The organism is Geodermatophilus sp. CPCC 205761 (assembly GCF_051383655.1).
Lineage (GTDB): Bacteria > Actinomycetota > Actinomycetes > Mycobacteriales > Geodermatophilaceae > Geodermatophilus.
The window spans coordinates 56,362-104,810 of the sequence record NZ_JALPKQ010000018.1 but is presented as its reverse complement, the minus strand read 5'-3'; the positions used below and the strand labels follow the sequence as shown (position 1 = coordinate 104,810).

Genomic DNA, 48,449 nt, shown 5'->3' with positions numbered 1-48,449 from the left:
GGCCTCCGACTTCCCGGCGAGGCGGAGCGCCGCGGGCGGCGCCGGCCCCGGGCAGCCGGCGGCGCGTCGTCCACAGCGACGAGGGCGGTGCCGGCGGCGTCGGGAGCCGGCTCGGCCGCGATCGCCTCCGCGGCGAGCCCGGCCGCGCCGAGGGCCGCGGAGAGTGCGGGGTCGGGGCCGACCACCACCGGGCGGTCCAGCTCGCCGGAGAGCAGTTCGGCGACCAGCGGCAGCCGTCCTCCTCCGCCGGCGAGCACCACGGCGTCCAGCCGGTGGAGGTCCACCCCGGCGGCGGCGACCGTGGCGGCCAGCGCCGCCACCGACGCCCGCGCCGGTCCGGCCAGCAGTTCGTCGAGCTCCTCGCGGGTGACGCGGACCGGTCCGGAGCCGCCGTCGACGTCCACCGCCGTCTCCGCCGCGAGCGCCTCCTTGGCGGCGACGCAGGCGGCCCGCAGCGCGCGGGCCGCGTCGCGGGCCCCCGGCTCACCGGCCGGGAGGTCCGTGTAGGGGCGGACGAGGCCCAGCACGAGGTCGTCGACGTCCCGGCCGCCCCACGGCAGGGGGGCAGGGGGGACGGCGAGGTGCGCCAGGGGCTCGTCGGGGGTGGGGCCGACGACGGCGGTGTCCAGGCTGCTCGCCCCGAGGTCGTAGACGGCGACCGTCGGCTGGGCCGGCAGGTCGCCGGTGCTGACGTGGTGCTGCACCGCGGCCACCGCACCGGACACCAGCGAGAACCGGGGCACGCCGGCGGACTCCAGGGCGCGGGCCAGCACAGCCCGCCGGTGCCCGCCCCAGCTGGGCGGGACGGTCACCACGGTCCAGGAGTCGGGGCGCCCGGCGCGGCCGGCGGCGACCCCGCGGGCCCGCTGGACGGCCGCGGCGGCGAGGTCTTCGGCCGCGACCGGGACGTCGCCGTCGTACACCGGCACCGGGGCGCCGACCCGCGCCATCACCCGGCACCCCGGGTCCCCGAGGGGGAGCGCCTCCGCGCCGCCCCCGTCCCCTGCCTCACACACCGCGACGGCGACCGTGCCGTCACCGATGTCGATCCCCAACCCGTACTCGCCGTTGCGCACAGGGCCCCCCGGTCCGTTTCCACTCCCCCGGGGCCCTTCGTCGGACCGGCCGGGAACCCGGACCGTAGGGCGGTCGCGGCCCTCCTGTCCCCGGTGGCGCACGCATCCGACGCATGCGGACGGTAAGTGGGGGGCGACACCCCGCAGCCCCTAACGGGGAGTCGACGGACACCCCCCAATCGGGTGACGACGGTTGGGGGATCGGACCCGATGCCGGGGGCACGCCGGGGCCGCTGCACTCCTGTCGGCAGCCGCCCCACGGCGGACGGCTCGAAGACCACGACCCACAGTGACGAACCACGATCAGGGAGTGCCAGCCATGTCGACCCTCGCCAGCACGCTGCTCGACTTCATCCTCGAGCTCTTCAAGGACCCGGAGAAGGCGGCCGCCTACGAGGCGGACCCGCAGGGCACGCTGGACGCCGCCGGCCTGTCCGACGCCACCGCCGACGACGTCGCGGCGCTCATGCCGATCGTCACCGACCACTCGACGGTCGGCGGCTGGGGTGGCCGCGACGGCCGCGACTCCTGCGACGACGACGACCGCGACGGCGTGGCCGGCGCCCGGCGCCCCGACCGGGACGACGACGACCGCGACCACGGGTACCGCCCGGCCCGGCGGGACGACGACCGGCACGACCGCGACGACGACCACCACGACGGCGGGCACCACCACGGTGGCGTCGGCGGGGCGCCGGCGCCGGTGGCCGGGTCCGAGACCGTGGTGATCACCCACCTGCAGCACATCCAGTACACGAACACCGAGACCCACGTCTCGCTCGACGCCTCCCACAGCATCTGGGTCAGTGGCGACGCGCAGGCGATCTTCGGTGACGTCGACGGCGACGTGAACCAGATCGACAACAACGGCGGCGTCGTCGTCGGCGACGACCTCGAGGTGGACGGCGACCTCTCCCTCGACAACAGCGACCGCTCCGTCAACGACTCGTTCAACGTCGAGGACTCGTTCAACCCCGTGCAGTCGGGCAACGACATCGACGGGGACGGCGTGATCGGCAACGGCAACGAGGTCGGCAACACCGAGGTGGAGGTCAGCGTCGAGGACAGCCCGATCAACCTCGGCGGCAACCAGGCCGTCGACAGCTTCAACGGCAACGACATCGGCAGCAACAACGAGGACAACGACGTCATCGCCGATCGCGGCGGCCAGGTGGGCGACAACACCACCGTCGACGACGTGACCGTCGTGAACGACTCGTTCAACGGCAACGACCTGTCGGAGGACAACGACGGCGTCGACGACTCCTTCAACGGCAACGAGTTCGAGAACATCGGCAACGACAACTCGGACAACTCGCTGCAGGTCGAGGACTCGTTCACCAACGAGGAGGACAACTCCGTCCGGGTCGAGGACTCGTTCACCACCGACAACTCGGTGGAGATCGAGGAGTCGTTCAACCCGGAGGACTCCTTCACCACCGAGGTCGAGACCGAGTACGAGGACTCGCTCGTGCTGGACGCGGACCCCGTCGCCTGATCCCCGGTCACCCGGCCCGGACGCCCCACGGGGTCGCCCGGGCCGGGTCGTGTCCTGCCCGCCCCCGCCCGTCCGGGTGGTAGACCGGGGACTCCCCCAGGAGGTGTCGTGGTCGCGTCAGCGCAGGTGCTCGAGCGGGCGATGGCCCTCGCCCAGGCGTGCGAGCGGCCGGACCTGCACCGGCGGCTGGTCCAGGCACGGGCCCGCGGCCAGGAGCCGGGGGTGCGCGTCCTGGTCGTGGGCGAGCCGAAGCAGGGAAAGAGCTCGCTGGTCAACGCGCTGGTGGGGGCCCCGGTCTGCCCGGTGGCCGACGACGTGGCCACCGTCGTTCCCACGGTCGTGCGGGCCGGGGAGGCGCCCCGGGCGACGCTGGTGCTCGCCACCGGGCCGGACGCCGGCGCCGCGGACCCGCCCACCGAGCGGGTACCGGTGCCGATCGAGCAGGTCGCCGCCCGGGTGACCGGCCGCGACGCCGAGCGGCTGCTGCAGGCCGAGGTGGAGCTGCCGCGCCGGCTGCTCGACGGGCTGGAGCTGGTCGACACCGCGGGCGTCGGCGGCGTCGGCACGGCCCGCGCGCTGCGGACGGTCGACCTGCTGCCCAGCGCGCACGCCGTCGTCCTGGTGTCCGACGCCAGCCAGGAGTTCACCGCTCCGGAGATGGCCTTCCTCGACCAGGCCCGCGCGCTCTGCCCGACCGTCGTCTGCGTCCTCACCAAGACCGACGCCTGCCCGTCCTGGCGCGCCGTGGCCGAGCTCGACCGCGGCCACCTGGCCGCCCGCGGCATCGACGCGCCGCTGTTCCCCGTCTCCGCCGCGCTGGCCCAGCTGGCCGTTCAGCACCGCGACCGGGAGCTGCACGAGGAGTCCGGCATCGGCGCGCTGGTCGACCACCTGCGCCGCCAGGTGGTGGACCGCGCCGAGGTGCTGGCCCGGCGCGCGCTGGTGCACGACGTCGCCGCGGTGACCGAGCACCTCGCCCTGGCGGTGCGCTCGGAGCTCTCCGGCCTGGAGGACCCGGCCGGCCGCGAGGAGCTGCTGCGCGGGCTGGAGGAGGCCAAGGCGGCCGCCGACGACCTGCGCCGGCGGTCGTCGCGCTGGCAGCAGGTGCTGGGCGACGGGGTCACCGACCTCATGAGCGACATCGACTTCGACCTCCGCGACCGCTCGCGGGTGGTGACCCGCGAGGCCGAGGAGGCCATCGACGCGCAGGACCCCGGGCCGACGTGGCCGGAGATCGCCGAGTGGCTGGACCGGCGGATCGCCGCCGCCGTCGCCGACAGCTACGTGTGGGCCGAGCAGCGCTCGGAGTGGCTGGCCGAGCGGGTGATCGAGCAGTTCGCGCGCGACGGCGGGGCCGCGGTGCCGGCGCTGTCGGTCGGGGCGGCCGGTGACGCGCTGGAGACGCTCATCGACCTGCCCGACATCGACGACGGGGCCATGACGCTGCGGGAGCGCACGCTCATCGGGCTGCGCGGCTCCTACACCGGCGTCCTCATGACCGGGCTCGTCACCAGCCTGGCCGGGATGGCGATCATCAACCCGGTGTCCCTGGCCGCGGGCGTGCTCCTGGGGCGCAAGGCCTACACCGACGACAAGAAGCAGCGGATCTCCCGCCGCCAGTCCGAGGCGAAGGCCGTCGTCCGCCGGCACCTGGAGGAGGTGGTCTTCCAGGTGGGCAAGCAGCTCAAGGACCGGCTGCGCACCGTCTCCCGCACCCTGCGCGACCTGATCACCGACACCGCCGAGGAGATGTCCCGCTCGCTGGCCGACGCGGTCGCCGCCGCGCAGCGCTCGACCAAGGAGGCGACCGCAGAGCGGGACGCGCGGATCCGCGACCTGAGGCTGCGACTGGCGCAGCTGGACCGGCTGGCCGCCGACGTCCGCCAGCTGGGCCGGGCGGCGGTGCCGGCGGCATGAGGACCGCGCAGCCGACGGTGCTGGAGGGTGTCCGCGCGCTGCTGGACGCGGCGGTCGAGCGCTACGACGCCGTCCCGGAGGTCGCCGACCGGCTGCGGGCCTCGCGCCGGCGGCTGGACGAGCCGCTGCGCCTGGCGCTGGTCGGCCGGGTCAAGTCGGGCAAGTCCACCCTGCTCAACGCCCTGGTGGGGGCGCGGATCGCGCCCACCGACGCCGGCGAGTGCACCCGCGTGGTCACGCTCTACCGGCACGGCGCCACCCCGCGGGTGGTGCTGCACGACGCCGACGGCGGGCAGCGCGGCCTGCCGGTCCGCCGGGCCGACGGCGGCCTGCGGCTGGAGCTCGGCGGCACCCCGCCGGAGGAGGTCTCGCACCTGCTGGTCGAGTGGCCGGCCGCCGACCTGCTGCCCGCCACCGTCGTCGACACCCCCGGCATCTCCTCGCTGTCGGCCGGCACCAGCGCCCGCACCCGCACGTTCCTCGACGCCGGACCCGGCCCGTCGGGCGCCGACGCGGTCGTCTTCCTCACCCGCCAGCCGCAGCCGGAGGACCTCGCCGTCCTGGCCGGGTTCCAGGCCGGCACCGAGGCGGGCCCGGGCCACACCACGACGATCACCGTGCTGTCCCGCGCCGACGAGGTGGGCGCCGGCCGGCTGGACGCGCTGCTGGCCGCCGGCGCGGTGGCCCGGCGGATGTCGGAGGACCCGGAGCTGGCGGCGGTGAGCTCGGCGGTGGTGCCGGTCGCCGGGCTGCTGGCCCTGGCCGGGCGGACCCTGCGGCACGGGGACTTCGTCGCGCTGCACGGCCTGGCCACCGCCGACCAGGCGCAGGTGTCGGCGCTGCTGCTCACCGCGGACCGGTTCTGCCGGCTGGAGGCGCCGGTGCCGCTGTCGGCCGACGTCCGGAGGTCTCTGCTCGACCGGCTGGGGCTGTTCGGCATCCGGCTGGCGGTCACGCTCATCCGGGCCGGCGTCGCCGACGCTCCCGGGCTCGCCGACGAGCTGGTGCGCCGCAGCGGGCTAGCGGAGCTGCAGCGGCTGCTGCGGGTGCACTTCACCGACCGCGCTCCGCAGCTCAAGGCCGGGACGGCGCTGCGGCTGCTGGAGGGCGTGCTCGCCGAGCACCCGGTCGAGGGCGACGACGAGCTGCGGGCCGAGGCGGAGCGGTTGCGGCTGGCCGCGGCCGACCTCGGTGAGCTGGACCTCCTCGCCCGCTCCCGCTCGGCCGCGGGCCCGCTGCCGGCGGCCCTGCGCGACGACGCGGAGCGGCTCCTGGGCGCCGACGGCACGACCCCCGCCGCGCGGCTCGGCCTGCCGGAGGACGCCTCCGAGCCGGCCCTGCGGACGGCGGCCCGCCGGGCGCTGGACCGCTGGCGGGGGGCGGCCGCCGACCCGCTCGCCGACCGCGCCGCGGTGGACGCGGCCGACGTCGTCGTCCGCTCGTGCGAGGCGCTGCTCGCCGGGCTGGACGGCTGGTCAGCCGCGGTCGGGCCGGAACCAGGCGCGGGCGGACCGGCTGAGCAGCGGGACCAGCCCGAGCACGAACAGCCCGGCGGCGGCCAGTAGCGCGATCCGGTCGAGGTCGGCTCCGCCGGTGACGACGCTCTGCGTGATGTCGAGGGCGAGCAGCAGCGGCAGCGTGGTGACCAGCAGCGCCCAGCGGGCCCACGACCGGCCGCGCCCGACCAGCGCCACGCAGGCCAGGGCGACCAGCACGAGCACCGCCACGCTGCCGGTGACCAGCGCGGTGGTGGCCGCCACGCTGTCGCGCACCACGTCGACCGGGGCGGCCGGGTCCGCGGCGGTGGCGGTCGCGGTCAGCCGCTCGCGCAGCGCGACGCCGTCGGCCAGGGTGGCGGCCAGGCCGGTGGCCACGGCGGCCGCGCCGGCGCCCCACAGCCCGGTGACCAGCCGCAGCGCGGCGGGCTTGGTGCGCACCGGCCGCCCGATCGGCGCGGCCAGGTCGCTGGTCAGCGCCGGACGCGGCGGCGGCACCTGCGCCACGGTGTTGCCGGTCATCACGACCCGCCGGGGGAGCGGCCGGTGCGCCGTCCCGCCGGTCCTGTCGGCCTGCCGTTCCCCGCGTGGCTGCGCCAGCTCCGTCACGTGTCCCCCTCCGACGATCTCCGCAGGAGCCTGTCAGCCCGGTCGCCGCTCCCCGGCCGGGACCGGCTCACGGACGCCGACCGGCGTACCGGTGTGCTCGTGTCCGTACGGGGCGGAGTTCAGGTACTGCGGTCAGTGAGCAAAGGCCCGGGGCTGCTGTCAGCGCCCGGTGAAGCGCGGTGCCCGCTTCTCGAGGAACGCCTCGACGGCCTCGCGGTGGTCGGCGGTCTTCCCGAGCTCGGTCTGCAGCCGGGCCTCCAGGGCGAGGGTGTCCTCGAGGGCGTCGGTGGCGGCGGTGGCCAGGACGGTCTTGAGCGCCCGGTACGCGGCGGTGGGGCCGGCGGCCAGCCGGGCGGCCAGGGCCTGGGCCTCGGGCAGCACCTGGTCCGGCTCGACGACGCGGTGCACCAGGCCCCACGTCGCGGCGGTCTCGGCGGGGAAGGCGTCGGGCAGGAGCAGGATCTCCGCGGCCCGGGAGCCGCCGACGCAGTGCACCAGCCGGGAGGCCAGCGCGGAGTCGCTGGACAGGCCGATGCCGGTGAAGGCGGTCGTGAACTTGGCACCCGCGGCGGCGATCCGCAGGTCACCGGCGAGCGCGATGCCCATGCCGGCGCCCGCGCAGGCCCCGTTGATCGCGACGACCACCGGCACGCGCAGCGCGGCGAGCGCCAGGACCAGCGGGTTGTACTCGTCCTCGACCACCGACAGCGACGTGGCGGCGTCCCCGCGCAGCGCCTCGACGTGCTGGGCGAGGTCCTGGCCGACGCAGAAGGCGCGCCCGGTGCCGGTGAGCACGATCGCGCGCACCGACTCGTCGGCGCCGACCGCGCGGACGGCGTCGAGCAGCTCGCGCCGCGACTGGTGGGTGAGCCCGGCGCGCAGCAGCGTGAGGGTGGCGACGCCGCCGGCGTCCTCGCGGGAAACGGTCTCGGGCATCGTCGCCCCACCTCGTCCTTCGTCGTCGTCGTCGTGACCCGTGGCGGGCGGGTCGGGTCCCTGATCATCGCGGAGCTGCCGGCGGAGACTCCCGGGTGCTCACCGTCACAGCCACGGAGCGCCGCTGGCAAGCCGCTGGGGAACAGCCGTCCGCCCACTACTGTTTCCCCTGGTCGACGCACGCAGCCGGAGGGGTTCCGCCAGGCGGGGCCGGGGCGCGGCGTCGACCCCGCCCGCCGATCGGCTGGAAGAGGTATGAGCGACACCACTCGGCAGCCCCCCACCGCGGGCCTGTCCCGCCGTCGGCTCCTCGGCGTGGCCGGGGCCGGTACCGCCGGCGTGCTCGCCTCGGGCGCCGCCGGCGCGGTCGTCGGCCGGGCGTCGGTGGAGGACACCACCGGTGGTGCTCCGGCGGCGACCGGGCCCTCCCCCGCGGACGCCGTCCCGTTCACCGGCGCGCACCAGGCCGGCATCACCACACCGGCGCAGGACCGGCTGCACTTCGTCGCCTTCGACGTCGTCGCCGAGGATCGCGACGCGGTCGCCGCGCTGCTGCGGCTCTGGACGGAGGCCGCGCGCCGGCTGACCGCGGGGCAGGACGCCGGCCCGGTCGGATCCGTGCCCCCCGGGCCGGACGTCGTCCCCGACGACACCGGCGAGGCGCTGGGTCTGCCGCCGGCGGGGCTGACGCTGACCATCGGCTTCGGCCCCAGCCTGTTCACCACCCCGGACGGGCGCGACCGCTTCGGCCTGACCGCCCGCCGCCCGGCGCCGCTGGTGGACCTGCCGCGCTTCCTCCGCGACGAGATCGACCCGGCGATCAGCGGCGGGGACATCTGCATCCAGGCCTGCGCCAACGACCCGCAGGTCGCCGTGCACGCGGTGCGCAACCTGACCCGGCTGGGCCAGGGCGTCGTACGCGTGCGGTGGGCGCAGCTGGGGTTCGGCCGGACGTCGTCCACCTCCACCAGCCAGGAGACCCCGCGCAACCTCTTCGGCTTCAAGGACGGCACCGCCAACCTCAAGGCCGAGGCGTCCGCCGGGCTGGACCGCTTCGTGTGGGTGGGGCACGACGACGCCGACTGGCTGGCCGGAGGCACCTACCTGGTCACCCGCCGCATCCGCATGCAGCTGGAGGAGTGGGACGAGGAGTCGCTGCGCGCCCAGGAGCGGACCATCGGGCGCCGCAAGGGCTCCGGCGCGCCGCTCGGCCAGCAGCAGGAGTTCGACCCGACCGACTTCGCGGCGGAGGACGAGGGGGAGCCGGCCATCCCGCGCGACAGCCACGTCTTCCTCGCCCACCCGAACCAGGCCGGGACGGCGCTCCTGCGGCGCGGGTACAGCTTCGTCGACGGCTCCGACGCGCGCGGCGAGCTGGACGCGGGGCTGTTCTTCGTCGCCTTCCAGCGCAACCCGGAGACCGGCTTCGTCCGGGTGCAGCGCAACCTCGCCGAGGACGCGATGAGCGAGTACCTCAAGCACACCTCCTCCGGGGTCTACGCGTGCCCTCCGGGCGTGCAGGGGGACGACGACTGGTGGGGCCGGGCACTGTTCGAACAGTGACCGGTTTGTGACGAACGGCCCCCTCACGGCACGCCCCGAGCCTGGGACGATGGGAGTGGACGGCCCGACCGCGGCGCCGGACACCCCCACCACGACGTCCGTCCCCGGACCGCGACACGCCCGGGACGCGGTCGGCGTTCGCGGAGGTGTGTAGCCGCACGCACATCGGGGACACACCGGACCAGGGGCACCGGCACCCCTGGGCCGAGCAGCAGCGGCCGGGTCGGGCGGACGAGGAGTGAGCCACCGTGGTGGAGCCGGGTGGGCGGACGCTGGGGGAGCGCTACGAGCTCGCCCAGCTGATCGCCGCCGGTGGCATGGGTCAGGTCTGGCGGGGCACCGACGCGCTGCTCGGCCGGCAGGTCGCGGTCAAGGTCCTGCGCAGTGAGTACACCGGCGACCCGACCTTCCGCGCCCGCTTCCGCGCCGAGGCCCAGCACTCGGCGGCGCTGAGCCACCCGCACATCGCCGCGGTCTTCGACTACGGCGAGACCGAGGCGACCGACGGCAGCGGCGAGAAGCTGGCCTACCTGGTCATGGAGCTGGTCGAGGGCGAGCCGCTGTCGGCGGTGCTGCGCCGGGAGGGCCGGCTGGACGCCGAGAGCACCCTCTCGCTGCTGGAGCAGGCCGCCTCCGCGCTCGCCGAGGCGCACCGGGTGGGCCTGGTGCACCGCGACGTCAAGCCCGGCAACATCCTGGTCCGCGACGACGGCAGCGTGAAGATCACCGACTTCGGGATCGCCTGGTCGGCCGGCAGCGTGCCGCTCACCCGCACCGGCCAGGTCATCGGCACCCCGCAGTACCTCTCCCCCGAACAGGCCGAGGGCCGGCACGCCACCCCGGCCAGCGACGTCTACGCGCTCGGCCTGGTCGGCTACGAGTGCCTGACCGGGCACCCCGCGTTCGACGGCGACAACCCCGTCACGATCGCGCTCAAGCAGGTACGCGAGGAACCCGACCCGCTGCCCGACGACCTGCCCCGCGAGATCCGCACGCTGATCCGCCGGGCGCTCTGCAAGAACCCCGAGGTCCGGATGCCGGACGGCGCGGCGTTCGTCGAGGCGATCGACGACGTGCGGGCCGGGCGTCCGCTGGAGGAGCCCCCGGCCACCTGCGCCGTGGTGCTGCCGGCTCCGCCCCCGCCGGCCCTCGGCGCCGGCACGGACGAGCAGGAGACCGTCCGGACCGCCGTTCCCGCCGCCCGCACCACCAGCCCACCGCCGCGCCGCCACCGGCGTTCGGCGGCGGTGCTCGTGCCGCTGATCGCGCTGCTGGTCGGTGCGGGGGTCGCCGCCGGGGTGTTCGCGGCGATCAACGGGGATCGGCAGCCGCTGCCGCAGGTGGCCGCGCAGACCGAGGACGCCGCCGAGATCGTGCTCGACCCGGCCGACTACGTGGGCCGCCCGGTGAACGACGTGGCGCTGTCCCTCTCCGCGCTGGGCCTGATCGTGCAGCGCAAGGAGGAGGTCACCGCGGACGCCGTCCCCGACATGGTGACCTCCGTCGACCCGGTCGGGCGGCCGCTGCGGGTCGGCGACGACGTCGTCGTCGCCTTCGCCGTCGCCCCACCCCCGACGCGGACGCCGAACCGCGGGTCGACGCCGGTCACCGGCGTGGCGGGGGAGGAGACGCCCGCCCCGGAGCAGGAGGAGGCGCCCGCTCCCGTGGAGGAGTCCGCGGCCCCGGCCAGCCCGACCCCCTCCGCCCCGACCACGACGCCGGCGGAGCTCCCGGCGAGCACGGCGCCGACCTCGACGAGCGGGTCGTCCTCGCCGCCCACGAGCACCGCGCCGACCACGACCCCGACCACGGCTCCGACGTCGTCCTCGCCGTCCGGCCCGCCGTCCTCCGACTCGGGCCCGCCCTCTCCGGACGAGGAGTCGGACCGGGGCTGACCCCCCCCGACCGGGTGGTGTCGCCGCTCCGGGATGTCGCTCCCCGCGCACGGTGGCACGCTGGGAGCTCGCTGTGGGGACGGGGGTGCCGTGGGGGAGTCGGAGCGCTGCACGCTCGGCGACCGCTACGAGCTGGACTCCCTGGTCGCCGCGGGTGGCATGGGCCAGGTGTGGCGGGCGCGAGACCGCCTGCTGGACCGCGTGGTCGCGGTGAAGGTGCTGCGCAGCGAGTACACGGGTGACCCGACCTTCCTGGCCCGCTTCCGCGCCGAGGCGCACCACACCGGCCGGCTGGTGCACCCGAACATCGCCGCACTCCACGACTACGGCGAGGTGCGGACGGGCAGCGGCGAGACGCTGGCCTACCTGGTCATGGAGCTGGTCGAGGGGGAGTCCCTGTCGACGGTGCTGCAGGGAGCCCGGCTGGGCGCGGAGCGGACCCTGGACGTCGTCGGCCAGGCCGCCGCGGCGCTGGCTGCCGCGCACGCCGCCGGGGTCGTGCACCGCGACGTCAAGCCGGGCAACGTCCTGGTCGGCGTGGACGGCACCGTCAAGATCACCGACTTCGGGATCGCCTGGTCGGCCTCGAGCGTGCCGCTGACCCGGACCGGGCAGGTCGTCGGCACCGCGCACTACCTGTCCCCCGAGCAGGCCGCCGGTGGCCGGGCCGGGCCGGCGAGCGACGTCTACGCCCTCGGGCTGGTCGCCTACGAGTGCCTGGCCGGGGCGCGGGCCTTCGACGGCGAGAACCCGGTGCAGGTCGCCCTCATGCAACTCCGCGACGAGCCGCCGCCGCTGCCGGACGACGTCCCCGGGCCGCTGCGGACCCTGGTGGCGCGGGCTCTCGCCAAGGACCCCGCCGACCGGTTCCCCGACGGCGCGGCGTTCCGGGATGCGGTCGACGACGTCCGCGCCGGGCGCCCGCTCGCGCCGCCGCCGGTGCGCACGACGCCGCTGCCGCACGTGGGCTCCCCGTCCCGGGCCCGCCGCCGGCTGCTGGTGCCGGCCGCCGCGCTGCTGGCCGGTGTCGGGATCGGCGTGGCCGCCCTGCAGGTCGTGGGCGCACCGGGCGGAACGGCGCCGGTGGCCGTCGCGGACACCCTCACCCCCACGGCCGGGCCGGCGGACGACGCGGTGCTCGTCGCCGCCGCCGACCACGTGGGCCGGCCGGTCGAGGAGGTGGAGGCGGCACTGGCCGCCCTGGGGCTGCGCGTGCAGCGCGAGCCGGTGGAGCGGGCCGACGTGCCGGCCGGGATCGTGGTGGCCATCGGGCCGGTCGGTGCCCTGACCCGCGGCGACCTGGTGACGCTCGCGGTGGCGACGGCTCCCCCACCGGTGTTCCCGGAGACCGTCGTCCCCTCGTCGCCGGCGCAGGTGGCGGGGCCGGTTCCGGCGCCGCCGGTCTCCGCCGGCTCCGGCGACTCCGGTGACTCCGGCAGCTCCGCGGTCCCGTCGCCGGCGGCCGGTGAGCCGGCGGTCCCGGCGCCCGCCGGCGGGGACTCGGGAGATGGGTCGACGGCGGAGGAGGCCGACGAGCCTCCAGGAGACGGGAACGGGAACGGGAACGGGCGGGCGAACGGCAACGGGAACGGGAAGGCGGACGGGAACGGCCGGGGGAACGGCAACGGCCGGGGGAACGGCGGCGGCTGAGCCGCGCTCGCCGGCGGGCCGGGCATGCCGGGGCCGGGCATGCCGGAGCCGGGCCCCGGCGTTCTCGGGGCCCGGCGTTCCGGGGAGATCAGGCTGAGAAGATCAGGCCCGGCGTTCCGGGGAGATCAGGCTGAGGAATCAGGCCCGGCGCGAGGGGGCGACCCAGAGCGCGGCGCCCAGGGCCGCCAGGCCCGCGGTGAGGACGAACCCGCGGTCGCTGGCGACCTGCGGCAGCACGACGAGCACCCAGAAGACGGCGGCGCCGGTCAGGCCACCGGCGGCGACCTTCCAGGCGGCGTCCGGACGCAGCCCGAGCCGCCGGCCGGCGAACGGCAGCAGCACGAGCAGCGCGGCGAGCGTGACGAACGCCGACCACAGCGACACCGTCGACCAATAGCGCGTGGCGCCGAAGCCCAGGAGCAAGCCGACCTCGAGCAGCGCGAGACCGAGCACGGCCAGGCCGGTGCCGAGCCGCACGGCGCGCTGCTGAGGCGTCAGGGGGGTCCGCGGCTCCCGGGTGGTCCGGGGGCGACGCAGCCTGGGCGCGGCGGGCGGGGGTGGGGCGCCGGCACCGGGCAGGCCGGGGACGAAGTCCACCGGCCCGGTGGCCTGGACCTCCTCGGGCGCCCCGGCGGCGGGCACGTGGGCCGTGCCCACCCCGGGCATCCCGTCGAAGGTGATCTCGTTGGTCTCGGGCACCGCCTCGTGCGGGGCGATCGGCTGGGGGGTGGTGGTCGACTGGGTCACGGTTCCTCCTCGCTCGCGCGCGGCGGCCCGACGGTGGGACCTGCACTCGCCGTGGACGCTAGCCCTCGGCGTGCCGTGTCCCCGGGAGGCGACACGGCGGGTCCGCAGGCTCACTAGGGTCGGCCGGGTGGGCGCGCGCGCAGGAATCGTCGTCACCGGCACCGAGGTCCTCACCGGGCGGGTGACCGACCGGAACGGGCCGTGGCTGGCCGAGGAACTGCGTCGCCTCGGCGTCGACGTCGGCACCGTCCTGGTCGTGGGGGACCGGCCCGACGACCTGCGCGCCGCGCTGGGTTTCCTCGCCGCGCGCGGCGAGGACATCGTGATCACCACCGGTGGGCTCGGTCCCACCGCCGACGACCTCACCGCCGAGATCGTCGGGGAGGTGCAGGGACGGCCGTCGTCCCTCGACCCGGAGCTCGAACGGCACATCGCCGGGGTCGTCGAGCGGCTGATGACCCGCCGCGGCTGGCGCGCCGACCCCGAGGCGACGGCGGCCGGCACCCGCAAGCAGGCGATGGTGCCCGCCGGCGCCACGGTGCTCCCGCCGGTGGGGACGGCACCGGGCCTCGTCGTCCCACCGGCCGACGGCCGCACCGGGCCGCCGGTCGTGGTGCTGCCGGGGCCGCCCCCGGAGCTGCAGGGGATGTGGCCGGCCGCGCTGGCGGCGGAGCCGGTGCAGCGCGCGCTGGCCGGCCGTGGCGAGCTGCGGCAGGGGACGGTGCGGTTGTGGCGGGCGCTGGAGTCGGAGCTGGCCGCGACGCTGCGGCAGCACGACTTCCCCGGCCTGGAGATCACCACCTGCCTGCGGGACGGCGAACTGGAGATCGTCACCCGTTACGAGCCCCCGGCGCAGCCGGTGTACGACCGGCTGGCGACCGTCCTCGCCGAGGTGCACGGCGCGCAGCTGTTCTCGACCGGTCCGACGGTCGACGACCTCGTGGCCGAGGCGCTGGGGTCGCAGGGGCTCACGGTGGCGACCGCGGAGTCGTGCACCAGTGGGCTGCTCGCGGCCCGGCTGACCGAGCGGCCCGGCTCGTCGGCGTGGGTTCTGGGCGGGGTGGTCTCCTACGCCAACTCGGCGAAGGAGCAACTGGTCGGCGTCCCCGCGGAGATGCTGGCCGAGCACGGGGCGGTGAGCACGCAGGTGGCCCTGGCGCTGGCGGAGGGGGCGCGGGCGCGGTTCGGGGCCGACGTCGGCGTCGGGATCACCGGCATCGCCGGCCCGGGTGGCGGGACGCCGGACAAGCCGGTGGGCACGGTGCACCTGTGCGCCGTCGGCCCGGACGGCACACAGCCGCGGTCGGTGGTGCTGCCGGGGGACCGCGCGGCGGTGCGGCACCGCTCGGTCACGCTGGCGATGCACATGCTCCGGCAGCTGCTGCTCGGCGGAACGCCCGCCTGAGGGAGGCGTTCGCCGCTGCCGCTCACGGGCGGGGGTTGGTCCGCGTCCAGCCGCGGTCGTCCCGGCGGGCGCCCTGGGCCGCCCGGCAGCGGGGGCACACCGCCTGCACACCCTCCGCGTGGCGGCCCGACTCGGGCTGGACGTCGGCCCAGGTGACGTGCGGGAAGCGGGTCAGCCGCGACCTGCTCAGCGCCAGCCCGCACACCGTCTCGTCGCGCCCGCGCTCCCACGCGTGGACCTCCCCGGCGGGGTAGCGGATGCCGTCGTCGGGGTCGACCCACTGGTCCGCGGCCGCGACCGCTGCGCTGCGCACTCCCATGACGGGGCCCATACCCTGCGCCGCGACCCGCTCCGCGTCGCCCGGAGGGCCGAAGTGGCCACTTCGGCCCCTCAGCGGGCTCGGCTGGACGCCGCGGTGGCGTGTGGACGACGGGCCCGCAGCCGCTGCGGCCAGGAAAGCCGACCCACCGCCGCACCCGCGACACGCTCGACCCCACGACTCGGGCCGGCGTCCCGCTCGGGAGGGGCCACAGTGGCCACTGTGGCCCCTCAGCGGGGTCGGCTGCACGCCCCGGTGGCGTGTGGACGACGGGCCCGCGGCCGCTCTGATCGGTGTCTCACGGCTCGCTGCCCGTGGTGACGCGCTACTCGCTCATGGCCCTCTGTGGGGGCGCGGCTGGATCTGTGGACAGGCCGCTCACCTGGGGATTCACGCGCCACTGGGTCGAGTGCCACGCGTAGACTTCGAACACATGATCGAAGCGTGCTGGGAGGTGGTCGTGGACGAGCTGGCGGTCGCACTGGACGGGCTGGCCGGCACGGACTTGTCACCGTTGTTCGGTCCGGCGCTGCTGGACCGGCTGCGCCGGTTGCTGCTGGCGCAGAACCGGCTGGCCGCCGAGGTGGCCCGCACGGTGCGCGAGTGCGAGCGGACCGGGGCCGCCGAACACGACGGGCTCACGACGATGCAGTCCTGGCTGCGCGGCCACGCCGGGCTCTCGCCGTCCTCGGTGGGGCACCTGGTGCGGAATGCGCGGGCGCTGGAGCACCTGCCGGCGGTGGCCGCCGGGTTCGCCCGCCCGGGTGGTGCCGCCGCACCTGCGCCGGGCGGTCGAGCACCGCGACCGGTCCTGCGTGTTCACCGGCTGCGGCGCCCCCACCCACTGGTGCGACGTCCACCATCTCCTGGAGTGGATCAACGGCGGCCCGACCAGCCTGGACAACTCCGCGCTGCTCTGCGAGCGGCACCACACCCAGGTCCACCACGGCTTCCGGATCGAGCGACAACCCGACGGCCGATGGCGCACCTGGCGCCCCGACGGCACCGAGATCCTCCTCCACCCACCGATCGACGCGGCCGCGTGATCCGAGCCGATGACGTGGCGTCGCGCCCCCGCGCGCTTCGGCGCCGCAGGGGGCGGTCGCACCCCTCCGTCGCCCGTTCCACGTGGAACCGCACCGTCGTACGGTGCCGCGCATGGGCGTCACGCACGAGGTCACCAACCAGGCTCCACCGCTGGTCGGGCACGACCCGATCGCCGGCGACGCGGCGCTCAGCGAGGCCTGCGTGCGGCACGCGGACGCCGCCACCCTCGAGTCGCTCAAGGCCCTCGGCGCGCTGGCCGGCAGCGAGCAGGCGCAGGAGTGGGGCCGGCTGGCCAATGAGAACCCGCCGCGGCTGCGCACCCACGACCGCTACGGCCACCGGGTCGACGAGGTCGAGTTCCACCCCGCCTGGCACGAGCTCATGCGCACCGCCGTCGAGCAGGGCCTGGCCGGCGCCCCCTGGTGTCAGGACCCCGCTCACCCGGAACCGCACGCCCACGTCCGCCGGGCGGTCGGCTACCTCGGCTGGACCCAGGTCGAGATGGGCCACGGCTGCCCGGTGACGATGACCTACGCCGCCGTCCCCGCGCTGCGCGCCGCCCCGGAGCTGGCCGCGCGGTTCGAGCCGGGGCTCACCGCGACCAGCTACGAGTTCGGGCTCGCCGAACCGACGGGCAAGCGCGGCCTGATCGCCGGCATGGGCATGACCGAGAAGCAGGGCGGCTCCGACGTCCGTGCCAACACCACCCGCGCCGTCCCCCAGGGCGACGGGACGTACGCCCTGACCGGCCACAAGTGGTTCACCTCCGCCCCCATGAGCGACCTGTTCCTGGTGCTCGCCCAGCTCGACGAGGGCGTCTCCTGCTTCCTCGTGCCCCGCGTGCTGCCCGACGGCACCCGCAACGTGTTCCGCCTGCAGCGGCTCAAGGACAAGCTCGGCGACCGCTCCAACGCCTCGAGCGAGGTCGAGTTCGAGGGGACGACGGCCTGGCTGGTCGGGGAGCCCGGCCGCGGCGTCCCGACGATCATCGAGATGGTCAACACCACCCGGCTCGACTGCGTGCTGGGCTCGGCCGCGACCCTGCGCGCCGCGCTCACCCAGGCCGTCCACCACGCCCGGCACCGGCGGGCTTTCGGGGCACTGCTGGCCGAGCAGCCGCTCATGCAGAACGTCCTCGCAGACCTCGCGGTCGAGAGCGAGGCGGCGACCGCGCTGGCCATCCGGCTGGCGGCCGCCGTCGACGCCGGTGAGACCGCGTTCCTCCGCCTCGCCGGCGCGGCCGCCAAGTTCTGGATCTGCAAGCGCACCCCCACCGCGGTCGCGGAGGCGCTGGAGGTGCTCGGCGGCAACGGCTACGTCGAGGATTCCGGCATGCCCCGGCTCTACCGCCAGGCGCCGCTCAACTCCATCTGGGAGGGGTCGGGCAACGTCATCGCCCTCGACGTGCTGCGCGCGCTGGGCCGCTCCTCGGACTCGCCGGCCGCCGTCCGGGAGGAACTGGAGCAGGCGCGCGGCGCCGACCGCCGCCTGGACGCCGCCGTCGACCGGCTGGCGGCGGAACTCGCCGACCCCGAGGCGCTCCCGCTGCGGGCCCGCCGCATCGCCGGACTGCTCGCCCTGTGCCTTCAGGGGTCGCTGCTGGTCCGCCACGCGCCCGCGGCCGTCGCCGGCGCCTTCTGCGCCTCGCGCCTGGGCGGGGACTGGGGCGCGGTCCTCGGCACACTGCCGTCCGACACGCCGACGGCTCGGATCCTTGATCGAACCGCCGTCTCACCTGTCTGAATCCCAACCGTGTGGTTACCCTCGGTGGTGCGTCGCGCGCCAGGCGCCGTCGAGGGAGACGGTGAGCCGGCGTGGGTCCCGGACGAGGGCCGACGTGTTCGCCGGGGGAAGAGAAAGCGGGCAGGGTGCACCGTCATGTCGAGAGTGGGCGCTTGGCCCCGACCGACCCGCTGTCCTCGGTGCCCGACGCGGTCTACCGCATCGACCCCGGGGGCCGCTTCGCCTACGTGAACCGCGCCGCCGAGGAGCTGCTCGGCCGCCGCGCCGTGGACCTGGTCGGCCGGGACGCCCTCGACTGCTTCCCCGCGCTGCGCGGCACCATCATGGAGGAGCACTACCGCGCGGCGGCCGCCGAGGGCCGGCCGCGCACCGTCGAGTTCTTCTACTCGCCGCACGGCCGCTGGTACGAGGCGCGCGTGTTCCCGAGCAGCTCCGGGCTCACCGTCTTCCTGCGCGACGTCGACGAGTGGCACCGCATCGAGGCCGCGCGGGCGCAGGAGCTCACCCAGCTGACCGCCGTGATCGAGGCCCTGCCGCCGCCCACCGTGCTGGTCGACGGCGGTGGCCGGATCGTCACGGTCAACCGTCGCTGGGTCGAGGCCGGTCGCATCGTGGGCGCGGCCGGCTACCGCGTCGGGCAGGTGGGCGACGACTACCTCGAGGTCGTCACCCAGGGCATGAGCGCCGACGACCGCAAGGTGATCACCGCCGGGGTGGCCGAGCTGATGGCCGGCGGGCCCGGGGTGGCCGACCAGGTGTTCGCCCACGACTACCACCACCCCCTGCGCCGCGACAACGCGTGGTTCCGCATCCAGGCCGCCCGGGTGGAGGCCTCCGGTCAGGTGGTCATCACCCACACCGACATCACCGAGCGCGTCCAGGACCAGGAGGCGTTGGCCTGGCAGGCCACCCACGACGACCTGACCGGCCTGCCCAACCGATCCCAGCTGCTGTACCTGATCAGCGAGGCCCTCGCCGACAGGAACGCCCGCGCCTCGCTGCTCTTCCTCGACCTGGACGGCTTCAAGACGGTCAACGACTCGCTCGGCCACGAGCTCGGCGACGAGCTGCTGCGCCAGGTCGGCGCGCGGCTGGAGGAGCAGGTGCGCCCCGGGGACGCCGTCGGCCGCCTGGGCGGCGACCAGTTCCTCGTCCTCGCCCGCGGCTGCGACACCTCCGAGGCCGCCGCCCTGGCCTTCCGGCTGCAGAGCTCGTTCAGCCGGCCGTTCGTCGCCGAGGGCATCTCCGTCCCGCTGTCGGCCAGCATCGGCGTCGCCGCGGCCCAGCCGGGCGTCCGGCAGGCGCACCAGCTGCTCAGCGACGCCGACGCCGCCGCCTACGCCGCCAAGGGCTCCGGCCGCGACCGCATCCACCTGTTCTCCCCTGGGCTTCGCGAGGCCGCGCGGTGGCGGTTGGAGGTGGCCAACCGGCTGCGGGACGGCGCGGTGGACGAGTTCGTCGTGCACTACCAGCCCCTGGTCCGCGTCGACACCGGCGCGGTGGAGGGCGTGGAGGCGCTGCTCCGGTGGCAGCACCCGGAGCGCGGCCTGCTCGCCCCCGACGCCTTCCTCTCCGTCGCCGAGGAGACCGGGCAGCTCATCCCGATCACCCGCTGGCTGCTCGGCGAGACCACGCGGCAGGCGGCCGAGTGGGCCGCCGAGGGGCTGCCGCTGCGCATGTCGGTGAACATCAGCGCCCGCCACTTCTCCGCCGAGACCCTGGTGCACGACGTCCGGCTGGCGCTGCACGACTCCGGCCTCGCCCCGGAGAACCTGGTGCTCGAGCTGACCGAGACCTCCGTCGCGGAGGACCCCACCCGCGCCGAGGACCAGCTGTCGGTGCTGCGCAGCTTCGGCGTCCGGGTGGCGATCGACGACTTCGGCACCGGCTGGTCCTCCCTCGCCCAGCTGCTCGCCCTGCCGATCGGCACCCTCAAGATCGACCGGTCGCTGCTCACCGCGGCCGCGCGGCTCGCCGCCGGCGGCACCGGAGCGGTGCTGGCCGCGATCGTGTCGCTGGCCCGGACCCTCGGCATCCGGTCGGTCGCCGAGGGCGTCGAGACCGCCGAGCACCTGCAGATGGTGCGCGACGCCGGCTGCGACTTCGCCCAGGGCTACCTGCTGGCCCACCCGATGCCGGCCGAGGAGATCACCCGGTGGGCCTCGCGGGTGCGCGCCGCCGGCGGCGACTCGTGCGCGCTCGCCCTCCAGGGCCGCTGAGCGGCCTCCGGACGCCGTCGCGCCGGGCACCCGGGCTCCGGCGGCGGGTGACCCGGCGGGCCACCGCACCGGCCGGTCCGCCGCGCCCGGTGCAGGCACCGGCCACCGCTCCGCAGCCGACCGGGCAGACTGCCCCCGTGACCGACCTGGACCTCGCCGCCGAGCCGGCGCTCGACACCGACGTCACGGACGGCCGCGCCCGCCCGGCGCTCGACCTGCTGATCTGGGACGCGCCCAACATCGACATGACCCTCTCCACGGTCATCGGCGCCCGCCCCACCGCGGCGTCGCGGCCGCGGTTCGACGCGATCGCCGCCTGGTTCGTCGAGGGCGCCGGCGATCCCGGGGTGCCCGACGCCCCGGAGGTGGAGGCCTGCGTCTTCGCCAACATCCCGCCGGTCGTCGGCTCGCTGCAGCGCTGGGTGGAGGCGCTGCGCAGCTTCGGGTTCGCCGTCTTCGCCCGCCCCAAGGCCCAGCCGGACGACGACATCGACCAGGCCATGCTCGACCACATCGCCGTCCGGCAGCACAGCCACCGGCTGCGCCGGCTGGTCGTCTTCTCCGGCGACGGGCGGAACTTCGCCGAGCCGCTGGAGGCGCTGGCCCGCGCCGGCACCCAGGTCGTCGTCGTCGCGTTCAGCGAGGTCGCCGGGTACGCGATCAGCTCCGACGTCCTGGAGTTCATCGACATCGAGGACGTCCCCGGCGCGTTCGTCGAGCCGCTGGACCGCGTCCGCCTCGACGCCCTGCCGCCGGACGGCGCCTGGCTGCGGCCCACCCGGAGTCTGCGGGACTTCGTGTCCGGCTTCCTGCGGCGGAACGGCTGACCGGGGTGTACGACGAGGGCTCCGGGCCGCTCGCCACCGAGGACCTGCTGGTCCCGGGCGAGACCTGCTGGCGGATCGAGCGCGCCGACCGGCACGCCGTCTTCGTGGACGCCGCGGACTACTTCGCCGCGCTCAAGGGCGCGGTGCTCCGCGCCGAGCGGCGGGTGCTGTTCATCGGCTGGGACTTCGACCCGCGGATCCGGCTGGACCCCCGGCGCCAGGGACGCCGCGGCTCGGGTTCCCGCCGCGCCGACAAGCTGGGCCGGGTGCTGGAGGACGCGGTCAAGGCCAACCCGCAGCTGGAGATCGGCGTCCTGCAGTGGGACCTGGGCATGGTCTTCGCCCTGGCGCGGGGGCTGGCGCCCATCGTCCTGCTGAACCGGCGCACGCCGGACCGGCTGACGATGACGGTCGACACGCACCACCCCGTCGGCGGCGCGCACCACCAGAAGATCGTGGTCATCGACGACTGCCTGGCCTTCGCCGGTGGCATCGACGTCACCGCCGACCGCTGGGACACCGCGGAGCACCTGGACCGCCAGCCGCTGCGCCGCCGGCCCGGGACGCACCGGCCCACCGGGCCCTGGCACGACGTCACGAGCCTCGTCTCCGGGCCGGCCGCCCGGGCGCTGGGCGACCTGGCACGCGAGCGGTGGGAGAGCGGCACCGGCCGGAGCCTGGAGCCGGTGACCGGTGTGGAGGCGTGCTGGCCGCCTGAGGTCGAGCCGCTGCTGACCGACGTCGATGTCGCCATCTCCCGCACCCGCCCCGAGCACGGCGGCGCGGAGCTGGTGCACGAGATCGAGCTGCTCTGGCTGGCCGTGATCGCCGGCGCCCGGCGCACCGTCTACATCGAGAGCCAGTACTTCGCCAACCGCCGCATCGCCGAGGCGATCGCCGAGCGGCTCCGCGAGGACGACGGCCCGGAGTTCGTCGTCGTCAACCCGGAGAGCGCCTACGGGTGGCTGGACGAGAAGGCGATGGGTCCGGCCCGCGCCAAGCTCCTGGCCCTGATCGAGGACGCCGACGTGCACGGCCGGTTCCGGCTCTACGTGCCGGTCACCGAGGGCCGCCACCCGATCTACGTGCACGCCAAGGTGCTCGTCGTCGACGACCGGCTGCTGCGGGTCGGGTCGGCCAACCTGAACAACCGGTCGATGGGGCTGGACACCGAGTGCGACGTCTCCATCGAGGTCCGCCCCGACGACCCGCGGCGTGACGAGCTGGCCGCGGCGGTCACCGGGCTGCGTGACCGCCTGCTCGGCGAGCACCTCGGCGTCCCGCCCGAGGCGGTGGCGGAGGTGATCGCCGACTGCGGTGGGTCCCTGCTGACGGCGGTGGAGCGGCTGCGCCGCCCGGTCGGCCGCTCGCTGGTCCCCTTCACCCCGCCCGACCTGGGCCCGGTGGACCGGACGCTCGCCGACACCGAGCTGCTCGACGCCGAGCGGACGCCGAACCGCTGGCGCCGGATCCGCCGCAGCTTCCGCCCCCGCCTGCGGCGCTGAGCCCGGGAGGACGCCAGAGGCTTCCGCCCGGCCTCCCCCTGCGGGGGTGGGTGGCGGCCGCGGAACGGTTGCGGGCCTGAACCCCGGTTACCGTTCCTCCGAGCGCGACGTCTGTGAACCGGGGCCGTCGTGGAGCGGAACGGAGAGCACGCATGAGCGTCGTGGCGGGAGTCGTCCGCCCGGAGGTGGACGCCGACGCCGAGGTGACGGCTGCCGGCAGCCGGTTCTCCGTGAGCACCCGGGTCGAGGCCTCCGGCGACGAGCTGCTCGTGCTCCGCCCCTCGAGCAGCGAGTTCGTCGACCAGGAGGTCGTCCGGGTCGGCGACCACGTGGAGGTCTTCTGGCGCGACGCGGTCAGCGGCTGGGCGTTGCCGGCGCAGGTGACCACGGTCCAGCGCGGCGCCGTCCCCCGCTGGCACCTGACCGTCGCCGGCCCCGCGGAGGCCACCCAGCGCCGTGAGGCGGTCCGCGCCCGCGTCGTCCGGCCGGTGCTCCTCGGTGTCAACGGCGTCGAGGTCGAGGGGCAGACCCTGGACCTCAGCGAGGCCGGCACCCGTGTCCTCGTCGAGGCCTACGGCAACCCGCCGCTGCCGGGCAGCACGGTGCGGATCGTGGTCGGGCTGGAGGACGGCGACCTGCCCGTCGCGGCCGAGGTCGTCCGCCAGCGGACCACGGGACCCCGCTGGCAGCTCTCCCTCCGGTTCCTCGACCTGCCCGAGAAGGAGCAGGACCGGCTGCGCCGCCGTGTCTTCCAGGCGCTGCGCGAGGAGCGCTCCGGCCGCTCCGACGACTGAGGACGGCGGTCGCGGGGCAGTCCCCCTGGTGTGACCCTCCCCGCCCGCCTGCCCGAGGCCCTGGCAGCCCTGCGGGACGAGGTCGCGTCCGCGCCCCTCGGCCTGGCCACCCCGGGCAGCGACCCCGCCCGCCGCGCCGCCCGCGGGGTCGTCGAGCAGGTCGACGACTACCTGCTGCCCCGGCTGCGGGACCTGGACGCGCCACTGCTCACCGTCGTCGGGGGCTCGACCGGCGCGGGCAAGTCCACCCTGGTCAACAGCCTGATCGGCGCCGAGGTCACCTCCGCCGGCGTGCTGCGGCCGACCACCCGGTCGCCGGTGCTCGTCTGCGCGCGGGCCGACCAGGCCGCCTTCGCCGGCGAGCGGGTGCTGCCCGGCTTCGCCCGGGTCACCGGCGCCTCCGGCGGCCCCGGCACGCTGCAGCTGGTCCCGCGGGACGACGTCCCGCCCGGGCTGGCGCTGCTCGACGCCCCCGACGTCGACTCGGTGGTCGAGTCCAACCGCGAGCTCGCCGCCCAGCTGCTGGCCGCGGCCGACCTGTGGGTCTTCGTCACGACGGCATCGCGCTACGCCGACGCTGTCCCCTGGGACCTCCTGCGGACGGCGCAGGAGCGGGGCACCGCGCTCGCGGTCGTCCTCGACCGGGTCCCGCCGGGGGCCGCGGCCGAGATCGCCCCCGACCTCGCCGGGATGCTCGAGCGCGCCGGCCTGTCCGGGGCCCGCCTGTTCGTCATCGAGGAGCGGCCGCTGACCGACGGCCGGCTGCCCGAGGACCAGGTCGCCCCGCTGCGGCAGTGGCTGCACGCGCTGGCCGCCGACCAGGAGCAGCGGGCCGCCGTCGTCCGGCAGACCCTCACCGGCGCCCTGGCCAGCCTGGAGGACCGGGTGGCCGGCATCGCCGCGGCCGTCGAGGAGCAGGCGGAGGCGGCGGCCGCCCTGCACGGCGCCGCGGCCGCCGCCTTCACCGCCGCCTACGAGGGCATCGACGACGGCGTGCGCAGCGGGAGCCTGCTGCGCGGTGAGGTGCTGGCCCGCTGGCAGGAGTTCGTCGGCACGGGGGAGTGGATGCGCTCGCTGCAGGGCTCGATCGGCCGGCTGCGCGACCGGGTGACCGCGGCGCTCACCGGGCGGCCGAACCCCGCCGACGACCTCACCGGCGCGCTGGAGTCCAGCGTCGAGACGCTGCTGCGGGCCGAGGCCGACCGCGCCGCCGAGCGCACCGTCACCGCCTGGCGGGCGCTGCCCGGCGGGCCCGCCCTGCTCGCCGTCGCCGACGAGGACCTCGACCGGGTCTCCGACGACTTCCCCGAGGCGGCCGCCGCGCAGGTGCGCGACTGGCAGGGCTTCGTGCTGGACCTGGTCCGGGAGGAGGGCGCCGGCAAGCGCACCCGCGCCCGGGTGCTGTCCTGGGGCGTCAACGGCGCCGGGGCCGTGGTCATGGTCGCCGTCTTCGCCCAGACCGGCGGGCTGACCGGCGGGGAGGTCGCGGTCGCCGGCGGCACCACGGCGCTGGGGCAGCGGCTGCTGGAGGCGGTGTTCGGCGACGCCGCCGTCCGGTCGCTGGCCGCGCGCGCCCGGGAGGACCTCCAGGCCCGTGCCGACGCCCTGCTCCGCTACGAACAGGGCCGGTTCGACGGGCTGGTGGACGACGTCGGCCCACAGCCGGACGACGCAGCCCGCCTGCGGGCGGCCGCCGCCTCCCTCACCACGGCACGGGCCGACGCATGAGGGGGAGGACGCCGCCGCTGGCCGACCGGCTGGCGGCCCTGCGCGAGGCCGTGGAGGTGGCCCAGGAGCACCTCGACCTGGACGGGGCCGGGGAGGCCGACCCGGTCGGCCGGGCCCGCGCCCTCCTCGCCAAGGCCGGCGCCCGCGAGGCGCTCGGCGACGCCACCGTCGTCGCGCTGGCGGGGGCCACCGGCAGCGGCAAGTCCACGCTGTTCAACGCGCTGTCGGGCAGCGAGGTGAGCACGCCGGGCGTGCGGCGTCCCACCACCGGCGTCGCGCACGCCACGGTCTGGGGAGCCGACGGCGCGGACCGGCTGCTCGACTGGCTGGAGGTGCCGCGCCGGCACCGGCACCCGCCGGAGCCCGCGCTGGACGGGCTGGTGCTGCTCGACCTCCCCGACCACGACAGCGTCAAGCTCGAGCACCGGCTCGAGGTCGACCGGCTGGTCCAGCTCGTCGACGTGCTCGTGTGGGTGCTCGACCCGGAGAAGTACGCCGACGCCGCCGTCCACGACCGGTACCTCGTGCCGCTGGCCGGGCACGCCGGCGTGCTGCTGGTGGTCCTCAACCAGGTCGACCGGCTGGCCCCCGAGGCGGTCCGCGCCTGCCTGGCCGACCTGCGCGGCCTGCTCGACCGGGAGGGGCTGGCGCAGACGCCGCTGCTGGCCGTCTCCGCGCGCACCGGCGCCGGCCTGGGCGAGCTGCGCGCGGACCTCGCCACGCGGGTGTCGGCCCGCCGCGCGGCGACCGACCGGCTGACCGCCGACGTCAAGGGCGCGGCCGCCGCCCTCGCCGTCCACTGTGCCGCCGCGCAGGGCGCCTCGGAGGGGGCCGGTGTCGAGCGGCACGACCGCGAGGAGCTCACCGAGGCCCTGGCCGACGCCGCCGGCGTGCCGACGGTCGCCGCAGCCGTGGATCGCTCGGTGCGCCGCAGCGGGACGGCGGCCACCGGCTGGCCGCTGGTGCGCTGGACCCGCAAGCTGCGCGCCGACCCGCTCGACCGGCTGCACCTCGGGGACGACCGGGCGCGCACCTCGCTGCCCGCCGCCGGCACGGTGCAGCAGGCTGCGGTCGCGCGGGCGCTGCGGTCGGCACGGGACGCCGCCGGCGAGGGGCTGCCGCAGGCGTGGCGGGACGACCTGCGTCGCACCGTCGAGGTGTCCGAGGAGCGGCTGGCCGACGAGCTGGACCGGGCCGTCGCCGGGACCGACCTCGGCCCGCAGCGCACGCCGCTGTGGCAGCGCGGCGTGGGTGGCCTGCAGTGGCTGCTGACGCTGGTCGCGCTGGCCGGGGCGCTGTGGCTGCTCGCGCTCGTCGTCCTCGGCCTGTTCCAGCTCGACGACGTCGTCCCGCTGCCCCGGGTGGAGGGGCTGCCGCTGCCCACGCTGCTGCTGATCGGAGGGTTGCTGGCCGGGGCGCTGCTGGCGCTGGTGGCGCGGCCGTTCGTGCGGCTGCGGGCCCGCCGGCGTGCGCGGCGGGCCGAGCAGCGGCTGCGCGCCGCGGTCGACGTGGTGGCGCAGGACGAGGTGCTGGCCCCGATGGCGGAGGTGCGGGCCGGCCACGCCCGGTTCGCCGCCGCGGTGGCCCGCGCCGCTCGGTGATCACGAGGCCTCGCGGCCTCAGTCGTGTCGAGGGACCTCGGGGCTGCGGGGCTCGGGGACGCGGTCCTGCACGATCTCCAGCGGGGTGCGGCCGTTGGGGATGCGCGCCCAGACGTGCTTGCGGCCGGGCCGGCCCTCCCAGCCGAACTCGTTGGAGAGCTGGGCGACCAGGTGCAGGCCCATGCCGCCCAGGGCGGGGTCGCGGTCGACGGCCGGGATGGGCGGGCGGTCCGGCGCCTCGTCACTGAGGTCGAGCAGCCAGCCGTCGGTGCCCGCCACGACCAGGGCGCGCACCGCGCCGCCGCCGTGCCGCAGCGCGTTGGACGCCAGCTCCTCGAACACCAGCAGCAGGCCGTCGCGGGCGTCCTCGGTGGAGGACGAGGAGACCGAGGGGTGGGCGATGCGGGCCCGCAGGTCCGACCGCACGCGCGACACGACGTGCATCGTGTCGAGCTGCCAGTGCCAGACGTCTCCCGGCAGGGAGGGCACCGGCACCTGCGGCCACGGCTCCTGGCCCATCGCCACCCCCTCCGCAGGCCGGTCGGCCGGTGGGGCCGGCCGGACTCCATCCTGACCGAAAGCGCGGCCACCCGCAGCGGCGGGTCGCCGTTGCGCCCGGCCGAGGGGTGCCGGGCGGCACGGAGAAGCGGGCAGACTGGCCGCGTGCAGGAGCTGTGGCGTGACCTGAGCCGGGTGATGCTGGGCGACCGGGCCCTCGACGAGATCCTCGGCGAGGTCACCGACATCGCCGCCCGGAGCATCCCCGGCGCCGAGTCCACCTCGATCACCCTCGTCCGCGGCGACAGGGCGTTCACCGCCGCGCACACCGGTGAGATGGCGCTGGCCGCCGACGAGCTGCAGTACGAGCGCGGCTACGGCCCCTGCATGGACGCCGGCCGGGGCGGCGTGGTGCTGCGGGTCGACGACATGCGGACCGAGCAGCGCTGGCCGGACTACGCCGCGCGCGTGCAGGCGGTCGGCGTCCGCAGCTCGCTGTCGATGCCGCTGCCCTACCAGGGCGCCTCGATCGGCGCGCTGAACATCTACTCCTCGCGGCCGGCCGCCTTCGCCTCGGCCGAGTCCGAGGAGGTGGCCACCGCGGTGGCGGAGGCCGTCGCGGTCGCCGTGGCCAACGCCGACGCCCACGACCGGCTCGGCGAGCAGACGCGCAACATGCGGCTGGCGATGGAGTCGCGGGCGGTCATCGAGCAGGCCAAGGGGGTGCTCATGGCCCAGCGGCACGTCGACGCGGAGCAGGCGTTCGAGATCCTCCGGGACGCCTCCCAGCGCTACAACCGCAAGCTGCGGGAGATCGCCACGGGCATCGTGGAGTCCACCCGCGACGGCCGGTCCGCCCCGACCGCGCCGGGGCGCGGGTCAGCGCAGTGAGCGGGCCAGCGACTCCAGCCGGCTGACCAGGAACTCCACCGCCGCCGGGCTGTCCACCGTCTCGGCTACCTGCACCGCGGTGGGGGAGTCCGACACGGAGCGCCGGTCCACCAGGGTCTGCCCGCGTCCGGCGCCCAGGGTGGTGTCGACGACGACGTCCCGCCGGACGGTGCCGAGCGTGCCCGGGACGATCGCCTCGGTGAGGGCCAGCGCGTCGTGGACCACCACGCCCGTGGTCCCGTACGCCGACCGGGCGTGGTCGAGGTACTGCCGCAGGATCGCCGCGGCCGTCGCGCCGACCGGGCCGGCCGCGGCGAAGCGGGCGATCCCCTCCTCGTCGAGCACGGTGGGCAGGGTGACGTCGAGGCCGACGAGAACCGTCGGGACGCCCGAGCCGAGCACCCGCTGGGCGGCCTCGGGGTCGGCCCAGACGTTGAACTCCGCGGCCGCGGTCACGTTCCCCCCGCGCGCCGCCGACCCGCCCATGAGCACCAGCCGGCCGATCCGCTCGGCGGCCTCCGGATAGGTCGCCAGCAGCAGGGCGATGTTGGTCCACGGCCCGATCGCGGCCACCGTGACCGGCGTCTCCGACGTCGTGAGCAGGTCGGCCAGCGCCACGACGGCCGGCCGGGGGTCCACGCGGCCGGGGGACGGCGGCAGGTCCACCCCGCCCAGGCCGCTGGAACCGTGCACGTGGCCGGCCCGCTCCGGCTGCCGGTAGACCAGCGAGTCCCGCGCGCCGGCGGCCACCGGGACGTCGGACCGGCCGGCCAGGTGCAGCACCCGCAGCGCGTTCTCCGTCGTCTGCGCCAGGTCCACGTTGCCGTGCACCGTGCTCACCAGGCGCAGGTCCACCTCCGGGCTGGCCAGGGCCAGCAGGATCGCCAGCGCGTCGTCGATGCCGGGGTCGGTGTCGATCACCAGAGGGGTGCGGGTGGCCACCGGGCCATCCCACCAGACCCGGGACGTCGGGGTCGTGCGCGTGCGGCCCGGGTCACCGCGCCGCGGGCCGCGGGGCCTCCGGCTCCGACACGCGGGCGCGGCGGGGCGTGTCCCGGCGTGACCGAGGGCCTGACCTGCGGCTTCCACGCTCAGGGGGGCACGGCTTGTCGACAAGTGCGTGCCCCGGAGGAGGGGTGACCGACCGGTCCGGAGAGCCTCCACAACGGTTGGGTCACGCGCCCTCCGGAGGTGGCGCCGGAAGGCCGTCCGCGGGGGCCGTCGTCCCTACCTTTCTCCTTGTCCGCAGCACCTTCCCCGGCTGCGGCACTACCTGCAGGAGGACGTCATGGCGATCGACCGGGCCCTCTCGCCCCGCTCGTCGCGGATGGCGGACGACCTGACGCTGAGCGGACTGCTCGACGTGCTCGACCGCGCGGAGGAGCTGCCGCTGCGGCACCGGCCGCGGCCCGTGCGGGCCGTCGTCACCCGTCCTGGCACGCTGCGCCGTCCGGGTCGTCCGCTGCCCACCGCCCGGCCGGTGCCGGTGCCCGCGGCCCGCCCGCGCCCGGTCGCCGAGACTCCCGCGCCGTCCCCCGCCGCCGAGCCGGTGCCCGCCGAGGCCCCCCGGCCCGGTCTCCGCGTCCGGCTGCGTGCCCTGGTCCGCCGGCTGGCCCTCTGGGGCGCCGGCCCCGAGGGGGCCAACCTCGCCTGGGGCCGCCCCGCCGCCCCGGCTCCGCACCCCGACGCGCCGGTCGTGCTGACCGAGCTGCCCAGCACCCCCACGATCCAGCCCGCGGCGCCTTCCCCCGCTGCGGCGCTCCGTCCGGCCGGGGCTCCCCGGCCGGTCCTCCCGGCCCGGACCGCCCGTCCGGCCGCCGCGTCCCGCGTCCCGGTGGTCGCCCCGCTCGCCCGGCAGGTGCCGGCACCGCGGCCCGCTCCCGCACCGGGCACCGCACGGGCCGGGCGGACGACGGCCGGCCCCCGGGCCTCCTCGGCGGCGAGGTCACGCGGTGACCCGCGGCCCCCACCCGCCCGGGGATCGCCGTCCGGCTGATCCCGAGCGCGACCCCGGCACCGAGCTGCGCCGCCGTCCGCCGCACCGCCCGCCAGCCCGCCGGCTGCCGGCCACCGCCTCCTCCGGTGGCCGCGACCGTCGGACCCTCCCCGACCTCCGCTCCTCCCACCGATCTCGAACCGCCCCTGGCACGCCCCGACGGGACCCCTCCCGCCGCCCCCAGCCGTTCCGCACCACCGGTACACCGCCTCGACCTCCCGCCGACTGCGCCCCGACGCAGCGCGCGGACCCTCCAGGGAGGCGGCGACCGCTGCGCGGCACGACCGGACGGCGACGCACCCCGTCGGCGGACGACAGGTCCGCGCCGGTACCCGCAGCCCCGGGTGTCTGACCGGCTCCGACCTGGCCAGGCGTGCCGTCGAGATCGGGCCGCCGGTCCGCCACCGGCGCAGGGAGTCGACCGCAGGAGACCGGGCCGGGACCGACGCCGGCCGACGGACTGACCGGACACCGCGACGCTGGACGCCCGCCGCCCGGACGTGGACCTCGTGCCCGCGGGCACTTCACCGTCCGCACCCCCGCCGCGTGGCGGGCGCCCTCCTCCGGACCGGAGGGCGCCCGCCCCGGCCGCCCGGCCCGGTGTCCGTTCGGCCACACCGGTTGTCGGGAACATCCCCCGCGTGAGACAAAGGTGCGGGCCGTCCACCCCGGAGCGGGTGACCAGCCCCCTGCCGTGGGCGCACCCGCCGCGGGCCCCGGCCGGAATGCGAGTGAGAACGTGAGCCCCGACCGGGCACGCCCTGCCGACGCGGGGCTCGAGCTCCGCTTCCAGCTGGCGATCGACGCGGCCGGCATCGGCGGCTTCGACTGGGACCTCGTCACCGGCCGGCTGGTCTGGGACGACCGGCTCCGGGAGCTCTTCGGCTACGACACCGGCGGGTTCGACGGGACCATCGATGCCTTCACCGCCCGCCTGCACCCCGACGACCGGGACCGGACCGAGGACGCGCTGCAGGCGGCCATCGACACCTGCGGCGCCTACGACGCCGAGTTCCGCATCGTCCTGCCCTCCGGGGAGACCCGCTGGGTGCGCGGCCGCGGCCGGGCCTTCGCCGGTGAGGGCGGCGCCGCCGTCCGGCTGATCGGCGTCGGCTACGACACCACCCGGCAACGGCACGGCGACGCGCGGGTCGCGCGCGTCCTCGAGACGATGAACGCCGCCTTCTTCGCGCTGGACCGCCAGTGGCGGTTCACCTACGTCAACGGTGAGGCCGAGCGGCTGCTCGGGCGCACCCGCGAGGAGCTGCTGGACGGCTCGATCTGGGAGTTGTTCCCCGCGGCCATCGGCAGTGACTTCGAGGTGCACTACCGGGGCGCGGCGGCCAGCGGCCAGGAGCGGGTCTTCGAGGCGCACTACCCGGCACCCCTGGACGCCTGGTACGAGGTGCGCGTCTGGCCGGGCCCGGACGGGCTGTCGGTCTACTTCCTCGACGTCACCGAGCGCCGGGCCGCCGAGGATCGGGCGCGGCGCAGCGCGGCCCGGCTGGCCCTCATCGCCGAGGTCAGCGCGGCGACCGGTGACGCGCTGGCCGCGGGCGCCGCGGAGCAGGCCGCCCTGCAGCGGCTGGCCGAGGCGGTCGTCCCGGTGCTGGGGGACTGGGCGATCGTCAGCCTGATGGGCGAGGACGGCCGGCTGCGGGACGTCGGCAGCTGGCACCGCGACCCCGCGGCCCGGGCGACGGTGGACCGCTACGCCGGCCTGCGACTGGCCGCCATCCGGCCCGACGCGCCCATCATGCGGGCACTCGCCTCCGGCCGGACCCTCACCGTGGACGACGTCGGCGCCGAGGTCGGCCGCACCCTGCCGCCGGGCGAGGCCAGCGAGACGTTCTGGGCGCTGGCCCCCCGGTCGGCGGTGACGCTGCCGCTCGCCGCGCGCGGCCGCACGCTGGGTGCGCTCAGCGTCTACCGGTCCGCCGACCGGCCGCTGGCGGATGCCGACGACGTCGCCGCCGCGCAGGAGGTCGCCTCCCGGGTGGCCCTGGTGCTCGACAGCGCCCGCCTGTACGAGCAGCAGCGCCGGCTCGCCGAGGACCTGCAGCGCAGCCTGCTCACCGCGCCGCCGGTGCTGGACTCCGCGGAGATCGTCGTGCGGTACCGGCCGGCCGTGCAGGCCGCGGAGGTCGGCGGCGACTGGTACGACGCGTTCGTGCAGCCCCGGGGCGGGACCGTGCTGGTCATCGGCGACGTCGTCGGCCACGACACCAAGGCCGCCGCCGTCATGGGCCAGCTGCGTGGGCTGCTGCGCGGGATCGCCTACCGGGAGGGCGTCGGCCCGGCGCGGGTGCTGGCCGACCTCGACGCCGCGGTGGAAGGCCTGGGCATGGACACCATGGCGACCGCGGCGGTGGCCCGGGTGGAGCAGACCCCCGCGCAGCGCGCCGCCGGGCTCACCAGCCTGCGGTGGTCCAACGCCGGCCACCCGCCCCCGCTGCTGCTGCACGCCGACGGGCGGGTGGAGCAGCTGTCCACCCCGCGCGCCGAACTCATGCTGGGCGTCGACCCGGCGGCGCCCCGCACCGACAACGTGGTGACCTTCCGCCGCGGGGCCACCGTGCTGCTCTACACCGACGGGCTGGTGGAGGGCCGGGGGCTCCCGCTCGACGACGGCATGGCGCGGCTGCGCGACGCGCTGGCGGAGCTGGGGCGTCTGCCCCTCGAGCAGCTCGGCGACGCGGTGATCGAGCGACTGCGCCCCGACGGCCTGGAGGACGACATCGCCCTGGTCGCCATCCGGCTGCACCCGCAGGACTGACGCGCTCGGCGGTCAGCTCCTCAGCACCGCCCAGACGTGCTTGGCGTCGGCGGTGACGTACCAGCCGTGCTCACTGGCGAGCTCGGCGATGAGGTAGAGGCCCAGGCCGCCCTCGCTGGGGTCACGGCCGACGGCCGGCGCCGGAGGGGAGGCCGCCGCCCGGTCGGAGACCTCGATCAGCCAGCCGTCCACGGTGACCCCGACGGCGGCCCGCACGCCGCCACCGCCGCCGTGGCGCAGCGCGTTGGAGGCCAGCTCGTCCAGCGCGAGGACCAGACGGTCGCGCAGGTCGGCGAGGTCCGGCCCCGCGAGGTACCGGCGCAGCGCGGCGCGCACCGCGGGCAGTTCGGCGACGTCGTCGAGCTGCCAGTCCAGGCCGTCCCGCGACGTGGGCGGGGTCGCGGACGGCCACAGTGATCCGGCCGTCTCGCGTGTCACTCCGTTGGCCCCCTCATGTGCTCGACGGCGCCCGGAGGCGCGCGCTTCCCGCGGCCCGCGGGCGAGCCGAACACCTGCGTATGCGTCAGGAGGAGCCCCGGTAAACGTGGGTGAGACCGGTGTCACACACCGGCCAGCGCGGCGACCTTCCGCACGGTGTTCCAGTTGCGCGCTGTGCCGGGGACCCCGAGCAGCGTGTCCCAGTCCCAGGCGGCCAGCGGGGTGTTGGCGACGCCGTCGGGCAGCCAGAGGTAGAGCTCCCGGCCGACGACGCGGTACTCCCCGACGTCGGCCGGGGGCAGCGCGGCGATCTCCTCCTTCCCGGGCGGGCGCGGCAGGAAGGTCACCAGGTAGCGGGCCGGGTCGGTGGCGACGGCGCCGAGCGGGTCGGCGTCCACCACGGCGGCGACCTCCTCGGCGGTCCGGACGACGACCGGCGAGAGGAAGCCGAAGCGCTCCTGCACCGCCGCCTCCACGTCCCGGGCCAGCGCGGCCTCGCCCAGCGGGCTGTCGAGGACGACGTTCCCGCTGCGCAGGTGGGTGCGCACCCCCTCGTGGCCGCGCGCGGTGAGCGTCTCGCGGAGCTCGGCCATCCCCACCTGCCGGGCCTTCCCGACGTTGATGCCACGCAGCAGGACGACGTAGCGGGTCACGCGCGGGACCGTAGCGCGGGAGTCAGCTGAAGACCGGCGACCACGAGCCGGTGGCCACGCTGACGGCGACCGCGGCGGCGCAGACCAGCACGGCCGCGGCCACGAACACCGCGTCCCGGCGGCGCAGCCGCGAGCCGCGGGCGTTGCTGCGGGGTCCGCCGGAGTCGAAGCCGCGCGCGTCCATCGCCGTCGCCAGCCGGGAGCCCCGGCGCACCGCGCCGACCAGCAGGGCGAACGCCGTCCCGGCGAACAGCCGCAGGTGCGCCAGCGGGTTGCCGCGGGGTTCGATGCCGCGGGCCCGGCGGGCCAGCCGGATCGTCTCCCACTCGGCGGCCAGCAGCGGCACCAGCCGCAGCGCGGCCAGCGCGCCGTAGGCGAACCGGGTGGAGACCCGCCAGTGGATGGTCAGCGCGTCGGCCAGCCGCACCGGGTCGGTCGAGGCGACCAGCAGGATGCCGGGCAGCGCCAGGGCCAGCACGCGCACCGCGAGCCCGGCGGCCGACAGCCAGCCCGCGCCGTCGTCGCCGAAGGCCACGTTGACCCAGGCAACGCCGGCCGCGCCGACCAGCAGCGGCCAGGTGCGGGCCAGCAGCGCCCGCGGGGCGGCCAGCCCCGCCGCCGGCAGCAGGCAGCACTCGGCGGCCAGCACGAGCAGCGGGGTGAGCAGGTCGCCGCTGACCAGCAGCACCGGCAACAGGACGGCGATGGCGGAGAGCTGCGCGACCGGGTTGATCCGCGACAGCGGCACCTCGCGGACCGGGCCCAGGGCCAGCGGCGCGATCACGCCGCCACCGGGTCGCCCGAGGGGCGCAGGTCCAGGACGTCGTCGGCCAGGGCGGTCACCACCGCGACGTCGTGGGTGACCAGGACGAGGGCGCGGTCGTCGTCCTGCTGCTCGGCCAGGAGCGCGACCAGCTCGGCCCACGTGTCGCGGTCCTGGCCGAAGGTCGGCTCGTCGAGCACCACGAGGGAGGGGCGGGTGGCCAGCGCCGTCGCCACCGACAGCCGGCGCTGCTGGCCACCGGAGAGGGTGAACGGGTTGGCCTCGGCGAGCGCGGCCAGGCCCAGCCGCTCGAGCAGCTCGTCGGCCCGCCGGTGCGCCGCGTCGTCCCCCGACCCGGCCCGCAGGGGGCCCAGGGCCAGCTCGTCGCGGACCCGGCCGGTGAGGAACTGGTGCTCGGGGTGCTGGAAGACCGTGCCGGTGCGGCGGACCAGCTCGTCGGCCGGCCAGCGGTGCGGCGGCCGGTCCGGGCGGCGCAGGCCGGCGGTCAGCCGTGGGCCGGCGACCACCCGCCCGGTGGTGGGCCCGCGCAGGCCGGCCAGCAGCAGCGCGAGAGTGGACTTGCCGGTGCCGTTGGGCCCGGTGACGGCGAGCGTGCGTCCGGCCGGCAGGACGACGTCGGTCGGCGGGAGGGCCGGGACGACGCTGCCGCGGTGGGTGTAGCCGGCCCGCTCGGCGCGCAGCAGCACCTCGCCGGGCGCGTGCCGGGAGCGGACCGGCATCCGCAGCGGCGCCGGGCGCCACCCGGCCGGCTGGTCCACGGTCCCGCCGCCGGGCCGCAGCTCGACCACCCGGTCGACCAGCGGCAGCCAGCTGTCGGCGTCGTGGTCGACGACGACCAGCGTGGTGCCGCGGTCGGCCATCGCACGGGTGACCGCGTCACGCACCATCGCGGCGCCGTCCGGGTCGAGCTGGGCGGTCGGCTCGTCGAGCAGCAGCAGGCCCGGCCGCCCGGCGAGCGCCCCGGCCAGCACCAGCCGCTGCTTCTGCCCGCCGGAGAGGGCGGCGGTGGCGCGGTCCCGCCCGAAGGGGAAGCCCACCTCCGCGAGCGCCCGGTCCACCGCCGGCCAGATCAGCGCGGGCGGCGTGCCGGTGTTCTCCAGGCCGAACGCGACGTCGTCCCCGGCGCGGGTCATGACCAGCTGCGAGTCGGGGTCCTGGAAGACGATCGCCGTCCGGGCGCGGGCCTCGCGCGCCGGCCGGCCGTCGACGGTGAGCTCGCCCTCGGCGTCGCCGGCGTCCGGGCCGAGCACCCCGGCGAGGGCGTGCAGCAGCGTGGACTTGCCCGCCCCGGACGGCCCGGTGAGCAGCACCCGCTCGCCGGGCTCGACCCGCAGGTCGACGTCCTGCACCGCCCACGCCCGGCGGCTCGCGTGCCGGAACCGCCAGCCGGAGAGCCGCACCGCGGCCGGGACGCGGGCGGCCGGCGCCCCGCCCGTGGTCAGACCCGGGACCGGCCGGCGGCGAACGACGACAGCGCGCCGCTGGCCGCCAGGGCGCGGGTGAGCGCCATGCCGCCGATGCCCGCGACGAGCGTCGTGCTCACCACGACCAGCAGCAGGTAGGTGCTCTTCCAGCCGCCGGTCCAGTCGGGGTAGTAGTTCACGATGTCGAGCACCGCGGCCATGGCGCCGGCGCACAGGGCGGCCAGCAGCGCCTGCGGCCAGCCGAACCGGCGGTAGCGGAAGGCGGCGAAGCCCAGCTCGCCGGCCAGCCCCTGGAGCAGGCCGTAGACCAGCACGAGCGTGCCCCACGCCGAGCCGAGCAGCGCCGAGACGACGGCCGCGATCAGCTCGGCGAACAGCGCGGCGCCCGGCTTGCGGACGACGAGCGGCGCCAGGACGGCGGGCACCAGCCAGACGCCGTACATGACCGCCTGACCAGGCGGGAACGCGGTGAAGGCGGCGTCGAGGGCCGCCCACAGCAACCCCCAGGCCCAGAAGACGATGCCGAAGGCGACGCCCAGGACGGCGGTGACGACGATGTCGACGGTCCGCCAGCGGCCGGTGTGGTGCTCGGCGGACGACGGACGGACGGCCTGCTCGGCCATGTGTTCCTCCAGGCTCCCTGCGCCGGCATGACCCGGATCAGGTTCGAGGGTCTGCGGTGCCCCGCACTCTCAGCGCCGAAGCGCTCCCCTGCTGTGTGTGTTCGGTTGTACGGCCCAGCGTAGCCCCTCGCCGTCCGTCCGTTCCCCGCGCCGCCCTCCCGTCGGTTTCCGCGGAAACCGCCGCCCCTCCCGCGGCGGCCTCGGTCTTCGACGGGTACACGGCGGCCTCGCAGGGGGGAGGCTCACCTGTGCGTCGCGGCGTCCACCATGGCGTCGATCCGGCGGGCGTGCGCGCCGCGCCAGTAGATCCCGCCGCAGGCCGGGCAGCGGGCGAACTCCTCGATGGTGCGGCGGGTGCCCGGCGGCACGCGGTCGGCGACCTCCGCCTTGGGCACCGGCACGAGTCCGGCGCCGCACGCCGTGCAGCGGCTCAGCGGCGCCAGCGGCGGGGAGAACCGGTCGAGGACGTCGGCGAGCTGCTCGTCGGGGCGGCTCCCGCGCACCAGCGCGCCCCGCACCCCGCGGCGCATGAGCAGGCCGCGGTCCTGGGTGAGCAGCACGCGGTCCTCGGCCGCGGCCCGCGCGGCGAGCTCGGCGTCCTCGGCAGAGTTGGACCACGCGGCGTCCAGGCCGAGCAGCCGCAGCCGGCGGGCCAGCGCACCCAGCCCGACGTCGAGCAGGAAGCCGCCGGAGGGCACCGGCTGCGGCCGATCCGCCGGGGTCACCTCGACGACGCTCCGGGGGCGGGTGCGCGCGTCCGGCGCCACGGGGAGGCCGTCCAGCCGCAGCCCGCCGACCTCGGTCGGCGGCACCCCGGCGGCCCGGACGACGTGTGCGACCGTGGCGTCCGGGTCGAACGCCAGCCGGCGCTCCCGGGCGCGGCGGTCCCGGGGGCGGAACAGGAACGACAGCTCCGCCGGCACCCGGACGACGACGTCCGCAGCCGAGGCGTCCACGATGGGCCGGTACCCCGGGAACACGGTCCAATACTTGAACGATCAAGCAACGGCGGTGCACACTGGGGCGGTCACCCGTCGAGCAGGAGCACGCCATGCCGGTCCAGCGCCTCAACCACGCCGTCCTCTACGTCCGGGACGTCGACCGCAGCCACGCGTTCTACCGGGACGTGCTGGGCTTCCGCGTGAAGATGGAGATCCCCGGCGCCGCGGTGTTCCTGCAGGCGGAGGGGTCCACCAACGACCACGACCTGGGGCTGTTCCAGATCGGCGCCGGCGCTGGGGCCTCCGAGGCCGGCCGCCGCACCGTGGGTCTCTACCACCTGGCCTGGGAGGTGGACACGCTCGCCGAGCTGGCCCGCATCCGCGACGCGCTGGCCCGCGCCGGCGCGCTGGTCGGGATGTCGGACCACGTGACCACCAAGGCCCTGTACGCGCACGACCCGGACGGCCTGGAGTTCGAGGTGTCCTGGCTGCTCCCGGCCGAGTTCATCACCCCCGGGATCATGGAGGGTGCGGAGATGACCGCCCCGCTGGACCTCGACCGCGAGATCGCCCGCTACGGCGCGCACACCCGCGGCGGCGTCGGGGTCTCCGTCCCGGTCTGACGCAGGCGGTCGGTCACGAGGGGCCGTCATCCCCGACGAGCTGACCACGGGCGGGCAGCGCCTCCGGCCCTGGCGGGAGGGCGACACCGTCTACGGCTGACCGGACGAGATCAGCAGTCGCAGCGGGCGCCGGCCGGTGCGGTGAGCGGGTCCACGGCCGGGCGGGAGACGCCGTCCGCCGTCGCGACGGGCAGCCCCTCCCGCGCCCAGTACTCGAAGCCGCCGATCATCTCCCGCACCCGGTGGCCCAGCAGGGCCAGCGCGAGCGCGGCCCGGGTCGCGCCGTTGCAGCCGGGGCCCCAGCAGTAGGTGACGACCGGGACGGACCGGTCCAGCTCGGCCGGCGCGCGGGCAGCGATCTCCCGCCCCGGGAGGTGGACGGCGCCCGGCACGTGCCCCTGCTCCCACGCCTCCCGGCTGCGGCTGTCGAGCAGCACGAAGCCGGGATCGCCCGACTCCAGGGCCGCGTGCACGTCGCTGACGTCGGTCTCCACGGCCAGCCGGTGCGCGAAGTGGCGGACGGCGTCGGCCGGGTCGGTGCTCCAGTCCAGGCTCACGACGCGGACGGTAGGCACGCCGGGGCCCCGGGACGACGTCCTGCCCTGCCACCAACCGCAACACCCCGGACTTTCGGCGCCGGAAGTCCGGGACTTCCGGCGCGGAAAGTCGCGTGAGGGGTTGACGGACGAGACGCTGACATCTGAGATGTCAGTCGTGGGACTTGTTCCGGTCGACCGGGTGCTGCTGCGCGACGTCGCCCTGGCCCGCATCCGGGACGCGATCGTGGCCGGAGAGCTCGCTCCCGGTGCCGTGGTGAAGGACGCCGAGCTGGCCGGCCGGCTCGGGCTGTCGGTGGCGCCGGTGCGGGCCGCGCTCGCCCGGCTGGCCGACGAGGGCCTGGTCGAGGCCAAGCCGCAGAGCCACACCCGGGTCACCCCGCTGCGCGTGCGGGACGTGCGCGACGCCGCCGCCGTCGTCCGCGCGATGCACGAGCTGGCCACCCGGGAGGCGGTCCCGGCCGTCACCCCCGACGACGTCGCCGCCATGACCGGGGCCAACGAGCGCTTCGCCGCGGCGGTCGCTGCCGGAGACGTCGACGCCGCCCTGGCCGCCGACGACGACCTGCACGGCGTGCTGCTGCGCCGGTGCGGCAACACCGCGCTCACCGCGACCGTCGACCGCCTCACCCCGGCGATCCGGCGGCTGGAGCGGCAGCGCTTCGCCACCGCGCACGGCCGGGAGTCCGTCGTCCTCCACGACCGGCTGATCACCGCCTGCGCGCGCTCCGACGTCGACGCCGCCGTCGCCACCACCACCGAGATCTGGACGGCGCTGCTGTCCGAGCTGACCGACGAGGAGACCCCCGATGGCACTCACTGACCTGCCCCGCTACCCGCTGCTGTTCGGGCCCTCCCCGGTGCACCGGCTCGACCGGCTCACCGAGCACCTCGGGGGCGCCGCGGTCTGGGCGAAGCGGGAGGACGTGAACTCCGGCATCGCGTTCGGCGGCAACAAGACCCGCAAGCTCGAGTACCTGGTCGCCGACGCCCTCGCCCAGGGCTGCGACACGCTGGTGAGCATCGGCGGCGTGCAGAGCAACCACACCCGCCAGGTCGCCGCCGTCGCCGCTCGGGTGGGCCTGAAGTGCGTGCTCGTGCAGGAGAGCTGGGTGGACTGGCCCGACTCGGTCTACGACAAGGTCGGCAACATCCTCATCAGCCGGCTGGCCGGCGCCGACGTCCGGCTGGTCAAGGCGGGGTTCGGCATCGGGTTCAAGGAGAGCTGGGAGGCGGCGCTCGCCGACATCGGGGAGCGCGGGGGCAAGCCGTACGCCATCCCGGCGGGGGCGTCGGACCACCCGCTCGGCGGGCTGGGCTTCGCCGACTGGGCGGAGGAGGTCGCGGCGCAGGAGGCCGAGCTCGGCGTCTTCTTCGACACCGTCGTCGTCTGCTCGGTGACCGGGTCCACCCAGGCGGGCATGGTCGCCGGCTTCGCCAAGCTCGAGGAGGACGGGGCGCGGCCGCGGCGGGTCCTCGGCATCGACGCCTCCGCCAAGCCGGCCGAGACCCGCGACCAGGTGCTGCGCATCGCCCAGCGCACCGGGCACCTCGTGAGCCTGCGGCGGGGGCTGACCGCCGACGACGTCGAGCTGGACGAGCGCTACCACGGCGGCACCTACGGCATCCCCGACCAGGCGACCATCCGCGCGATGGAGCTGGCGGCGCGGACCGAGGGCATGGTCACCGACCCGGTGTACGAGGGGAAGTCGATGGCCGCGGTCGTCGACCTGGTGGGGCGCGGCGAGATCGACCCGTCGTCCACCGTGCTCTACGCCCACCTCGGCGGGCAGCCCGCGCTCAACGGCTACAGCGCGCTGTTCTCGTGAGCCCCGACACGACGGAAACCGGCACCGGTCGACTCCGCATCACGCGCCGAGGAGGTCGGCGGCCGAGCCGTCGAGGCGGTCCAGCGCGTCACGGATCCGGCGCTCCTCGAAGGAGAAGTGCGACTCCATGATCGCCGCGAGCCCGTCGAGCTCCCCGGCCAGGGCGGCGTCGCCGGACGCCGCGATCTCCTCCACCCGCGCCACGATGCCGGAGATCAGGTCGTGGTCCTGTGCCATCTTCTCCAGCAGCGGCCGCAGGTCGGGGAACCGTTCGGCCAGCGCGGGGAAGGCGCCGGCGTCCTCACCGGTGTGGTGGCGGGTCAGCGCGCCGCAGAAGGCCAGGCAGTGGACGGCGAGCGGGCGGCCGGACGGCGTTCCGTCGGCGACGGCGTCCTGGAGTCGACGCAGGTCGCTGCGCAGGGAGTCGTGGATGCGGACGAGCTCGTCGCCGAGCGCGGCGACGCGGGAGGGGACGGGGGGCACGACCGGGCATCCTGCACCCGGTCACAGGGGCACGGCGAGCTCCCGGTGGTCCAGGGCCGCCCGCAGGTCCGCCCGCCACGGTGCGAGGCCGGACCCGGCGAGGACGACGTCCCGCACGAAGGCGTGCCAGGTCGGCGCCCGCCGGACCATGCTGTGCCCGCCGGCGATGGTGAACCGGGCGACGCGGACGTCCGCCCGCGCCGCCCGGACGGCGAAGTCGGCCGACAGCGTGGCCGGCACCCACCGGTCACCGCGGCCGTGCAGGAGCGCCACGGTGCGGCCGCGCAGGTGCTCGACCGGCTCGCCGGGCGGCGTCCACGGGGCCAGGGCGCAGACCGCGCGCACCGAGGCGTCCCCGCCGGCGCGCAGGACGGCGCGGCCGCCCATGGAGTGCCCGACCAGCACGACCGGGACGTCGTCGCCGTGCCGGTCCCGGAGCTGCGCGAGCGTCCAGCGGACGTCGGCGAAGGCGTCGGCCGCCACGCCGTTCCACCCCGCCACCCGGTAGCGCAGGAGGTAGGTGTCCAGCCCGTGGCCGGCCCCCGCGGCGCGGACGAACTGCTCGATCGCCCGCATCCGCAGCAGCGACAGCGCGCGCTCCCGCGGCGGATCGACGCTGGCGACGGTGCCGCCGTGGCAGAAGACGGCCACCGCCCGGGTCGGGACGGGGGCCGGCTCGTGCTCCAGCGCGGGGGCGCTGCCCGACGACGTCACCGCCGCCGGCGCCCGCCGCGGAGCGTCGCGCGGGCGCGGTCGCCCAGGTCGCCGACCCGGTAGAGGGCCCGGGTCAGCTGCGTCGAGCCGGTCCGGCGCTCGAGCGTGCGCCCGACGCGGCGGACCAGCCCGGTCGCGAGCGGGACGAGGACGGTGAGGATCAGCCAGGTGCGCAGCCGGCGGGTGAGGAAGAGCCACATGCCGCTCCTCCTGCCCGCTGCCGGCCGGGGCGAACCGGCGTCGGGACGTGACGCACGACCGACGCGCCGGTCCGGCCTACGCTCGGGACATGCTGTTCTCCCGGTTCAAGACCCAGCCGGTCACTCCGGAGGAGGCCCTGCCGGGCCGCCCCGACCCGCTCCCCAACATCCCCGAGGTGCACGCGGTCAACGGCAACCGCATCCAGCCGCCCTTCCCCGAGGGGCTGCAGACCGCCGTCCTCGGCGCGGGCTGCTTCTGGGGCGTGGAGAAGGTCTTCTGGCAGACCCCCGGCGTCTACTCGACCGCGGCCGGCTATGCCGGCGGCTTCACGCCCAACCCGACGTACGAGGAGGTCTGCTCGGCGCGGACCGGTCACACCGAGGCCGTGCTCGTCGTCTTCGACCCCGCGGTCATCTCCTACGAGCAGCTGCTCAAGGTGTTCTGGGAGGACCACGACCCCACCCAGGGCATGCGGCAGGGCAACGACATCGGCACCCAGTACCGCTCGGCGATCTACTACGCCGACCCGCAACAGGAGGCCGTCGCGCGGGCCAGCCGCGAGGCGTTCCAGGAGCGGCTGACCGCGGCCGGCTTCAGCGAGATCACCACCGAGATCGCCCCGCTGGGCGAGTTCTACTACGCCGAGGACTACCACCAGCAGTACCTCTACAGGGTCCCCAACGGTTACTGCCCGGTGCACTCGACGGGCGTCTCCTGCCCCGTCGGCCTCCCCGGCGTCTGAACCCTCCAGGCATAGGAAGCTCTACCCACGTGTCGCGACCCAGGACGGGTGTATTGCTTCCTATGCCTCGCGAGGAGCTGTTCGGGCAGCTGCGGCGGGAGCCGGACGTCGAGGCGCCGGAGCTCGTCGCGGTCGACGCGACCGACCGGCTGCTGCTCGACGAGGCCGCCGGTGCGCTTGCAACGGCCGGCCCCGGCGAGGTGGTCGTGGTCGACGACGCGTACGGGGCGCTCACCCTCGGCGCGGTCGCGGCCGGCGCGCAGGACGTGCGGGTCGGCCAGGATCTGCTGGTCGGCGAGCTGGCGCTGGCCCGCAACGCCGCGCGCACCTGCCTGACCGGCGGCCACCGGTCGCTGCCACTGACCGCGGAGCTGTTCGACGGCGCGCGGCTCGTGCTGGCCAAGGCGCCGAAGGGTCTGGACGCCCTGCGGGAGCTCACCGAGCTCGCGGCGGCGTCCGCGGCTCCCGACGTCACCGTCCTCGTCGGCGGCCGGGTCAAGCACATGACCCTGGCGATGAACGACGTGCTGGGCGCCGGGTTCGCCGAGGTGCACGCGACGCTGGCCCGGCAGAAGTCCCGCGTGCTGGTCGCGCGGGCGCCCCTGCCCGGCGTCCGGCCGTCCTTCCCGCGCCGGCAGACGCACGCCGACCTCGGGCTCACCGTCTGCGCGCACGGCGCCGCGTTCGCCGGCACGCGGGTCGACGTCGGCACCCGCGCGCTGCTGGCTGCCCTCCCGCAGGCGGCTCCGGACGCCGGCACCGCGCTGGACCTCGGCTGCGGCACCGGCGTCCTCGCCACCGCGCTGGCCCGGGCCCGTCCGGGCCTGACCGTGCTGGCCAGTGACCAGTCCGCCGCCGCCGTCGCCTCCGCGGCGGCGACGGCGGCGGCCAACGGCGTGGCCGACCGGGTGCGGGTGGCCCGGGACGACGCGGCGTCCACCGTCGCCGACGGCAGCGTCGACCTCGTCGTCTGCAACCCGCCGTTCCACCTCGGCGCGGCCGTCGTCACCGGCGCCGCGGACCCGCTGTTCGCCGCCGCCGCCAGGGTGCTGCGCCCGGGCGGGGAGCTGTGGACGGTCTACAACAACCAGCTGCCGCACAAGGCCGCGCTGCGCCGGCTGGTCGGCCCCACGCGGGTGGCCGCGTCCGACCGGCGCTTCACCGTCACCGTCTCCACCCGGCGCTGAGGGCCGGAGGTCCCTGTCCGGGTGCGCCGGCCCCCGCCACGCTGACCTGGCATGACGACCACCGGGACGACCCCTGCCGCCGCTCCGCTGGCCGACCGCATCCTCGGTTCGGTGATCGGCGCGCTCGAGCTCGCCGCGGTGCACCTCGGCAGCGAGCTGGGCTGGTACCGCGCGCTCGCCGACGCCCCGGCCACCCCGCCGGAGCTGGCCGGGCGCACCGGCACCGACCCGCGCTACGCCCGGGAGTGGCTGGAGCAGCAGGCCGTGGCCGGCTACCTGACCGTGGACGACGTCGCCGCCGCGCCCGACGCCCGGCGCTACACCCTGCCCCCCGAGCACCGCGGCGTCCTGGTCGACGAGCTCGACCTCTCCTACATGCCGCCGTTCGCCCGCGTCGCGCTGGCCTTCGCCCGCAACGTGCCCCGGGTGGTGGAGGCCTACCGCACCGGGGGCGGCCTCGGCTGGGCCGAGATGGGCGACGCGCGCGACGCGCAGGCCGCGGCCAACCGCCCCTACTTCCTCGGCCCCATGGCCACCGACGACCTCCCCCGCGTCCCCGGACTGGCCGACGCCCTGGCCGCCGGTGGCCGGGTCCCCGACGTCGGGTGCGGGATGGGGTGGTCCTCGATCGGCATCGCCCGCGCGTACCCCCAGGTCGAGGTCGACGGGTACGACCTCGACGTCCCCTCGGTCGAGGAGCCCGCCGCAACGCCGAGCAGGCGGGGGTCGCCGACCCGGTCCGCTTCGAGGTGGCCGACGTCGGCGCGCTGACGGACGCGGCGGGCCGGTACGCGCTGGTGGCCGCCTTCGAGTGCGTCCACGACCTGCCCGACCCGGCCGCCGTGCTGACCGCCATGCGGCGGATGGTGCGCCCGGACGGCACGGTGCTGGTCGTCGACGAGCGCGTGGCCGAGCGGTTCACCGCCCCCGGGGACGACGTCGAGCGGCTCATGTACGGCTACAGCCTCACCTGCTGCCTCCCCGACGGGCGCTCCACCCGGCCGTCGGTCGGCACGGGCACGGTCATGCGGCCGGCCACCCTGGAGGGGTACGCGCGCGCCGCGGGGTTCTCCGGCGTCGAGGTGCTGCCGATCGACAACGACTTCTTCCGCTTCTACCGGCTCGTCGCCTGAGCCGGGCGCCGGTAACGAGACGAGGAAGCCCATGAACGTCGAAGGAGTTCCGCTGTAGTCACTCCAACATCGTGCCGATGAGGGGTCAACGGCGCGCACCCCCGCGCCGACCACCTCGTGACGCGGGAGTGCCTCGATGGCGCGCAACCTCTGGTCCGACCGTCCCCTCGGCGTGAAGCTGGCGGCCCTCGTCGCGGCCGCCGCCGTCGTCCTCGCCGTCTTCGCCGTCATCACGGTGCAGGCCCTCAACGGAACGGGTGAGCGCACCGACGAGCTGCTGGTCACCACGTCGGCCACCGGCCTGGCCCTGGAGGCCGACATGATGCACGACGCCGTCCGCGGTGACGTGCTGCAGGCGCTGCTGGCCACGGGTCCGGAGTCCCGCGCCGCCGCCGCCGACCTCGCAGACCACTCGGCCACCTTCCGCGAGGTGCTCGCCGGCGTCGCCGAGGCCGGCCTGGGCGACGAGGTCGCCGCCGGCGTCGCCGAGGTGACACCCGCGGTGGAGGACTACCTGGCCTCGGCCGACCAGATCGTCACCCTCGCCGGGGCCGACCCGGTCGCGGCCCGGCTCGCCTACCCCCGCTTCGCCGAGGCGTTCGCCGTCCTCGAGGAGGAGCTGCCCGCCGTCGGTGCGGCCGTGGGCGACCGGGCGACCGCCGCTGCCGAGCACAGCGCCGACCAGCGGTCCACCGCGATCACGCTCGCGCTGGTCGTCGCGGTGGCGGGCGTGCTGGCCCTGGCCGCGCTGGGGCTGGTGGTCACCCGCTCGGTGGTGCGGCCGCTGCGCCGGGTGGGCGCGGTCCTGGCCGGCCTGGCCGAGGGCGACCTGCGGGGCTCGACCGGTGTCGACAGCCGCGACGAGGTCGGGCAGATGGCCGCCGCGCTGGAGGCGTCGATGGGTCACCTGCGCGCCGTCCTCACCATCATCGGCGACACGTCGACGACGCTCGCCTCGGCCACCGAGGAGCTCTCCGCGACCGCCCAGGACATGACCCGGCTGGCCGACGAGTCCTCCGCGCAGAGCGGGGTGGTCGCGGACGCCGCGGGCCAGGTCTCGGTCAACGTGCAGACCGTGGCGGCCGGCTCCGAGCAGATGGGCGCCTCGATCCGCGAGATCGCCCAGAACGCCAGCGAGGTGGCCCGGGTGGCCTCCCAGGCGGTCTCGGTCGCCGACGCGACGACCGCCACCGTCGCCAAGCTGGGCGACTCCTCACTCGAGATCGCCGGGGTGGTCAAGGTGATCACCGCGATCGCCGAGCAGACCAACCTGCTGGCGCTCAACGCCACGATCGAGGCGGCCCGCGCGGGGGAGGCCGGCAAGGGCTTCGCCGTCGTGGCCAACGAGGTCAAGGAGCTGGCCCAGGAGACCGCCAAGGCCACCCAGGACATCACCGCCCGGGTCGAGGCGATCCAGGCCGACACCGGCGGTGCGGTCCGCGCCATCGGGGAGATCTCGCAGATCATCGCGCTCATCAACGACTCGCAGGGGACCATCGCCGCCGCCGTCGAGGAGCAGACGGCGACCACCACGGAGATGAACCGCAACGTGGCCGAGGCGGCGATGTCGGCCGGTCAGATCGCCGAGAACATCACCGCCGTCGCCGGGGCCGCGGGCGCCACCACCCGGGCGATGACCGACGCCCGGACGGCGATGGACGAGGTGGCCCGCATGGCCGCCGCGCTGAGCTCCTCGGTCGGCCGCTTCCGGTACTGAGAGGCATCGCCGGACGAGGCAAAGGAAGCAATACCCATGTCAGGCGCACCCGGACGTGGGAAGAGCTTCCTACGCCTTCGGGGGGCTGCGGCGGTGCACCGGCGGCTGGGCCGACCACGGGAAGTCGATCCAGCGGTCGGTCCGCCGCCACACGTAGTCGCAGCGCACCGCCGACTGCGGCTTCTCGTAGACCACCGCCGTCCGCACCTCGGCGACGTAGCCGGCGCAGAAGTCGCGGACCAGCTCCAGCGTCTTGCCCGTGTCGGCGACGTCGTCCGCGACCAGCACGTTCGCCCCGGTCAGGTCGACGACGTCCAGGGTGGGCGGCAGCACGACCGGCAGCTCCAGGCGCTGGTCGACGCCGGTGTAGAACTCGACGTTCATCACGAACAGGTTCTTGACGTCGAGGGCGTAGCCCAGCGCGCCGCCGAGGAAGAGCCCGCCGCGCGCGATGGAGAGGATCAGGTCGGGTTCGTAGCCGTCCGCCGCGACCTGCTCGGCCAGCTCGCGGGCCGCGGTGCCGAACAGCTCGTAGGTCAGCGTCTCGCGCTCGCTCACCCCGCGATGGTCGCAGGCACGGCGGTCCCCCTGGGCAGCGCCCCGGGCGGCCGGGCAGGCTGGGGGGCATGAGGTCCTCGCGCCCCCTGCCGCCCGCCGTCCGCAGGGCGCTGCCCTGGCTGCTCGCCTGGTGGGCGTTCCAGGCGGTGCTGGCCGTCACCGGCCGGCTGGTGGCCCGCCGCAAGGACGAGGGCGACGAGAGCACCGCCGGCATCCGGCGGGTCGTTGCGCTCGGCGGGGTGGACCTGCGGCCGGTCAACCCGGAGCTGTCCCGGCTGCGCTTCGACCTCGTGATGGGCGGCGGCGAGGTGGACCTCACCGCCCTCCCCCGGGTGCCCGGCGGCATCGACCTCACCGTGCGCGCGTTCATGGGCGGCCTGACCGTGCTCGTGCCGGCCGGCTGGCGGGTCTGGTGGGCCTTCCGCGGGGTCGGCGGCATCGGCCTCGGCCAGGGTGAAGGGGCCGTCCGGACCGAGGACGAGCGCGGCGCCGACCTGCGGATCCACGCCGACGTGCTCTTCGGCGGCATCAGCGTGGAGGGCGCCGGGCCGTCCTGACCGCCGTCACCCACCCAGCGTCGCGCACAGCAGCCGGCGCTCCAGCACGTCCCGGGTGACGGTGAGGCCGAACGCCCGCTCCAGGATGTCCGCGCAGGCGGCGACCGGCCGCGGGCCGTCCTCGTCGAGCAGGCCGGCGGCCGCCATCTCCCGGTCGAGGGAGTGCGGCTCGCGGCCCCACCGGAACGACGGAAGGACGAGGTCGAAGCCGACCACGTACTCGCCGTCCCGCGCGTGGTGCAGGCCCTGCACCGTCGCGGTGAGACAGGCCGTCACGGCCTCGCCGCCCCCGGCGGTCAGTCGCTGGAGGACGGCGGGGTCGCCGCCCCGGACCGACGAGAGCTCGACGGCGTACGTCCAGCCCTGCGCGGTGCCGACCCGGACGGCGGGCAGGTCCAGGTCCATGGCCTCCCGGTGGGTGCACGCGCCCCGGTCCACCTCGCTGGCGTCCAGCGCGGTCAGCAGCTCCTCGATCCCGGGTCCGCGCACCGCCGTCAGCGTCAGCAGCACGTGGCTGGCCGCCCAGTCGGCGAACCAGTCGAACCGGGA

46 protein-coding genes and 1 riboswitch (1 of these 47 running past the window's edge) are annotated in these 48,449 nt (G+C 76.3%); of the genes, 27 read left to right on the top strand and 19 right to left on the bottom strand.

What is annotated here, in order from left to right:
• Positions 1-1,076 (bottom strand): Hsp70 family protein (locus tag MY526_RS13395; protein ID WP_436704067.1); only part of this gene is annotated, 1,076 nt, incomplete at its 3' end.
• A gap of 319 nt (positions 1,077-1,395) precedes the next feature.
• Between MY526_RS13395 and MY526_RS13390 the strand changes: the two genes are divergently transcribed.
• The 3 genes from MY526_RS13390 to MY526_RS13380 all read left to right on the top strand — a co-directional run bounded on the left by MY526_RS13390 (position 1,396) and on the right by MY526_RS13380 (position 6,056).
• Entirely contained in the window at positions 1,396-2,574 is a 1,179-nt protein-coding gene (locus tag MY526_RS13390) for an IniB N-terminal domain-containing protein (RefSeq protein ID WP_436704066.1), read from the top strand.
• A 108-nt stretch (positions 2,575-2,682) separates the two neighbouring features.
• Entirely contained in the window at positions 2,683-4,491 is a 1,809-nt protein-coding gene (locus MY526_RS13385) for a dynamin family protein (RefSeq protein ID WP_436692231.1), read from the top strand.
• Positions 4,488-6,056 (top strand): dynamin family protein, encoded by a 1,569-nt coding sequence (locus tag MY526_RS13380; protein ID WP_436704065.1) that lies wholly within the window; start codon positions 4,488-4,490, stop codon positions 6,054-6,056. The genes MY526_RS13385 and MY526_RS13380 overlap by 4 nt, the downstream gene beginning before the upstream one ends.
• Here MY526_RS13380 and MY526_RS13375 read toward each other — a convergent pair.
• Together MY526_RS13375 and MY526_RS13370 are read right to left on the bottom strand one after the other, a co-directional pair.
• A complete protein-coding gene (locus MY526_RS13375; protein ID WP_436692229.1) occupies positions 5,967-6,596 on the bottom strand; it encodes a hypothetical protein in 630 nt (209 codons plus the stop codon). The two genes, MY526_RS13380 and MY526_RS13375, sit on opposite strands and share 90 nt — an antisense overlap.
• Positions 6,597-6,755: 159 nt before the next feature.
• Positions 6,756-7,532, bottom strand: a complete 777-nt coding sequence (locus tag MY526_RS13370; protein WP_436692228.1) for an enoyl-CoA hydratase-related protein — start codon at positions 7,530-7,532, stop codon at positions 6,756-6,758.
• A gap of 255 nt (positions 7,533-7,787) precedes the next feature.
• On the opposite strand from MY526_RS13370, the gene efeB reads away from it, so the two are divergent.
• The 3 genes from efeB to MY526_RS13355 all read left to right on the top strand — a co-directional run bounded on the left by efeB (position 7,788) and on the right by MY526_RS13355 (position 12,640).
• Positions 7,788-9,095 (top strand): iron uptake transporter deferrochelatase/peroxidase subunit, encoded by a 1,308-nt coding sequence (gene efeB / locus MY526_RS13365; RefSeq protein WP_436704064.1) that lies wholly within the window; start codon positions 7,788-7,790, stop codon positions 9,093-9,095.
• A 248-nt stretch (positions 9,096-9,343) separates the two neighbouring features.
• Entirely contained in the window at positions 9,344-10,990 is a 1,647-nt protein-coding gene (locus MY526_RS13360; protein ID WP_436704063.1) for a protein kinase domain-containing protein, read from the top strand.
• 90 nt (positions 10,991-11,080) lie between these two features.
• Entirely contained in the window at positions 11,081-12,640 is a 1,560-nt protein-coding gene (locus tag MY526_RS13355) for a protein kinase domain-containing protein (protein ID WP_436704062.1), read from the top strand.
• A 138-nt stretch (positions 12,641-12,778) separates the two neighbouring features.
• Here the strand turns inward: MY526_RS13355 and MY526_RS13350 are convergent, their stop codons facing one another.
• Positions 12,779-13,387 (bottom strand): hypothetical protein, encoded by a 609-nt coding sequence (locus MY526_RS13350; RefSeq protein WP_436704061.1) that lies wholly within the window; start codon positions 13,385-13,387, stop codon positions 12,779-12,781.
• A 127-nt stretch (positions 13,388-13,514) separates the two neighbouring features.
• Here MY526_RS13350 and MY526_RS13345 point away from each other — a divergent pair, with 127 nt between their 5' ends.
• The gene (locus tag MY526_RS13345) at positions 13,515-14,792 is read left to right on the top strand and encodes a competence/damage-inducible protein A (protein WP_436704060.1); all 1,278 of its coding nucleotides are present in this window, start codon (positions 13,515-13,517) and stop codon (positions 14,790-14,792) included.
• Positions 14,793-14,814: 22 nt separating this feature from the next.
• Here the strand turns inward: MY526_RS13345 and MY526_RS13340 are convergent, their stop codons facing one another.
• On the bottom strand, positions 14,815-15,111 hold the full coding sequence (locus MY526_RS13340; RefSeq protein WP_436704059.1) for a hypothetical protein: 297 nt from the start codon (positions 15,109-15,111) through the stop codon (positions 14,815-14,817).
• A 764-nt stretch (positions 15,112-15,875) separates the two neighbouring features.
• Between MY526_RS13340 and MY526_RS13335 the strand changes: the two genes are divergently transcribed.
• The 8 genes from MY526_RS13335 to MY526_RS13300 all read left to right on the top strand — a co-directional run bounded on the left by MY526_RS13335 (position 15,876) and on the right by MY526_RS13300 (position 26,575).
• A complete protein-coding gene (locus tag MY526_RS13335) occupies positions 15,876-16,157 on the top strand; it encodes an HNH endonuclease signature motif containing protein (protein ID WP_436704058.1) in 282 nt (93 codons plus the stop codon).
• 112 nt (positions 16,158-16,269) lie between these two features.
• On the top strand, positions 16,270-17,901 hold the full coding sequence (locus MY526_RS13330) for an acyl-CoA dehydrogenase family protein (protein WP_436704057.1): 1,632 nt from the start codon (positions 16,270-16,272) through the stop codon (positions 17,899-17,901).
• Between the two features lie 152 nt (positions 17,902-18,053).
• On the top strand, positions 18,054-20,120 hold the full coding sequence (locus MY526_RS13325; protein WP_436692219.1) for a putative bifunctional diguanylate cyclase/phosphodiesterase: 2,067 nt from the start codon (positions 18,054-18,056) through the stop codon (positions 20,118-20,120).
• A gap of 137 nt (positions 20,121-20,257) precedes the next feature.
• Positions 20,258-20,947: an NYN domain-containing protein gene (locus tag MY526_RS13320; RefSeq protein WP_436692218.1), complete on the top strand. Its 690-nt coding sequence runs from the start codon at positions 20,258-20,260 to the stop codon at positions 20,945-20,947.
• Positions 20,948-20,952: 5 nt separating this feature from the next.
• Entirely contained in the window at positions 20,953-22,452 is a 1,500-nt protein-coding gene (locus MY526_RS13315; RefSeq protein WP_436692217.1) for a phospholipase D-like domain-containing protein, read from the top strand.
• Positions 22,453-22,604: 152 nt separating this feature from the next.
• On the top strand, positions 22,605-23,246 hold the full coding sequence (locus MY526_RS13310; protein ID WP_436692216.1) for a flagellar brake protein: 642 nt from the start codon (positions 22,605-22,607) through the stop codon (positions 23,244-23,246).
• 30 nt (positions 23,247-23,276) lie between these two features.
• A complete protein-coding gene (locus MY526_RS13305; protein WP_436692215.1) occupies positions 23,277-24,974 on the top strand; it encodes an ABC transporter in 1,698 nt (565 codons plus the stop codon).
• Positions 24,971-26,575 (top strand): GTPase, encoded by a 1,605-nt coding sequence (locus MY526_RS13300; protein WP_436692214.1) that lies wholly within the window; start codon positions 24,971-24,973, stop codon positions 26,573-26,575. The genes MY526_RS13305 and MY526_RS13300 overlap by 4 nt, the downstream gene beginning before the upstream one ends.
• Positions 26,576-26,593: 18 nt before the next feature.
• On the opposite strand, the gene MY526_RS13295 is transcribed toward MY526_RS13300, so the two are convergent.
• Positions 26,594-27,094 carry an ATP-binding protein gene (locus tag MY526_RS13295; RefSeq protein ID WP_436692213.1) on the bottom strand — a complete coding sequence of 167 codons (501 nt, stop codon included), beginning with the start codon at positions 27,092-27,094 and terminating at the stop codon, positions 26,594-26,596.
• A 144-nt stretch (positions 27,095-27,238) separates the two neighbouring features.
• Between MY526_RS13295 and MY526_RS13290 the strand changes: the two genes are divergently transcribed.
• Entirely contained in the window at positions 27,239-27,964 is a 726-nt protein-coding gene (locus MY526_RS13290) for a GAF and ANTAR domain-containing protein (protein ID WP_436692212.1), read from the top strand.
• Here the strand turns inward: MY526_RS13290 and MY526_RS13285 are convergent.
• Positions 27,953-28,906 carry a nucleoside hydrolase gene (locus MY526_RS13285; protein ID WP_436692211.1) on the bottom strand — a complete coding sequence of 318 codons (954 nt, stop codon included), beginning with the start codon at positions 28,904-28,906 and terminating at the stop codon, positions 27,953-27,955. The two genes, MY526_RS13290 and MY526_RS13285, sit on opposite strands and share 12 nt — an antisense overlap.
• 346 nt (positions 28,907-29,252) lie before the next feature.
• Here MY526_RS13285 and MY526_RS13280 point away from each other — a divergent pair, with 346 nt between their 5' ends.
• Complete coding sequence (locus tag MY526_RS13280; protein ID WP_436692210.1) at positions 29,253-29,960, top strand: hypothetical protein; 708 nt, start codon at positions 29,253-29,255, stop codon at positions 29,958-29,960.
• A 739-nt stretch (positions 29,961-30,699) separates the two neighbouring features.
• Entirely contained in the window at positions 30,700-32,736 is a 2,037-nt protein-coding gene (locus MY526_RS13275) for a SpoIIE family protein phosphatase (protein WP_436692209.1), read from the top strand.
• 12 nt (positions 32,737-32,748) lie between these two features.
• On the opposite strand, the gene MY526_RS13270 is transcribed toward MY526_RS13275, so the two are convergent.
• The 6 genes from MY526_RS13270 to MY526_RS13245 form a co-directional block, all read right to left on the bottom strand.
• Positions 32,749-33,174 carry an ATP-binding protein gene (locus tag MY526_RS13270; RefSeq protein WP_436692208.1) on the bottom strand — a complete coding sequence of 142 codons (426 nt, stop codon included), beginning with the start codon at positions 33,172-33,174 and terminating at the stop codon, positions 32,749-32,751.
• A gap of 122 nt (positions 33,175-33,296) precedes the next feature.
• The gene (locus MY526_RS13265) at positions 33,297-33,827 is read right to left on the bottom strand and encodes a DUF1697 domain-containing protein (protein ID WP_436704056.1); all 531 of its coding nucleotides are present in this window, start codon (positions 33,825-33,827) and stop codon (positions 33,297-33,299) included.
• Between the two features lie 22 nt (positions 33,828-33,849).
• The gene (locus MY526_RS13260; protein WP_436692206.1) at positions 33,850-34,611 is read right to left on the bottom strand and encodes an energy-coupling factor transporter transmembrane component T family protein; all 762 of its coding nucleotides are present in this window, start codon (positions 34,609-34,611) and stop codon (positions 33,850-33,852) included.
• Positions 34,608-36,011, bottom strand: a complete 1,404-nt coding sequence (locus tag MY526_RS13255; protein WP_436704055.1) for an ABC transporter ATP-binding protein — start codon at positions 36,009-36,011, stop codon at positions 34,608-34,610. The genes MY526_RS13260 and MY526_RS13255 overlap by 4 nt, the downstream gene beginning before the upstream one ends.
• 38 nt (positions 36,012-36,049) lie before the next feature.
• Positions 36,050-36,658 (bottom strand): ECF transporter S component, encoded by a 609-nt coding sequence (locus MY526_RS13250; protein ID WP_436692204.1) that lies wholly within the window; start codon positions 36,656-36,658, stop codon positions 36,050-36,052.
• Positions 36,655-36,758: riboswitch (TPP riboswitch) on the bottom strand. It overlaps the preceding gene by 4 nt.
• 142 nt (positions 36,759-36,900) lie before the next feature.
• Positions 36,901-37,614 (bottom strand): Mut7-C RNAse domain-containing protein, encoded by a 714-nt coding sequence (locus MY526_RS13245; RefSeq protein WP_436704054.1) that lies wholly within the window; start codon positions 37,612-37,614, stop codon positions 36,901-36,903.
• 95 nt (positions 37,615-37,709) lie between these two features.
• Between MY526_RS13245 and MY526_RS13240 the strand changes: the two genes are divergently transcribed.
• Positions 37,710-38,222 carry a VOC family protein gene (locus MY526_RS13240; protein ID WP_436692202.1) on the top strand — a complete coding sequence of 171 codons (513 nt, stop codon included), beginning with the start codon at positions 37,710-37,712 and terminating at the stop codon, positions 38,220-38,222.
• Between the two features lie 110 nt (positions 38,223-38,332).
• On the opposite strand, the gene MY526_RS13235 is transcribed toward MY526_RS13240, so the two are convergent.
• A complete protein-coding gene (locus MY526_RS13235) occupies positions 38,333-38,779 on the bottom strand; it encodes a rhodanese-like domain-containing protein (protein WP_436692201.1) in 447 nt (148 codons plus the stop codon).
• A 157-nt stretch (positions 38,780-38,936) separates the two neighbouring features.
• On the opposite strand from MY526_RS13235, the gene MY526_RS13230 reads away from it, so the two are divergent.
• Positions 38,937-39,602, top strand: a complete 666-nt coding sequence (locus MY526_RS13230; RefSeq protein ID WP_436692200.1) for a GntR family transcriptional regulator — start codon at positions 38,937-38,939, stop codon at positions 39,600-39,602.
• Positions 39,589-40,608 (top strand): 1-aminocyclopropane-1-carboxylate deaminase, encoded by a 1,020-nt coding sequence (locus tag MY526_RS13225; RefSeq protein ID WP_436692199.1) that lies wholly within the window; start codon positions 39,589-39,591, stop codon positions 40,606-40,608. Before MY526_RS13230 ends, MY526_RS13225 begins: the two co-directional genes overlap by 14 nt.
• A gap of 39 nt (positions 40,609-40,647) precedes the next feature.
• Here MY526_RS13225 and MY526_RS13220 read toward each other — a convergent pair whose 3' ends face one another.
• From MY526_RS13220 to MY526_RS13210, 3 genes are read right to left on the bottom strand one after another with little or no spacing between them, the layout of a single operon-like run.
• On the bottom strand, positions 40,648-41,091 hold the full coding sequence (locus tag MY526_RS13220; RefSeq protein WP_436692198.1) for a hemerythrin domain-containing protein: 444 nt from the start codon (positions 41,089-41,091) through the stop codon (positions 40,648-40,650).
• Between the two features lie 21 nt (positions 41,092-41,112).
• The gene (locus MY526_RS13215) at positions 41,113-41,805 is read right to left on the bottom strand and encodes an alpha/beta fold hydrolase (protein ID WP_436692197.1); all 693 of its coding nucleotides are present in this window, start codon (positions 41,803-41,805) and stop codon (positions 41,113-41,115) included.
• Entirely contained in the window at positions 41,802-42,005 is a 204-nt protein-coding gene (locus MY526_RS13210) for a hypothetical protein (protein WP_436692196.1), read from the bottom strand. The genes MY526_RS13215 and MY526_RS13210 overlap by 4 nt, the downstream gene beginning before the upstream one ends.
• A gap of 89 nt (positions 42,006-42,094) precedes the next feature.
• Here MY526_RS13210 and msrA point away from each other — a divergent pair, with 89 nt between their 5' ends.
• The 5 genes from msrA to MY526_RS13185 all read left to right on the top strand — a co-directional run bounded on the left by msrA (position 42,095) and on the right by MY526_RS13185 (position 46,785).
• Complete coding sequence (gene msrA, locus MY526_RS13205) at positions 42,095-42,748, top strand: peptide-methionine (S)-S-oxide reductase MsrA (protein ID WP_436704053.1); 654 nt, start codon at positions 42,095-42,097, stop codon at positions 42,746-42,748.
• Between the two features lie 62 nt (positions 42,749-42,810).
• Positions 42,811-43,935 carry a class I SAM-dependent methyltransferase gene (locus MY526_RS13200; RefSeq protein WP_436692194.1) on the top strand — a complete coding sequence of 375 codons (1,125 nt, stop codon included), beginning with the start codon at positions 42,811-42,813 and terminating at the stop codon, positions 43,933-43,935.
• Between the two features lie 51 nt (positions 43,936-43,986).
• Positions 43,987-44,706: a hypothetical protein gene (locus MY526_RS13195; protein ID WP_436692193.1), complete on the top strand. Its 720-nt coding sequence runs from the start codon at positions 43,987-43,989 to the stop codon at positions 44,704-44,706.
• On the top strand, positions 44,685-45,068 hold the full coding sequence (locus tag MY526_RS13190) for a methyltransferase domain-containing protein (protein WP_436692192.1): 384 nt from the start codon (positions 44,685-44,687) through the stop codon (positions 45,066-45,068). The genes MY526_RS13195 and MY526_RS13190 overlap by 22 nt, the downstream gene beginning before the upstream one ends.
• 136 nt (positions 45,069-45,204) lie before the next feature.
• The gene (locus MY526_RS13185) at positions 45,205-46,785 is read left to right on the top strand and encodes a methyl-accepting chemotaxis protein (RefSeq protein WP_436692191.1); all 1,581 of its coding nucleotides are present in this window, start codon (positions 45,205-45,207) and stop codon (positions 46,783-46,785) included.
• Between the two features lie 69 nt (positions 46,786-46,854).
• Here the strand turns inward: MY526_RS13185 and MY526_RS13180 are convergent, their stop codons facing one another.
• Positions 46,855-47,343 (bottom strand): phosphoribosyltransferase, encoded by a 489-nt coding sequence (locus MY526_RS13180; RefSeq protein ID WP_436692190.1) that lies wholly within the window; start codon positions 47,341-47,343, stop codon positions 46,855-46,857.
• A gap of 68 nt (positions 47,344-47,411) precedes the next feature.
• Between MY526_RS13180 and MY526_RS13175 the strand changes: the two genes are divergently transcribed.
• A complete protein-coding gene (locus tag MY526_RS13175; RefSeq protein WP_436692189.1) occupies positions 47,412-47,900 on the top strand; it encodes a hypothetical protein in 489 nt (162 codons plus the stop codon).
• 6 nt (positions 47,901-47,906) lie between these two features.
• On the opposite strand, the gene MY526_RS13170 is transcribed toward MY526_RS13175, so the two are convergent.
• A protein-coding gene (locus MY526_RS13170) for a DUF6461 domain-containing protein (protein WP_436692188.1) crosses the window boundary here: on the bottom strand, positions 47,907-48,449 show its 3' portion. The gene runs 12 nt beyond the window's last position; only the last 543 of its 555 coding nucleotides appear in the window; its start codon lies off the right edge, out of view; it ends in the stop codon at positions 47,907-47,909.

Coding starts and splice junctions, on each gene's coding strand:
- MY526_RS13225 (WP_436692199.1), top strand. CDS start 39,589: ATGGCACTCACTGACCTGCCCCGCTACCCGCTGCTGTTCGGGCCCTCC.
- MY526_RS13330 (WP_436704057.1), top strand. CDS start 16,270: ATGGGCGTCACGCACGAGGTCACCAACCAGGCTCCACCGCTGGTCGGG.
- MY526_RS13200 (WP_436692194.1), top strand. CDS start 42,811: ATGCCTCGCGAGGAGCTGTTCGGGCAGCTGCGGCGGGAGCCGGACGTC.
- MY526_RS13175 (WP_436692189.1), top strand. CDS start 47,412: ATGAGGTCCTCGCGCCCCCTGCCGCCCGCCGTCCGCAGGGCGCTGCCC.
- MY526_RS13240 (WP_436692202.1), top strand. CDS start 37,710: ATGCCGGTCCAGCGCCTCAACCACGCCGTCCTCTACGTCCGGGACGTC.
- efeB (WP_436704064.1), top strand. CDS start 7,788: ATGAGCGACACCACTCGGCAGCCCCCCACCGCGGGCCTGTCCCGCCGT.
- MY526_RS13310 (WP_436692216.1), top strand. CDS start 22,605: ATGAGCGTCGTGGCGGGAGTCGTCCGCCCGGAGGTGGACGCCGACGCC.
- MY526_RS13300 (WP_436692214.1), top strand. CDS start 24,971: ATGAGGGGGAGGACGCCGCCGCTGGCCGACCGGCTGGCGGCCCTGCGC.
- MY526_RS13390 (WP_436704066.1), top strand. CDS start 1,396: ATGTCGACCCTCGCCAGCACGCTGCTCGACTTCATCCTCGAGCTCTTC.
- MY526_RS13195 (WP_436692193.1), top strand. CDS start 43,987: ATGACGACCACCGGGACGACCCCTGCCGCCGCTCCGCTGGCCGACCGC.
- MY526_RS13280 (WP_436692210.1), top strand. CDS start 29,253: ATGGCGATCGACCGGGCCCTCTCGCCCCGCTCGTCGCGGATGGCGGAC.
- MY526_RS13340 (WP_436704059.1), bottom strand. CDS start 15,111: ATGGGAGTGCGCAGCGCAGCGGTCGCGGCCGCGGACCAGTGGGTCGAC.
- MY526_RS13210 (WP_436692196.1), bottom strand. CDS start 42,005: ATGTGGCTCTTCCTCACCCGCCGGCTGCGCACCTGGCTGATCCTCACC.
- MY526_RS13380 (WP_436704065.1), top strand. CDS start 4,488: ATGAGGACCGCGCAGCCGACGGTGCTGGAGGGTGTCCGCGCGCTGCTG.
- msrA (WP_436704053.1), top strand. CDS start 42,095: ATGCTGTTCTCCCGGTTCAAGACCCAGCCGGTCACTCCGGAGGAGGCC.
- MY526_RS13185 (WP_436692191.1), top strand. CDS start 45,205: ATGGCGCGCAACCTCTGGTCCGACCGTCCCCTCGGCGTGAAGCTGGCG.
- MY526_RS13250 (WP_436692204.1), bottom strand. CDS start 36,658: ATGGCCGAGCAGGCCGTCCGTCCGTCGTCCGCCGAGCACCACACCGGC.
- MY526_RS13295 (WP_436692213.1), bottom strand. CDS start 27,094: ATGGGCCAGGAGCCGTGGCCGCAGGTGCCGGTGCCCTCCCTGCCGGGA.
- MY526_RS13370 (WP_436692228.1), bottom strand. CDS start 7,532: ATGCCCGAGACCGTTTCCCGCGAGGACGCCGGCGGCGTCGCCACCCTC.